The 57,671-nt window shown below is 68.6% G+C and carries 51 protein-coding genes (2 of these 51 running past the window's edge); 35 read left to right on the forward strand and 16 right to left on the reverse strand.

Annotated features, from left to right (window positions below; genetic code table 11):
• Both ACGFI6_RS21470 and ACGFI6_RS21475 read right to left on the reverse strand, forming a co-directional pair.
• Positions 1-436, reverse strand: the 5' end (the start) of a protein-coding gene (locus ACGFI6_RS21470; RefSeq protein WP_393121027.1) for a ThuA domain-containing protein. Its footprint begins 836 nt before the window's first position; only the first 436 of its 1,272 coding nucleotides appear in the window; it begins with the start codon at positions 434-436; its stop codon lies off the left edge, out of view.
• Positions 437-479: 43 nt separating this feature from the next.
• Positions 480-1,346: a helix-turn-helix transcriptional regulator gene (locus tag ACGFI6_RS21475; protein WP_393121029.1), complete on the reverse strand. Its 867-nt coding sequence runs from the start codon at positions 1,344-1,346 to the stop codon at positions 480-482.
• A 99-nt stretch (positions 1,347-1,445) separates the two neighbouring features.
• Here ACGFI6_RS21475 and ACGFI6_RS21480 point away from each other — a divergent pair, with 99 nt between their 5' ends.
• Both ACGFI6_RS21480 and ACGFI6_RS21485 read left to right on the forward strand, forming a co-directional pair.
• Positions 1,446-2,189, forward strand: coding sequence for an SDR family oxidoreductase (locus tag ACGFI6_RS21480; RefSeq protein ID WP_393121031.1), 744 nt, complete (start codon positions 1,446-1,448; stop codon positions 2,187-2,189).
• A gap of 28 nt (positions 2,190-2,217) precedes the next feature.
• A complete protein-coding gene (locus tag ACGFI6_RS21485; RefSeq protein ID WP_393121033.1) occupies positions 2,218-3,903 on the forward strand; it encodes a hypothetical protein in 1,686 nt (561 codons plus the stop codon).
• Positions 3,904-3,916: 13 nt separating this feature from the next.
• On the opposite strand, the gene ACGFI6_RS21490 is transcribed toward ACGFI6_RS21485, so the two are convergent.
• Genes ACGFI6_RS21490 through ACGFI6_RS21500 form a run of 3 tightly spaced genes read right to left on the reverse strand, consistent with a single transcriptional unit; the run spans position 3,917 to position 6,416 of the window.
• Positions 3,917-4,222, reverse strand: coding sequence for an MTH1187 family thiamine-binding protein (locus tag ACGFI6_RS21490; RefSeq protein ID WP_393121034.1), 306 nt, complete (start codon positions 4,220-4,222; stop codon positions 3,917-3,919).
• Complete coding sequence (locus tag ACGFI6_RS21495; RefSeq protein ID WP_393121036.1) at positions 4,219-5,796, reverse strand: MDR family MFS transporter; 1,578 nt, start codon at positions 5,794-5,796, stop codon at positions 4,219-4,221. The genes ACGFI6_RS21490 and ACGFI6_RS21495 overlap by 4 nt, the downstream gene beginning before the upstream one ends.
• Positions 5,793-6,416, reverse strand: coding sequence for a TetR family transcriptional regulator (locus tag ACGFI6_RS21500; RefSeq protein WP_393121038.1), 624 nt, complete (start codon positions 6,414-6,416; stop codon positions 5,793-5,795). The genes ACGFI6_RS21495 and ACGFI6_RS21500 overlap by 4 nt, the downstream gene beginning before the upstream one ends.
• Before the next feature lie 141 nt (positions 6,417-6,557).
• Here ACGFI6_RS21500 and ACGFI6_RS21505 point away from each other — a divergent pair, with 141 nt between their 5' ends.
• The 7 genes from ACGFI6_RS21505 to ACGFI6_RS21535 all read left to right on the forward strand — a co-directional run bounded on the left by ACGFI6_RS21505 (position 6,558) and on the right by ACGFI6_RS21535 (position 14,619).
• Positions 6,558-7,103 (forward strand): hypothetical protein, encoded by a 546-nt coding sequence (locus tag ACGFI6_RS21505; RefSeq protein ID WP_393121040.1) that lies wholly within the window; start codon positions 6,558-6,560, stop codon positions 7,101-7,103.
• Between the two features lie 117 nt (positions 7,104-7,220).
• Positions 7,221-8,771 (forward strand): ABC transporter substrate-binding protein, encoded by a 1,551-nt coding sequence (locus tag ACGFI6_RS21510; protein WP_393121042.1) that lies wholly within the window; start codon positions 7,221-7,223, stop codon positions 8,769-8,771.
• Positions 8,771-9,748 (forward strand): ABC transporter permease, encoded by a 978-nt coding sequence (locus tag ACGFI6_RS21515; protein ID WP_393121044.1) that lies wholly within the window; start codon positions 8,771-8,773, stop codon positions 9,746-9,748. Before ACGFI6_RS21510 ends, ACGFI6_RS21515 begins: the two co-directional genes overlap by 1 nt.
• Positions 9,745-10,638 carry an ABC transporter permease gene (locus ACGFI6_RS21520; RefSeq protein ID WP_393121046.1) on the forward strand — a complete coding sequence of 298 codons (894 nt, stop codon included), beginning with the start codon at positions 9,745-9,747 and terminating at the stop codon, positions 10,636-10,638. The genes ACGFI6_RS21515 and ACGFI6_RS21520 overlap by 4 nt, the downstream gene beginning before the upstream one ends.
• Positions 10,638-11,843 carry an anhydro-N-acetylmuramic acid kinase gene (locus tag ACGFI6_RS21525; RefSeq protein WP_393121047.1) on the forward strand — a complete coding sequence of 402 codons (1,206 nt, stop codon included), beginning with the start codon at positions 10,638-10,640 and terminating at the stop codon, positions 11,841-11,843. Before ACGFI6_RS21520 ends, ACGFI6_RS21525 begins: the two co-directional genes overlap by 1 nt.
• A complete protein-coding gene (locus ACGFI6_RS21530) occupies positions 11,840-12,982 on the forward strand; it encodes a serine hydrolase domain-containing protein (RefSeq protein ID WP_393121049.1) in 1,143 nt (380 codons plus the stop codon). Before ACGFI6_RS21525 ends, ACGFI6_RS21530 begins: the two co-directional genes overlap by 4 nt.
• On the forward strand, positions 12,979-14,619 hold the full coding sequence (locus ACGFI6_RS21535; protein ID WP_393121051.1) for a dipeptide ABC transporter ATP-binding protein: 1,641 nt from the start codon (positions 12,979-12,981) through the stop codon (positions 14,617-14,619). Before ACGFI6_RS21530 ends, ACGFI6_RS21535 begins: the two co-directional genes overlap by 4 nt.
• A 6-nt stretch (positions 14,620-14,625) precedes the next feature.
• Here ACGFI6_RS21535 and ACGFI6_RS21540 read toward each other — a convergent pair whose 3' ends face one another.
• On the reverse strand, positions 14,626-15,609 hold the full coding sequence (locus tag ACGFI6_RS21540; protein WP_393121053.1) for a LuxR C-terminal-related transcriptional regulator: 984 nt from the start codon (positions 15,607-15,609) through the stop codon (positions 14,626-14,628).
• Positions 15,610-15,743: 134 nt separating this feature from the next.
• Between ACGFI6_RS21540 and ACGFI6_RS21545 the strand changes: the two genes are divergently transcribed.
• The 5 genes from ACGFI6_RS21545 (at position 15,744) to ACGFI6_RS21565 (ending at position 20,942) form a co-directional block, all read left to right on the forward strand.
• Positions 15,744-16,190, forward strand: a complete 447-nt coding sequence (locus ACGFI6_RS21545; protein ID WP_393121055.1) for a MarR family winged helix-turn-helix transcriptional regulator — start codon at positions 15,744-15,746, stop codon at positions 16,188-16,190.
• Positions 16,187-17,401: an MFS transporter gene (locus ACGFI6_RS21550; RefSeq protein ID WP_393121057.1), complete on the forward strand. Its 1,215-nt coding sequence runs from the start codon at positions 16,187-16,189 to the stop codon at positions 17,399-17,401. Before ACGFI6_RS21545 ends, ACGFI6_RS21550 begins: the two co-directional genes overlap by 4 nt.
• A gap of 68 nt (positions 17,402-17,469) precedes the next feature.
• A complete protein-coding gene (locus ACGFI6_RS21555; RefSeq protein ID WP_393121059.1) occupies positions 17,470-19,875 on the forward strand; it encodes a GH116 family glycosyl-hydrolase in 2,406 nt (801 codons plus the stop codon).
• Positions 19,876-19,905: 30 nt separating this feature from the next.
• The gene (locus ACGFI6_RS21560) at positions 19,906-20,430 is read left to right on the forward strand and encodes a TetR/AcrR family transcriptional regulator (RefSeq protein WP_393121061.1); all 525 of its coding nucleotides are present in this window, start codon (positions 19,906-19,908) and stop codon (positions 20,428-20,430) included.
• A 14-nt stretch (positions 20,431-20,444) separates the two neighbouring features.
• Positions 20,445-20,942, forward strand: a complete 498-nt coding sequence (locus tag ACGFI6_RS21565; protein WP_393121063.1) for a DUF2867 domain-containing protein — start codon at positions 20,445-20,447, stop codon at positions 20,940-20,942.
• On the opposite strand, the gene ACGFI6_RS21570 is transcribed toward ACGFI6_RS21565, so the two are convergent.
• Entirely contained in the window at positions 20,899-22,725 is a 1,827-nt protein-coding gene (locus tag ACGFI6_RS21570; RefSeq protein WP_393121064.1) for an ABC transporter permease, read from the reverse strand. The genes ACGFI6_RS21565 and ACGFI6_RS21570 overlap by 44 nt on opposite strands.
• 69 nt (positions 22,726-22,794) lie before the next feature.
• Positions 22,795-23,349, reverse strand: coding sequence for a TetR/AcrR family transcriptional regulator (locus tag ACGFI6_RS21575; RefSeq protein ID WP_393121066.1), 555 nt, complete (start codon positions 23,347-23,349; stop codon positions 22,795-22,797).
• 118 nt (positions 23,350-23,467) lie between these two features.
• Between ACGFI6_RS21575 and ACGFI6_RS21580 the strand changes: the two genes are divergently transcribed.
• Positions 23,468-25,951: a bifunctional FO biosynthesis protein CofGH gene (locus tag ACGFI6_RS21580; RefSeq protein WP_393121292.1), complete on the forward strand. Its 2,484-nt coding sequence runs from the start codon at positions 23,468-23,470 to the stop codon at positions 25,949-25,951.
• Positions 25,952-26,435: 484 nt separating this feature from the next.
• On the opposite strand, the gene ACGFI6_RS21585 is transcribed toward ACGFI6_RS21580, so the two are convergent.
• A complete protein-coding gene (locus tag ACGFI6_RS21585; protein ID WP_393121068.1) occupies positions 26,436-27,176 on the reverse strand; it encodes a TetR/AcrR family transcriptional regulator in 741 nt (246 codons plus the stop codon).
• Positions 27,177-27,276: 100 nt separating this feature from the next.
• Between ACGFI6_RS21585 and ACGFI6_RS21590 the strand changes: the two genes are divergently transcribed.
• On the forward strand, positions 27,277-28,998 hold the full coding sequence (locus ACGFI6_RS21590) for a carboxylesterase/lipase family protein (protein ID WP_393121070.1): 1,722 nt from the start codon (positions 27,277-27,279) through the stop codon (positions 28,996-28,998).
• Positions 28,999-29,002: 4 nt separating this feature from the next.
• Here the strand turns inward: ACGFI6_RS21590 and ACGFI6_RS21595 are convergent, their stop codons facing one another.
• Together ACGFI6_RS21595 and ACGFI6_RS21600 are read right to left on the reverse strand one after the other, a co-directional pair.
• Positions 29,003-29,638, reverse strand: coding sequence for a hypothetical protein (locus tag ACGFI6_RS21595; RefSeq protein ID WP_393121072.1), 636 nt, complete (start codon positions 29,636-29,638; stop codon positions 29,003-29,005).
• Positions 29,631-31,556 (reverse strand): acyl-CoA dehydrogenase, encoded by a 1,926-nt coding sequence (locus tag ACGFI6_RS21600; RefSeq protein ID WP_393121074.1) that lies wholly within the window; start codon positions 31,554-31,556, stop codon positions 29,631-29,633. Before ACGFI6_RS21600 ends, ACGFI6_RS21595 begins: the two co-directional genes overlap by 8 nt.
• Positions 31,557-31,655: 99 nt before the next feature.
• Here ACGFI6_RS21600 and ACGFI6_RS21605 point away from each other — a divergent pair, with 99 nt between their 5' ends.
• The 9 genes from ACGFI6_RS21605 (at position 31,656) to ACGFI6_RS21645 (ending at position 43,261) form a co-directional block, all read left to right on the forward strand.
• On the forward strand, positions 31,656-32,051 hold the full coding sequence (locus ACGFI6_RS21605) for a molybdopterin-binding protein (protein ID WP_393121076.1): 396 nt from the start codon (positions 31,656-31,658) through the stop codon (positions 32,049-32,051).
• Complete coding sequence (modA, locus tag ACGFI6_RS21610) at positions 32,051-32,833, forward strand: molybdate ABC transporter substrate-binding protein (protein ID WP_393121078.1); 783 nt, start codon at positions 32,051-32,053, stop codon at positions 32,831-32,833. The genes ACGFI6_RS21605 and modA overlap by 1 nt, the downstream gene beginning before the upstream one ends.
• Entirely contained in the window at positions 32,830-33,636 is an 807-nt protein-coding gene (gene modB / locus ACGFI6_RS21615) for a molybdate ABC transporter permease subunit (RefSeq protein ID WP_393121080.1), read from the forward strand. Before modA ends, modB begins: the two co-directional genes overlap by 4 nt.
• Positions 33,633-34,694, forward strand: coding sequence for an ABC transporter ATP-binding protein (locus tag ACGFI6_RS21620; RefSeq protein WP_393121082.1), 1,062 nt, complete (start codon positions 33,633-33,635; stop codon positions 34,692-34,694). Before modB ends, ACGFI6_RS21620 begins: the two co-directional genes overlap by 4 nt.
• A gap of 451 nt (positions 34,695-35,145) precedes the next feature.
• Complete coding sequence (gene lanKC / locus ACGFI6_RS21625) at positions 35,146-37,707, forward strand: class III lanthionine synthetase LanKC (protein WP_393121084.1); 2,562 nt, start codon at positions 35,146-35,148, stop codon at positions 37,705-37,707.
• 3 nt (positions 37,708-37,710) lie between these two features.
• A complete protein-coding gene (locus tag ACGFI6_RS21630; RefSeq protein ID WP_393121086.1) occupies positions 37,711-37,845 on the forward strand; it encodes a SapB/AmfS family lanthipeptide in 135 nt (44 codons plus the stop codon).
• A 171-nt stretch (positions 37,846-38,016) separates the two neighbouring features.
• A complete protein-coding gene (locus ACGFI6_RS21635) occupies positions 38,017-39,873 on the forward strand; it encodes a prolyl oligopeptidase family protein (protein ID WP_393121088.1) in 1,857 nt (618 codons plus the stop codon).
• The gene (locus ACGFI6_RS21640; protein ID WP_393121090.1) at positions 39,870-41,579 is read left to right on the forward strand and encodes an ABC transporter ATP-binding protein; all 1,710 of its coding nucleotides are present in this window, start codon (positions 39,870-39,872) and stop codon (positions 41,577-41,579) included. Before ACGFI6_RS21635 ends, ACGFI6_RS21640 begins: the two co-directional genes overlap by 4 nt.
• Positions 41,576-43,261 carry an ABC transporter ATP-binding protein gene (locus tag ACGFI6_RS21645; protein WP_393121092.1) on the forward strand — a complete coding sequence of 562 codons (1,686 nt, stop codon included), beginning with the start codon at positions 41,576-41,578 and terminating at the stop codon, positions 43,259-43,261. Before ACGFI6_RS21640 ends, ACGFI6_RS21645 begins: the two co-directional genes overlap by 4 nt.
• Here ACGFI6_RS21645 and ACGFI6_RS21650 read toward each other — a convergent pair.
• On the reverse strand, positions 43,240-43,830 hold the full coding sequence (locus ACGFI6_RS21650) for a DNA-binding response regulator (protein WP_393121094.1): 591 nt from the start codon (positions 43,828-43,830) through the stop codon (positions 43,240-43,242). The genes ACGFI6_RS21645 and ACGFI6_RS21650 overlap by 22 nt on opposite strands.
• 96 nt (positions 43,831-43,926) lie before the next feature.
• Here ACGFI6_RS21650 and ACGFI6_RS21655 point away from each other — a divergent pair, with 96 nt between their 5' ends.
• On the forward strand, positions 43,927-44,466 hold the full coding sequence (locus ACGFI6_RS21655) for a DUF5946 family protein (RefSeq protein ID WP_393121096.1): 540 nt from the start codon (positions 43,927-43,929) through the stop codon (positions 44,464-44,466).
• 285 nt (positions 44,467-44,751) lie between these two features.
• Positions 44,752-45,396, forward strand: a complete 645-nt coding sequence (locus tag ACGFI6_RS21660) for a transglycosylase family protein (RefSeq protein WP_393121098.1) — start codon at positions 44,752-44,754, stop codon at positions 45,394-45,396.
• Between the two features lie 58 nt (positions 45,397-45,454).
• On the opposite strand, the gene ACGFI6_RS21665 is transcribed toward ACGFI6_RS21660, so the two are convergent.
• The 3 genes from ACGFI6_RS21665 to ACGFI6_RS21675 form a co-directional block, all read right to left on the reverse strand.
• On the reverse strand, positions 45,455-46,108 hold the full coding sequence (locus ACGFI6_RS21665) for a hypothetical protein (protein WP_393121100.1): 654 nt from the start codon (positions 46,106-46,108) through the stop codon (positions 45,455-45,457).
• Positions 46,109-46,112: 4 nt separating this feature from the next.
• Positions 46,113-46,754 (reverse strand): Pr6Pr family membrane protein, encoded by a 642-nt coding sequence (locus tag ACGFI6_RS21670; RefSeq protein WP_393121102.1) that lies wholly within the window; start codon positions 46,752-46,754, stop codon positions 46,113-46,115.
• A 74-nt stretch (positions 46,755-46,828) separates the two neighbouring features.
• Complete coding sequence (locus ACGFI6_RS21675) at positions 46,829-47,365, reverse strand: 2TM domain-containing protein (RefSeq protein WP_393121104.1); 537 nt, start codon at positions 47,363-47,365, stop codon at positions 46,829-46,831.
• A gap of 78 nt (positions 47,366-47,443) precedes the next feature.
• Between ACGFI6_RS21675 and ACGFI6_RS21680 the strand changes: the two genes are divergently transcribed.
• The 3 genes from ACGFI6_RS21680 to ACGFI6_RS21690 all read left to right on the forward strand — a co-directional run bounded on the left by ACGFI6_RS21680 (position 47,444) and on the right by ACGFI6_RS21690 (position 50,768).
• Complete coding sequence (locus ACGFI6_RS21680) at positions 47,444-48,043, forward strand: TetR/AcrR family transcriptional regulator (protein WP_393121106.1); 600 nt, start codon at positions 47,444-47,446, stop codon at positions 48,041-48,043.
• A gap of 88 nt (positions 48,044-48,131) precedes the next feature.
• The gene (locus tag ACGFI6_RS21685; protein WP_393121108.1) at positions 48,132-48,647 is read left to right on the forward strand and encodes an AAA family ATPase; all 516 of its coding nucleotides are present in this window, start codon (positions 48,132-48,134) and stop codon (positions 48,645-48,647) included.
• Positions 48,648-48,680: 33 nt separating this feature from the next.
• The gene (locus tag ACGFI6_RS21690) at positions 48,681-50,768 is read left to right on the forward strand and encodes a molybdopterin-dependent oxidoreductase (RefSeq protein WP_393121110.1); all 2,088 of its coding nucleotides are present in this window, start codon (positions 48,681-48,683) and stop codon (positions 50,766-50,768) included.
• Positions 50,769-51,016: 248 nt separating this feature from the next.
• Here ACGFI6_RS21690 and ACGFI6_RS21695 read toward each other — a convergent pair whose 3' ends face one another.
• The gene (locus tag ACGFI6_RS21695; RefSeq protein ID WP_393121112.1) at positions 51,017-52,072 is read right to left on the reverse strand and encodes a LacI family DNA-binding transcriptional regulator; all 1,056 of its coding nucleotides are present in this window, start codon (positions 52,070-52,072) and stop codon (positions 51,017-51,019) included.
• Between the two features lie 273 nt (positions 52,073-52,345).
• On the opposite strand from ACGFI6_RS21695, the gene ACGFI6_RS21700 reads away from it, so the two are divergent.
• The 5 genes from ACGFI6_RS21700 to ACGFI6_RS21720 form a co-directional block, all read left to right on the forward strand.
• The gene (locus ACGFI6_RS21700) at positions 52,346-53,095 is read left to right on the forward strand and encodes a sugar phosphate isomerase/epimerase family protein (RefSeq protein ID WP_393121114.1); all 750 of its coding nucleotides are present in this window, start codon (positions 52,346-52,348) and stop codon (positions 53,093-53,095) included.
• A gap of 76 nt (positions 53,096-53,171) precedes the next feature.
• On the forward strand, positions 53,172-54,269 hold the full coding sequence (locus ACGFI6_RS21705; protein WP_393121116.1) for a Gfo/Idh/MocA family protein: 1,098 nt from the start codon (positions 53,172-53,174) through the stop codon (positions 54,267-54,269).
• On the forward strand, positions 54,266-54,880 hold the full coding sequence (locus ACGFI6_RS21710) for an SGNH/GDSL hydrolase family protein (protein ID WP_393121117.1): 615 nt from the start codon (positions 54,266-54,268) through the stop codon (positions 54,878-54,880). The genes ACGFI6_RS21705 and ACGFI6_RS21710 overlap by 4 nt, the downstream gene beginning before the upstream one ends.
• A 71-nt stretch (positions 54,881-54,951) precedes the next feature.
• Positions 54,952-57,387, forward strand: a complete 2,436-nt coding sequence (locus tag ACGFI6_RS21715; RefSeq protein WP_393121119.1) for a glycoside hydrolase family 2 protein — start codon at positions 54,952-54,954, stop codon at positions 57,385-57,387.
• A gap of 91 nt (positions 57,388-57,478) precedes the next feature.
• Positions 57,479-57,671, forward strand: partial view of a 3D domain-containing protein gene (locus tag ACGFI6_RS21720; protein WP_393121121.1) — the 5' end (the start) only. 545 nt of this gene lie beyond the right edge of the window; 193 of the gene's 738 nt are visible here — the first part of the coding sequence; its start codon is at positions 57,479-57,481; the stop codon falls past the right edge of the window.

Raw genomic sequence — 57,671 nt, forward strand, 5'->3', positions numbered from 1 at the left:
AGGCGAACCGCCCGGTGCCGAGGAACGTGTTGTTGAACCACGGCCAGCCGCCGCTCTCGTCGTTGTACGCCGACACGTGGAACCCGAAGAACGCGCCGCCGTTGTCCATGTAGTGCTGGAAACCGTTGCGCTGGGCATCGGTCTGCGGCGAGTCGTCGAGGAACATCACGACCTGGTACTGCGCAGCGCTCAGGTTGTCTAGCTGGTCCCAGTCATTAGTGGCCGTGTACGAGAAGCCGTTCTGCGCCCCGAACTGTGGGAAGCGCTGATTGGCCTCTTTCTCGAAGTCGATGTGGGCAGCGTCCCAGGTGCCGCTGTAGAACGCGAGCACGTTGAAGGACGCTTGAACCGCGGCAACCGCGGGCGAGGTCAGGCCACTGATCAGCAGGACCAGGGCGAGCAGGAACGCAGGCATGCGAAAGCGATCGGAAAGCATGGGGGCGGACCTTTCCGTCAGAACTTTTATGAAATTTCAGTTCTTAAATTAACTCCCGATCAAAGTCCTGTCCAGAGCTCATCACCTGGCTGCCCAGGACGCTCAGCAACCGCAGCTTCTCGGCGCTCTCACTGCCCGGCTCGGCGGTGAAGACGATCAGCGTCTGCTGCTGGTCCCGGTTGTCGATCAGCTCGCAGTACAGCTCGAGCTCCCCGACCGACGGGTGCCGGAACCGCTTCGTCCGGCTGTGCGCGACCACGACCTCGTGCGCGTCCCAGATCGCCACGAACTCCGGGCTGAGCTTCTGCAGCGCCCGCACGATCGAGGCGGCGTACGACTTCGGGCCGTCGATGGTGGCGACCGTGCGCAGGTTCGACACCAGCAGCCGGCTGTGCGTGGACAACTCCGGTTCGGCGTACAGCGCCCGCGACTCCGGGTGCGCGAACCAGCGATAGATCTCGCTGCGCTCCAGCCCGTCGAAGTTCGTCAGCTCGCCCGCGAACGCCACATGGGTCGGCGTCTGCGCGACCACCTCACCGCACCGGTTCAGCAGCATCGCGGGGGTGTCCTGCAGACGGTCCAGGATCCGCAGCATGCCGGGATCGACATGGCACGCGCGCGTGGTGCGCGGCGGCGTACCGTGGCCGGCCAGCAGGAACAGGTGGTCGCGCTCCTCGAGCGTCAGCCGCAGCGCCCGGGCGATCGCGCCGAGCATCTCCACCGACGGCTGCGGTCCGCGGCCGCCCTCGAGCCGGCTGTAGTAGTCGGCCGACATCGACGCCAGCGCGGCGACCTCCTCGCGGCGCAGTCCCGGGGTCCGGCGGCGGCGCCCGCGCGGCATCCCGACGTCCTCGGGTTGCAGGGCCTCGCGGCGTTTGCGCAGGAAGTCGGACAGTTCGGCGTACTCCATGAATCCAGTGTCCACGCCGCCGGACGGTTATCCACTGCTTGCCGGGCAGAGGCTGAGCGCAGCCTGGTTGCCGCCGGCCCCCGGTCGCAGGCTGGAGACATGAAAACGACCGGCAACACGATCTTCCTCACCGGCGGCACGTCGGGTATCGGCCTCGAGCTCGCCCGGCGGTTCCGCGACCTCGGCAACACCGTGATCATCAGCGGCCGCCGCAAGGACCTGCTCGACAAGCTCGCCCGCGAGGACCACCTCGACGGCATCGAGCTCGACGTCGCCGACCCCGCGTCGATCGCCGCGGCGTACGAGACCGTCACCACGAAGTACCCCGACCTGAACGTCCTGATCACAATGGCCGGCATCATGCAGCCCGAGAACCTTCACGACGCCGCGCACCTGGAGACCGCTGAGCAGACGATCGACGTCAACCTGCTCGGCACGATCCGTACGATCGCAGCGTTCCTGCCGCACCTGCGGGAGCAACGCGATCCGGTGATCATGACCGTCTCCTCCGGTCTCGCGTCGGTACCGCTGACGATTACGCCGACCTACAGCGCGACCAAGGCGGCTGTCCACAGCTACACGCAGAGCTTGCGGATCCAGCTCGCCGACGCCGGGGTCCAGGTCATCGAGTTGGTCCCGCCGGCGGTGCAGACCACGCTGATGAACCAGGAGAACGACGAGCGCGCGATGCCGCTGGACGAGTATCTCGACGAGACCATGACGATCCTCCAGCAACAGCCGGAAGCGCACGAGATCCTCGTGGACCGCGTCCGCTTCCTCCGCGACGCCGAACGCGAGAACCGCTACGACGCCGTGGTGGCGACACTCAACTCGCACCCGTGAGATCCGTTCCGCGGCGATACTGATCGACGTGTCGAGTGCGGAGATCCTGCGCGAGCTGCTGCGCACAGAGCGACGTGCCCGCTCCTTCCTGGCGACCAAGCGGGCCAGGTGGGCAGGAGACATCGCCCGCGTCACGCTGCTCGCGGCCGCGGAGCGCGGTGATCCGGATGTGGTCCGGGTCCTGGCCGGACCGCCGCCTCATCAGCTGTTCGAGGCGATGTGGCGCGACTATTTGTTGCGCGACTTCGACCACGGAGGTGCCGCCTCGCGCCGGCTGGAAGAGCGGGTCGGCGGCCGCGACGACATCACGTCCGCCTTGGCCGAGCTGGTCCGGTTCCCGGCCGCCGACCTGCTCACGCACGGCATGCGGAGGGTGGTTCCCGTTGCTGCGGCCTTCGGGCGCCATCGGCTGGCACAGATTGCACAGGCCAAGATCCTCGCGGCCGGTGACCAGGATCTGGTCGACGAGATCTGCCACCTGGCCGGCGAACTCCCCAGCCTCGGGGAGTTCTGTCGCAGGCATTTGCTGGCCCCTTCCGATCCACGGGACCGAAGGCTGTACTGGCTGCTGACGGCGCAGGTCGAGTTGTACCGGGCCACTGATCCGGACGGCTCGTTCGCGCGGTCGACCTACGCCGAGGCCGACAGCCTGCTGCGTTACCACCTCCGGCGGGCTGTCGCAGAAGGCTGCTTGTTCGATCTGGTCCGCAGCTTCGCGGACTCTGACGGAACCCACCTGCCCGCCGATGACGACGTTCTCCTGTGGGAGCAGATCACGAAGTCGACGACCGCCAGGGCGGTGACGCTGGCAGACCGGCTCGGCAAGACGTGGCAGCCGGAGAGACCGCGCGACCAGCGGCTGCTCGCGGCGTTCCGTGCGGCGCCCGCCGAACTGGTCACCGCCATCGCAGAGGACCCGGGCCTGCTCGAGCTGCTGCGGTTCGAATCCAGTGCTCTACGGGTCGGGATGGGATGGTCGCACGCGGCCGGGTTCCTGGAAATGTCCGACGGCGGTCACCGGATCGACATCGTCAGCATTCCCGATGGGCAGCTGCGCCGGCGACAAGCGGTGGAGACGGTCGGGACTCCCTATCGCCTTGTGCCGTGCAGTTCTGCGGCTGCTGTCTGGGTGGACGATGCCGGCCTGTGGTCGGCCTCCCCGGACGGTCAGACGCGGCTGTCGCCGAATACCCGTCTCAGGCTGCTCGCCACTGCCGAGGGCTGGGCGGCTGTCTCCTCCAGCGAGCTGCTGATCGGTACGGGGGACGGCCGGCTGTCACGATCCGTTCGGCTGACCGAGCTCGGCCTGAACGGCCGGAGCGTCCCCGGCCTGGCCGTGTCCGGGAACACCCTGCTGCTGACGGAACCGCAGAACCACTTCGTCGTCACCCACGACGGCGCGCTGCACGCGGTCGTCCGGCCGAAGCCGCTCGACTCGCACTGGACCTCCGCCGACGAGCCTCTCGTCGTACCGGGCGGAGATCTCATCGCGACCCATGAAGCGCGCGGCGTCGAGGTCCGCTTCTATCATCGCGACCAACGCGCCCGGGACGAGCGCGCCGCGATCCTCCAGACCCTCAACCACAGTTGGATCTCCAGCAACCTCAGCTGGATTTCCAGCGGTCCGAGCCTCCGAAACAGACTGCTGCTTCTCCCGCCGTACAGCAACGACCCCTGCGCTGACCTCCTCCGCGCGGTCAGCGAGGAGTCGTAGGGTCGTACTGCGGCTAGCCGGCGTCGCCTAGTGCCTGCTCGATGCGTTCTACCTTGGCGGTGAGCTGACCGGTGTAGCCGGGGCGGATGTCGGCCTTCAGGACCAGGCTGACGCGCGGCGAGGCGGCGGCGACGGCCTCTACGGCCTGTTTCACGACCGCCATGACCTCGTCCCACTCGCCTTCGATGTTCGTGAACATCGCGTTGGTCTCGTTGGGAAGACCGGAGGCGCGAACGACGCGGATGGCCTCGGCCACCGCCTCGCTCACGCCTCCGGTCTCGTCTCCTGCTGCAGGACTGATACTGAACGCAACAATCATGCGTCCAGGATGTCAGGCTCCTCCTGAGCGCGGCGCTCCGCTCCCGAAGTGGTGAGCAGGGCCTTCTCCTTGATGAAGACGACGGCGATCAGGGCGAGCACCGCGAACGGCACCGACATCATGAACAGGTCCGCGGTCGCGTCGCCGTACGCGTTCTCGACGACGACCCGGACCTGCTCGGGCAGGTCCTTGATGTTCGGTACGGCGTTGCCGCTGCCGCCCGACGCGCCACCCGGGTTCAGCGTCTCGGTGACCTTGTTCGCGAGGATCGCGCCGAGCACGCTGACACCGATCGTGCCGCCCATGCTCCGGAAGAAGCTCACCGCGGACGTCGCCGCGCCGAGCTCTCGGGCCGGTACGTCGTTCTGCGCCGCGAGGACCAGGTTCTGCATGACCAGGCCGATGCCGACGCCGAGCACCAGCATGAACGCCCACAGCATGTACTTCGAGGTGTGCGCGTCGATCGTGCCGAACAGGCCCAGCCCGATCGGCAGCAGCACGCTGCCGACGACCAGGTAGATCTTCCAGCGGCCGTACTTCGTGATCAGCGCGCCCGCGATCGTGGACGCGGTCATCATGCCGAGGATCATCGGCAGGCTCATCAGCCCGGCCTTGGTCGGCGTGTACCCCTGCGCGATCTGGAAGTACTGCGCGAGGAACACCGAGCCGCCGAACATCGCGACGCCGACCAGCGCGCTGGCGATGATCGCCAGCGTGACCGTGCGGTTGCGGAACAGGTCCATCGGGATGATCGGCTCCGGGTGCCGGCGCTCGACGAGCACCGCGGCCAGCAGCGCGACCAGCGCGATCCCGACCAGCAAGAAGCTCCAGCCGGACGCCCAGTCGAACTTGTTGCCGGCGAACGACGACCAGACCAGCAGGGTGCTGACGCCGCCCATGATCAGGACCGCGCCCCACCAGTCGATCTTCACGTCCCGGCGGACGGTCGGCAGGTGCAGCGTGCGCTGCAGCAGGATCATCGCCGCGACCACGAACGGCACGCCGATCAGGAAGCAGGCCCGCCAGCCGAGCGGCGAGTCGACCAGGAAGCCACCGAGCAGCGGTCCGCCGACGGTCGCGGACGCGAAGATCGCGCCGAACACCCCGGAGTACCGGCCGAGCTCACGCGGCGGGATGATCGCCGCCATCACGATCTGCACCAGCGCGGTCAGGCCACCACCGCCGAGGCCCTGGAGCACCCGGCTGCCGAGCAGCACCTCGATGTTCGGCGCGAAGCCGGCCACCAGCGAGCCGACCACGAAGAAGCTCAGCGACAGCTGGATCAGCAGTTTGTTGTTGTAGAGGTCGGCGAGCTTGCCCCACAGCGGCACCGTGGCGGTCATCGTCAGCAGTTCGAGCGTGACGACCCAGGTGTAGGACGACTGGCTGGCGCCGAGGTCGTGGATGATGCGCGGCAGCGCGGTCGACACGACCGTACCGGCCAGGATCGCCACGAACAGGCCCATCATCAGGCCGGACATGGCCTGGATGGTCTGCCGGGGCGTGAGGGTGGCTGATGCAGTACTGCTGACCTCACCCACAGGTTCGCCAGTGGGTGACGAGGTCGTCGTCATGGGTGCCCTTTCTGATTGTTCGGCCCGAAGGACGTGTCGATGCCTTGGGCAAGTAGCTGGAACGCTTCGTCGAGAAGTTCGGGGATCGGGCGGCCGGGTGCGGTCTTGTGCAGCTCCATCACGACCCGGCAGGCGGCGCCCGCCGTACTGACGATCAGGGCTGGCCGCAGTGAGCCGGCCGGCTCCCCCATCCGCTCGGTGAGCGCGGCAGTCAGCTGCCGCTCGTCGTCGATGCTCGACAGCATCAACTGGTAGAGCAGGGTCGGAGAGCTCATGATCAGCTCGCCGCGCCGGGACAGCTCGCCGTCGCTGCCGAGCTCCTCCAGTACGTCGTGCACGACGTGCCACATCGTGGTCAGCGGCGACTCGTCCGGCGACGCGGTCCGCATCCGCTCCAGTGCGCGCTCGAGCTGCTCGGGGTTGCGCCCGAGGATCGCGTGCTCCTTGTGCGGGAAGTAGTTGAAGAAGGTCCGCACCGAGACGTCGGCCGCCTCGGCGATCTCCTCGACCGTGACGTGGTCCGGCCCCTTCTCCAGCGCGAGCCGCAGCGCCGCGTCGGCCAGTGCCTCCCGCGTCTGCAGCTTCTTGCGCTCCCGCAGCCCACCCCCGCCATGCCTCACAGACTCCAGGCTACGGACAAACTTGCAGTCACTGCAAACAATTATCGCTGCAACTTTGCACACCCTGCACAGTGAGCCTGGGGTCCGGTAGACTACTGGGGCAGCCTCCGGCACGGTTCCCGTGTGCGGAGGCTTTTGTGTATGACGACTCTTCTCTACAAGGCCGCCGGTGACATCCGCGGCGACGACATCCTGCCGCTCAACCAGCTACGCGTGCAGTACCCCGACCTGTACGAGCGGGAGCTCACGAAGTACACAGCCCGCCCGGACACCGTGCAGAACCGCGTCTATCCGCTGGACTGCTGCTGGGCCGACGTGGTCTTCCTCTCCCCCGTCCACCCCGCCCCGATCTTCGAGGCGATGCACGAGTCCGGCAGGATCGGTCCGGTCGTGGTCGATTACTGGACCCTCGACGCCGAGCTCCTCGACCCCGCGATCACCTGCATCCTGATGAAGCGCCACGACCCCGAACTCCGCCCCCAGCCGCCGGAGGACTTCATCCCCTACACACCGGAGACCGTTGCCTCCCTCTCCGTACCTTCGGAGCGTGCACTCCAGCGGCTGCGCACCCTGAACGCGACCGAGCCCCTCTACCCCTGGGCCGACATCCCCCACATCCTGCATCGCGGCCCGATTCCCGTCACCGCGTTCCGTACGTCCGCAGGTGAGCCGGTCACTGTCCGGTAAGAAACTTTACAAAGCAGATATCAATTAGGGAATATCTTGACCTAGGCTCGACTCTGCGCCACCGCCCGGGCGTTGGATCTCTGTAAGACACACCATCCGATGCCAAGGAGGCACCCCGTGTACAAGGTCAGCCGCACCGGTCGCCGTGCGTTCACCGCCGGCGCCGCGGTTGCCACCGCCACCCTGCTGGCCGCGGGGTGCTCAGGCAGTACGTCCCCGGGCACCGGCTCGGGGAGCCCGGACGCCACGCTGGTCTTCGGCATCACCGCGGACCCGACGCAGATGGTTCCGTGGACCAGCACGTCCGAGCAGTCGATCCAGGTGCTCTCGCAGATCTACTCGACGCTGCTGGACACCGACGCGGACCACAACCCGATCGCCGGCCTGGCCGAGCTGCCGAAGATCTCCACCGACGGCATGACCTACACCTTCGCCCTGAAGAAGGGGCTGAAGTTCACCAACGGGTCCGCGCTCGACGCCACCGACGTGAAGTACACCTTCGACAAGATCATGGACCCGGCATCCAAGGCCAGCTCGAAGTCGTACTTCGCCTCGGTCGCCGGCGTCCAGGCGCCGGACCCGCAGACCGTCGTGGTCAAGCTGAAGAAGCCCGACGCGTCGTTCCCGGTCGGGCTGACCGGGGTGAACACCGGGATCGTCCCGTCGGACGTCGCGGTCGACAAGCTCGAGACGACGCCGGTCGGATCCGGCCCGTACAAGTTCGTCAGCCGGACTCCGAACGAATCGATCACCCTGGAGCGGAACGCGGACTTCGCCGAGGGCAAGCCGGGCGCCGCGAAGGTGGAGTTCCGGATCATCCCCGACGACCAGTCGATGGTCTCGGCGCTGAAGACCGGATCGGTCGACGTGGCGATCTTCGACAATCCGGTGACGGCCAAGACCGCGACGTCGGACAAGGTCAAGGTCGACAGCGTCTCCTCGCTGCAGTACCACGTACTGCAACTGCGCGCGGCGTCCCCGACGCTGTCCAACGTCAACGCCCGGCTGGCGATCCAGTGCGCGATCTCCCGGAAGGAGGTCGTCGACTCGGCTGCGCTCGGTGCGGGCGACATCACCGGCCCGATCACCTCTCCGGAGTTCAAGTCCGACCCGAACGCCCAGCCCTGCGCCAACCAGGATCTCGCGAAGGCGAAGGACTACCTGGCCAAGGCGGGCAAGCCGGACGGCTTCGCCCTGAACCTGATCACCTCGCAGGGCCTGTACTCCACCGCGGTGAACGAGGCGCAGAACATCCAGTCCCAGCTCGGCAAGGTCGGCATCAAGGTCACCGTGCAGACGCTGGACTCGAACACCTACGTGCAGAAGTGGCTCGCGGGCGACTTCGAGGCCGCCATCGCGCAGAACGGTGGCAGCGCCGACCCGAACACCATGTACGCCCGGTACTTCACCTCCGGCGGCAGCTACAACAAGGTCGCCGGCTACAGCTCGCCGCAGCTGGACACGCTGTTCGCCCAGGGCATCGCCACCACGGACACCGCCAAGCGCCAGGCGATCTACAAGCAGCTGTCCGACCAGCTCGTCAACAACGCAGCTTGGGTCTGGCTGTTCACGCCGAAGGAGTTCATCGCGGTGAACACCAAGGTCAAGGACTTCGAGGCTCGTAGCGATGCCAGCATCTCGACGCTCTGGAAGGCATCGCTGTCCTGATGGAACGCCTTCGTACGCTGGCCCGCCGTCCCGTCACACGGCGGGTCGGTGAGGCCGTCCTGACGCTGGTGGGTGTGTCCGTACTGACGTTCGTGCTCCTCCGTGTTGTTCCCGGCAACCAGATCACCGCGTCGTACGGCACCGCCGCCGGCGAGCTGTCACCCGAACAGGTCCGCTCCCTCGAGGCGTACTACGGGCTCGACAAGTCGCTCCCGGTCCAGTACTTCGACTGGCTGCGCGGGGTCCTCACCGGCAACCTCGGCGTCTCCACCACCTCGCACGTGAGCGTCGCGCAGCTGACCGCGCAAGCGCTGCCGAACACGGTCGAGCTGGCGATCCTGGCCATCCTGGTCGGCCTCCTCCTAGGAGTACCGCTCGGGATGCTCGCCGCCAGCCGTCCCGGCAAACCACGGGACAACGTCACCCAACTGGGCAGCCTGCTGGCGCTGTCGGTGCCCTCGTTCCTGCTGGCCACCGTCCTGGCCAGCTGGCTGGCGAACACCTTCGGCTGGTACCCGAACGGCGAGGGGTTCCGTACGCTCACCCAGGACCCCGGCCTCAACCTGGAACAGATGATCCTGCCGGTGCTCGTGCTCGGGATCAGCATCGCGCCGCCGGTCCTGCAGACCACCCGCACCGCGATCCTGGCGATCCGCGCCGAGGACTACGTCCGCACGGCCCGGGCCAAGGGCGTACCCGAACGGCGACTGCAGTTCCGGCACATCCTGCGCAACGCCCTGATCCCGGTCGTGACGATGACCGGACTGCAGTTCGGCTTCCTGCTGGGCGGCGCTCTGGTGGCCGAGCAGATCTTCGCGATTCCGGGGATCGGCCGGCAGGTCCTGCTCGGCCTGACCCAGAAGGAGTACGCCGTCGTGCAGAGCACTGTGCTGATCATCGCCACGATGTTCGTCGGTGTGAACCTGCTCACCGACCTCGTCTACCGGCTCGTCGATCCGAAGGCGCGCGTCCGATGAGCGCGGCGACCGAGCTGAACAACGTCCCGGACGTCCCGATCGACGCGAGCCGGCGCAGGCGGGCCTGGCTCTCCGCCTTCCGTACGCCGTCGGGTGTCATCGGTGTGACGCTGATGGTGCTCGTACTTCTACTCGCACTCATGTCCCTGTTCGGGCTCACGCCGCACGACCCCGCCCTGCAGAACGTGGCGGACTCGCTCAAGTCGCCCGGTTCGGCGCACTGGTTCGGGACCGACCAGTTCGGCCGCGACGTGTTCTCACGGGTCGCGTCCGGTCTGGCGAACTCGTTGCGGATAGCCATCGTCTCGGTGGCAGCGGCCGCGATCGCCGGGACCGTCCTGGGCGTTCTCGGCGGCTACTACCAAGGTGTCGTCGACCGGATCGTCGGTGTGGTCACGAACGTCCTGTTCGCGTTCCCGTCGCTGCTGCTGGCGCTCGCCCTGGCCGCGACGCTGAAGCGCAACTGGGCGACGGTCAGCATCTCGATCGCGATCGTCTACATCCCGATCTTCGCGCGGGTCGCCCGCGGACCCGTACTGACGCTGCGCTCGGCCGACTACGTACTGGCCTCGACCGCGATCGGCCGCAGCCGGTTCTCGACCCTGTTCGAGCACATCCTCCCCAACATGCGCGGCATCCTGGTCGTCCAGGTCACGCTCTCGCTGTCCTGGGCGATCCTGACCGAGGCGTCGCTGAGCTTCCTCGGCTTCGGCACACCGCCACCCGCCGCGTCGCTGGGCGGCATGGTCTACGACGCGCAGACGCTGAGCAGCGTCGCGCCCTGGATGCTGCTGTTCCCGGGCATCGCGCTGATCCTCGCCGTCATCGGCCTCAACCTTCTCGGCGACGGTCTCCGCGCCGCCCTCGACCCCAGGACGGCAGGCCGCTGATGCGCATCCTCGGAATGATCTCCGGCACCTCGCACGACGGCATCGACGTCGCGATCGCCCACTTCACCCACGACGCCGGCAGGCTGACCGGCAAGATCGAGTACGCAATGACCGTGCCCTACACGCCGCAACTCCGGAGCCGATTGATCGCCGCGCTGCCGCCGGCCGCTGTCGGCTTCGACGTGGCGTGCGAGCTGGACACGGAGATCGGGCAGGCGTTTGCCGCTGCCGCTGCGGCCGCGTTGGACGCGTACGCCGCGCTGCCGGATGCGGGCCCGGTCGACGCGATCTGCTCGCATGGGCAGACCGTCTTCCACTGGGTCGAAGGCCGCGCCGTCCATGGCACGCTGCAGATCGGTCAGCCGGCCTGGATCGCTGAGCGCACCGGGATTCCGGTGATCTCGGACGTACGCGCCGCCGACATCGCGGCCGGTGGCCAGGGCGCCCCGCTCGTTCCCGTACTCGACCAATTGCTGCTCGGGCCGTACGTCACCACTGGTCTGCGCTCCGGCGCGCTGAACCTCGGCGGCATCTCCAATGTCACGGTCTGCGCTCCGGGCACCGATCCGATCGCCTGGGACATCGGCCCCGCGAACGCACTGATCGACGCCGTCGTCACCGCTTCGCCGGACAGCGACGACACCTTCGACCGGAACGGCGAGCTGGCCGCAGCCGGCACCGTACTGCCGGATCTGCTGAAGGAGCTGACGTCCGAGCCGTACTACGCGCTCCCCGCGCCGAAGAGCACCGGCAAGGAACTCTTCCACCTCGAGTACGTCCGTGATGCCCTCCGCCGAACTGCTCTCGAGCCGAGCCTCCCGGACCTGGTAGCCACCCTGACCGAGCTGACCGCGGTGACTGTCGCCGACGCGATCCGTGCGGCCGAGCTCGAGGTCCTGGTCGCGTCGGGCGGCGGCGTGCACAACACCACGTTGATGCGCCGCATCGGTGAACTCGTACCGGGCGTTCGCGTACTGACCAGCGATGAGGCCGGTGTGTCGTCCGACGCGAAGGAGGCGGTTGCGTTCGCGTTGATCGGCTGGGCGACGCTGCACGGGCTGCCCGGCAACGTACCGAGCTGCACCGGAGCGTCCGGACCTCGCGTACTGGGCCGGATCACGCCCGCACCCGAGCGTCAGCTGCCGATCGTTGAGCCGCTGTCCGCATGGCCCGATTCGCTGACCTTCGCGGAGACTGTCAGATGACCGTTCTGAGCGACGTCGTCGATCGGCTGCTCGGCCTCGGCGACGATCAGCATCACCCGGCAAGTGCGATCGCCGGCGTACGGATCGGCTCGGAAACGCAGGTCGAGACCGGGGGCTGGGCGGTACTGCCAGGCCCTGGCACTGTTGGCGTTCCGATGACTCGTGGGCTGGCCCTGGACCTCGCCTCGGTCACGAAGGTTGCCTCGACGACCACCCTCGCGATGCGCCTGGTCGCCGATGGCCTGCTGGAGCTGGACGCACCAGCCCACAGGTATCTCCCGGACTTCGATGGCAGGGAACAGATCACCGTCGAGCACCTGCTGACCCACACGGCCGGTCTGCAACCGTGGTGGCCGCTGTACTGCGACTCACGCGACCGAGACAGTGCCCTGCAACGTGCGCAGACCCTTCCACTCGCCACCGCGCCCGGCACCGCCTGGAAGTACTCCGATCTCGGCATGATCCTGGTCGGGCTGATCATCGAGCGCATCACGACGCTCGGCCAGGCGGACGCGTTCCGGAAGCTGATCGCCGAGCCGCTCTCGCTCGGCGCCTCGTACGGCCCGATCCCCGCCGAGCAGGCCGTTACCAGTGCGGACAGCGACACGTACGAGTTCCAGATGATCGCCACCGGCCGCCCGTACCCGGTCCCGTTCGGCACCGACGCGTTCGGCGGCTGGCGCGACCACAGCCTTCGCGGCGAGGTCGACGACGGCAACGCAGCCCATGCGCTGGCCGGCGTCGCCGGGCACGCCGGCCTCTTCGGTACGGTCGACGATCTCCTGCTCCTGGGCGCCGCACTGCACGACGGAGAACTGGTGGACGGGGACGTCCTCGCGCGCTTCGCACAGCCGACCGCCGTTCATCCCGAACAGGCAGTCGGTTTCCGCCGGATGCAGGTCGCGACCGACCGCGGTCCGCTGACGTTGCTGCACCACGGTGGCTTCACCGGCACGTTCTTCGCCGTCGGGCTCGAGCAGCCGGTGGTGATCGCCGGCGGCGCCATGCGCCTGTACGGAACCTTGGGCCACCCACCGTTCGAGGTCGACCGGCTGGTCTCCGGCGCGGACATTCAGACGGTCCTGCTGAACGGCGCCGTTCAACTGCTCGGCCCCGCCATCGCGAGTGAGGAACGATGACCACCACCCCCGTACCGGCCGGCGAACAGGTTCTGCAGGTCCGCGACCTGTCCGTGGCCTTCACCACCTCGCGCGGCGAGGTGGAAGCCGTGCGCAACGTCAGCCTCGACGTCGCCGCGGGCGAGACGCTCGCCATCGTCGGAGAGTCCGGCTCCGGCAAATCCACGCTCGTCGCCTGTGTGAATCGCCTGCTGGCCGACAACGGCCGGATCTCCAGCGGCACGATCATGCTCGGCGATCTGGACCTCACGGCCGCGACCGAGCGGCAGCTGACCGCCATTCGCGGCAACCGCATCGGCCTGGTTCCGCAGGACCCGATGACGAACTTGAACCCGGTGATGAAGGTCGGGGCCCAGATCGTCGAGGCGCTCGAGGTGCACGGCCTGGCCAAAGGACAGGGCGCCCGTACGGAAGCGATCCGGCTGCTCGGCGAAGCCGGCATCGCCGACGCGGAGGCACGCTTCCATCAGTATCCGCACGAGTTCTCCGGCGGCATGCGGCAGCGCGTACTGATCGCGATGGCGCTCGCGTGCCGGCCCGAGGTGCTGCTGGCCGACGAGCCGACCTCTGCCCTCGACGTGACCGTGCAGCGGCTGGTCCTGGACCAGATGGGAGAGCTCGCTTCCGATCTGGGCGCCGCCGTACTGCTGATCACGCACGACCTGGCGCTGGCCGCGGAACGCGCCGACCGGGTCGCGGTCATGTACCGCGGCGAGATCGTCGAGACCGGTCCGGCCGCCGAGCTGATCGCCGATCCGCAGCACGAGTACACGCGCCGGCTGCTCGCGGCAGCCCCGGGGATGGCCAGCGCCAAGGTGGTGTCCGTACGGTCCGCCGACGCGGAGGCGCCGCCCGAGAACCTGCTGGAGATGACCAGCGCCGTCAAGAAGTACCGCATCCACGGCCGCAGGGAACCGTTCCTGGCCGTCGACAACGTCGACCTGGTCATCCCGCGCGGACGGACCGTGGCGATCGTCGGCGAGTCCGGCTCCGGCAAGTCCACGACCGCCCGGCTGGCGCTGCGCCTCGAGGATGCCGACGGCGGCACCGTCCGCTATCGCGGAACCGACATCTCCGCGCTCCGCGGCAAGGACCTGATGGCGTTCCGCCGCAGCGTCCAACCGGTGTTCCAGAACCCGTACGCCTCGCTCGATCCGCGGTACACGATCGAGCAGGTCGTCGCCGAACCCCTGCGTGTGCACAAGATCGGCGACGCCGCCGCCCGCCGGAAGGCGGTAGCCGGGCTGTTGGATCAGGTCGCTCTGCCGGCCTCCTTCGCCGAGCGCTACCCGCATGAGCTCTCGGGCGGTCAACGGCAGCGCGTGGCGATCGCCCGCGCTCTGGCGTTGAACCCGGAGCTGGTCGTCATGGACGAGGCCGTCAGCGCGCTCGACGTCCTCGTCCAGGAACAGATCCTCGACCTGATGGTCGCGCTGCAGGACGATCTCGGTCTGTCGTACCTGTTCATCAGTCACGACCTGGCCGTCGTACGACTGGTGTCGCACCACGTCTACGTACTGAACGCCGGACAGGTCGTCGAGTCAGGAGATCCGGACACGATCTTCCAGTCCCCGCGCGAGGAGTACACCAAGCAGCTGATCGCCGCTATCCCGGGCCACACCCTCACGACGGCCTGAGGGCAGCTAGCGCGCCAGGTACCGCCGCACGTCGTCGGCCACCTGCGTGCGATTGTCCATCTCGTACTTGCGCAGGATCGTGCTCAGGTGCGACTTCACCGTGTTCAGGCTGATCCCGAGCTCGGTCGCGAGCTGGTCGTTGTCGTACCCCGCGACGAGCAGCAGCGCGACGCCCTGCTGTGCCCGGGTCAGCGCGGTGAAGCGACGTTCCGGGCCTTCGTCGACGGTCAGCATCATCTCGATCAGCTCGGACTGGGTCTGCTCCGCGGACCGGATCAGGCTCTCCAGGTGCACCCGGACCGCTTCGGCCATGTCGCCGGCCTCGAGGGCGTCGGCGGCCGTCGTCCGTAGGGACGCGATCCGGTTCGACAGGTACTCCATGACGTGGTCCGACGTGAGGACGTCCATGGTGTCGTCGCCGGCCGGGAGCAGCCGCAGTGCGTCGCGGTCCTCGGCCTCACGGTTCAGCACCCTGGAGACCATCCCGGCGAGCCATTCGAACGCCCGTACGGCGTTGTCGTCGTAGGTCCCCGGCGCGTAGCTGTGCATCGACACCATGCCGATCAGCTGCTCGCCCGACCGGTCGTTGCTGTTCCGGAAGAGCGGCACGGTGACAGCGTCGGCCGATCGCCTGCTCGTGTCGCCGGCCGGTACACCTGCGTTCAGTACGGCTCCGTTGTCGTACGCGAACCGGTACGTCTGCCGGTGCCGCAGCAACCACGCCGTCTGCCCGTTCGGCCCGTACGTGTGCGTCGCCGGATCGTCGAACTTGCCGCTGTCGTACCCGTACGGGAAGCGGACCCGGTTCCGGCCCTGCAGGAACCCGATGTAGAACGTGTCGACGCGCGCCAGCTTGCCGGCCACTCCCCGCACGTAGTCGTACAGCCCGTGATGGTCGGTCCGGTACAACGCCTCGATCTTGTGGAAGGCCTCGCGGAGGATGATCGCGGTCTCCGCATCGACCCGCAGTACCCCAGCAGATTCCCCCATCGCCCCCATCGACACAGCACCCCCTCCTCCGAGCACTATCCCTCGCCCGCCCGGCACCCGCCACCGCAAGCCGTGGCGCCGTGATCTCGTTCACCTCGGTGGATTTACATAGTAAAGCTATGTATATTTGTGGTGTGACGACAACTGACCTGACTCGGCTCGGTGAGCAGATGGTGGTGGCCTCGACGCGGTTGTCGCGGCTCGCCACCCGGAACGTGAACACGCTGCCGCACGCCGCGATGCGGGTGCTGGGGCGGCTCGACGAGCTCGGCCAGGCCCGGATCAGTGAGCTGGCCAAGGCCGACCGGACGTCGCAGCCGACCATGTCCAACCTCGTGCAACGGCTCGAGGAACAGGGTTCGGTGCTGCGTGTTCCGGACCCTGGCGACTCGCGAGCCAGCCTGATCAGCCTCACCGAGGCCGGTCTCGCCGAGCTGCGCAACGCCCGCCGGCAGGCCGGCGAGGCGCTGGCGGCGCATCTGAGTCAGTTGCCCGCGGACGACCTCACCACCCTGGAGGCCGCCGTGAGCGTCATTCACAAACTCCTCACCCTTGAACCATTGGAGGATTCGCCCCGGTGAGCACCTCGTCGTTCCTGAAGCAGCCCAAGTCCGTCTGGGCGGTCGCGTTCGCTTGCGTGATCGCTTTCATGGGCATCGGCCTGGTGGACCCGATCCTGAAGCCGATCGCCGAGCAACTGCACGCGAGCCCGTCCCAGGTCTCGCTGCTGTTCACGAGTTACATGGCGGTGATCGGGGTCGCGATGCTGATCACCGGCGCCGTCTCCAGCCGGATCGGCGCCAAGCGCACCCTGCTGATCGGCCTGGCCATCATCGTCGTGTTCAGCGCACTGGCCGGCCTGTCCAACTCGATCGGCATGATCGTCGCCTTCCGGGCCGGCTGGGGCCTCGGCAACGCGCTGTTCATCGCCACCGCCCTCGCCACGATCGTGAACTCGGCCTCCGGCTCGGTCGCGCAGGCGATCATCCTGTACGAGGCCGCGCTCGGTGTCGGTATCGCGGCCGGTCCGCTCGTCGGTGGCGAGCTGGGCACGATCTCGTGGCGCGGCCCGTTCTTCGGCGTCGCCGTCCTGATGACGATCGCGCTCGGTGCGACCGCGTTCCTGCTGCCCGCCACGCCGCCGCAAGCCCGTCGTACATCCATCGTCGAGCCGCTGAAGGCGCTCCGGCACCGGTCGCTGGCGACGGTTGCGGTCACCGCGCTGCTCTACAACTTCGGGTTCTTCACGCTGCTGGCGTTCACCCCGTTCCCGCTGGCGATGTCGGCCCGGCAGATCGGGCTGATCTTCTTCGGCTGGGGCCTCTGCCTCGCGTTCACGTCGGTGTTCGTGGCGCCGCGCCTGCAGGCCCGGTTCGGCACGCTGCCGGTGGCGATGACGGTGCTGTTCCTGTTCGCCGTCGACCTCGCGGTGATGGGTGTGTTCGCCCACCACAAGGCGGTGCTCGCGATCGGTGTGGTCGTGGCCGGTCTGTTCCTCGGCATCAACAACACGCTGATCACCGAGGCCGTGATGGGTGCGGCTCCGGTCGAGCGCGGCACGGCCTCCGCGGCGTACTCGTTCGTCCGGTTCTCCGGCGGCGCCGTCGCCCCGTGGCTGGCCGGCAAGCTCGGCGAGGAGTTCAACATCCAGCTCCCGTTCTACGTCGGCGCCTTCGCCGTCCTGCTCGCGGTCGGCGCCCTGGCCACCGGCTGGAAGCCTCTGTCGCACCTGCGCGTCCCCGCCAACCATTCCGAGACCGAAGCCGAGGCCCTCACCGTCGCCGACGCCTGACGGTGGTCTACCCCGACCCGCCGGAGAACGATTTCTCCGGCGGGTCTTCGCGTTTAGGCTCGATGAGCATGTGGCCCATTCTGCGTACGTACACCGGACGTAACCTCCGCCGGATCGCGCTGCCGCTCGGCGGCATCGGCACCGGAACGGTCAGCCTCGGCGGCCGCGGCAACCTCCGCGACTGGGAGGTGGTGAACCGGCCGGCGAAAGGCTTCCGTCCAGGGACGGCGTTCTTCGCGCTCCGTACCGAAGCCGCCGACGGGACCGTGGTAGCGCGCGCCGTCGAAGGTCCGCTGGACCTCAGCGAGTACGAGGGCGCGCACGGCAGCGGCGCACAGAACCACGGACTGCCCCGGTTCCGGGAGGCGACGTTCGCGACCGCGTACCCGTTCGGGCGACTCGCGCTGCACGACGACGACGTACCGGTCGACGTCGCGCTGGAGGCGTTCAACCCGTTCGTCCCGACCGATGTCGAGGCGAGCTCGTGGCCGGTCGCCGTACTGCGGTTCGCTGTCACCAACCGCAGCACAGCGCCGTTGACCGTCTCGGTGGCCGGCGCGCTGCAGAACTTCATCGGCCGCGACGGCACGTCTGATGTTGCTGCGGGCAACTACAACACGGCGGCCTCCGGACCCGCGGGCGTCGAGGGCGTACTGATGCGGAGCCGTGGTGTCGCGCCCGAGGCGGAGCAGTACGGGTCTGTGGCGCTCGGCGTGCTCGATGGTGCGGACGTGTCCCGGCGTACGGGATGGGCGGACCGGACCTGGGGCGACAGCCTGCTCGATTTCTGGGACGACTTCACCGCGGACGGCCGGCTCGACGAACGCGTCAGTGAGTCCGCGACCCCGGTCGCCTCGGTCGCGGACCGCCGCACCGTCGCCGGCGGCGCGACCGAGCGCTTCACGTTCCTGCTCGCGTGGCACTTCCCGAACCGGCGCGGCTGGGAGAACCCGGAGTTCGTCGGGAACCACTACACAACCTTGTACGACGACGCCTGGGCTGCGCTGACCCGCTTCGCCCCGGTCTTGGACGATCTGGAACGCCGTACGGTCGGGTTCGTCTCCTCCTTCCTGGCCGGCGATCTACCGGACGAGGTGAAGGAGGCGGCGCTGTTCAACCTCAGTACCTTGCGGACGCAGACCGTGTTCCGCACGCCGGACGGGCGGTTCTTCGGGTGGGAGGGGTGCTCCGACCACGAAGGCAGTTGCTTCGGCAGTTGCACACACGTGTGGAACTACGAGCAGGCGACCCCGTACCTGTTCGGGGAGATCGCGCGATCGCTGCGAGAGGTCGAGTTCGCGCACGCGACCGCCGAGAACGGGTTGATGAGCTTCCGCGTCGGGCTGCCGTTGGCGACGAACGCACGGGACTGGAAGGTCGCGGCTGCGGACGGTCAGCTCGGGTGCCTGGTGAAGCTGTACCGGGACTGGCGGCTGAGTGGTGACGACGAACTGCTCCGGTCGCTGTGGCCGGCGGCGCGGCGGGCGCTCGAGTTCTGCTGGATCCCTGGCGGGTGGGACGCGGATCGCGACGGGGTGATGGAGGGCTGCCAGCACAACACGATGGACGTCGAGTACTACGGTCCGAACCCGCAGATGCAGTCCTGGTACCTGGCCGCGCTGCGATCGTGCGAGGAGATGGCGACGTACCTCGGGGACCCGCTCGCCGGGGAGTGCCGGAAGCTGTTCGAGAACGGCCGCGCGTGGATGGACGAGCACCTGTTCAACGGCGAGTACTACCGGCACCTCGTACAGCCGCCGGCGTCGGCGGACGACGTCGCGCCCGGGCTGCGCGAGACGATGGGCGCGGCGGATCCCACACATCCGGTCCTGCAGCTCGGTGACGGTTGTCTCGTCGACCAACTGGTCGGGCAGCACCTCGCGCGCATCACCCAGCTCGGCACGTTGCTCGACGACTCGCACGTTGCCACCACGTTGCGCAGCATCCTCAAGCACAACGGGTTGTCGGGGTTCGCGGGGCACTTCAACCACATGCGCAGCTACGTGCTCGGCGCGGACGAGTCCGCCGTACTGATGTGCAGCTACCCGCGCGGCAATCGTCCCGAGCGCCCGTTCCCGTACTTCACCGAGGTGATGACCGGCTTCGAGCACATCCTCGCCGTCGGGCTGATCTCGGAAGGTCTCGTCGACGAGGGGCTCAAGGTGATCGCCGACATCCGGCAGCGGTACGACGGCGAACGGCGCAACCCGTACGACGAGGCCGAATGCGGTCACCACTACGCCCGCGCGATGGCGTCCTGGGGTGCGGTCGTACAGCTCGCCGGCTTCGACTACGACGGCCGCACCGGCGCGATGCGCTTCAGCCCACGCCTGCCCGGCACCCGCACGATCTTCTGGTCCACCGGCGATGCGTTCGGCACCTTCGACACCACCACGCATCAACTCCACGTACAGGAAGGCACCCTGCACCTCACCTCTCTGCAGCTGAACGGTGCGGAGCTGCCGACCGTTTGACCATACCAAACGGTATGGTATGTTCTGGGCATGGTGACGCGAGGCGAGTGGTTGGAAGCCGGGCTGGAGCTGCTGGCGCGAGAGGGGGCGCCGGCCGTCACGATCGATCGACTGACCGCGGACCTCGGCGTCACCAAGGGCTCGTACTACCACCACTTCAAGGGCGCTGCCGGTTACAAGGCGGCGCTGCTGGAGCACTTCGAGCAGCGGTACACCACGCGGTTGATCGATGCGGCCGAGGGGACGGGCGACGCGGACACGAAGTTGCAGCATCTGCTGCGGCTCGTGCTCGCGGACCCGGACAGCGCTGCGCTGGACATCGCCGTACGGGCGTGGGCGTTGCAGGATCCGGACGTCCGCGCCGCGCAGGCGCGGGTGGACAAGACCCGTACGGAATACCTGAAGAAGCTCTGCCGCGGACTGGACTCGGACGTCGATCCGGATCGGTTCGCACAACTGCTGTACCTGATCCTGGTCGGCGCCGAACAGGTGCTGCCGCCGATCGGCAAGCAGGACGTGCGGAAGATCTACGACCTGGTCCTCCGCCTCATCTAACAGAGGAGATTTCCATGCCCACCACGCTGGGCGAGCTCGACGATCTGGTGCCGGTCGTCGACGAGATCGACGTCAAGACGGCCCATGGCGACGTCACGCTCCGCGAGTTCGTCGCAGGTGCCCTCGGCAACGGTCCCTGGTGGATCAGGGGACTGTTCGCCGTCCGGACGGCCGTCGCGGCGGTCCTTCGGCTCAAGTCCACCGGCGATTCGGACGCACACCAACTGCGGCCGGAAACGGTGAGTTTCACGCCCGGCGCGAAGGCCTCGTCCTTCACCGTGGTCCGTGGCCAGGAGGATCACTACCTGCTGCTGAAGATCACCAACAGCCACCTGATCGCGTACCTGGCGATCTTCACCGACGACGAGCGGCCGGCAACCTTCAAGGTCGTCACCCTCGTGCAGTACCTGCGCCCGGCCGGGCGGTTCTACTTCACCCTGGTCCGGCCCTTCCACCACGCGATCATGGTCAGTATGTGCCGAGCCGGCGCGACGTGGCACGCCGAGCGGTGAGCGCTGCGGCGGCTCCGGCGACGACCAGCGCCGCGGTGAAGATCAGTCCGAGCAACCGCCACGGAATCGCCAACGCAGCAAGGCCGTAAGGCCCCGCGGCGATCCCCGCGAGCGCGGCCGCGGCGACCAGCGATCCGAGCAGGACGCCGACCACGACGACCGTCCCGGACTCGACGACCGCGACCGTGACGACCTGTCCACGGGTCAGGCCGGCCAGCCGGGACAGGGTGAACTCCTGCCGCCGGTCGGCCGTCGACATCACGACGGCGTTCACGACCGCGACCGCGGTGAAGATCCCGGCCAGCCCCAGCAGTGCCGCGAAGAGGTCCGCGTTACTGCGTTGCTGCACCGAACCCCGCGCCGCCGCCCACTGCTTCACCGTCTGCCCGTCCAGGGTCGCGCCGGGTTCGAGCTTCACCAGCGTCTCTGTGCGTCCGCCGGACGGCAGCAAACCTCTGGGAACGAAGAAGTTCTCGCTCACATCCAGCGTCTCGGGCATGATCGCCACGACCCGTACTGTGGTCCATTTGTTGCCAAGCGCAACCTTGAGGTTCGACCCGAGCTTGTACCCCTCGGCCGCCATCCCCGGCCCGATCGCGATCGTGTTCCCGGTCAGCCGCTCCAGCGAGCCCTTCCGGGGCCGCAGCTTGTGCGTGCGCAGGTACGCCGCCGGATCGATCCCGATCGCCTCGGAGTACACCGTTTTCCGTCCCCGGGTGACCGTGATCGGTACTGCGGTCTGCACCGATGCGGCCGCGATCCCCGCACCGGGTCGCACCGCGTGATCGACCACGACATCCGCGGTGATCAGCTGCTCCTGCTCGACACCGACAGCCTTCGCCAGCGAGCCGAACGTGCCCCACAGCCCGATCACCAGCCCGACCAGCACGATCAACGGCGCCGCGGTCGCCGCACTCCGGCGGACGGCATGCAGCACGCCGGCCCGCGCGAGGTCCGCAATCAAGTTGCCGCGGACAACGATCGCCGGAATCCGGCCGGCCAGCGGCACAACGACCGGACTCAACTGACTGAGCGCGATCGAACCGCTGATCATCACCACCAGCCCGATCATCAACCCGGCCAGAAGATCCCGCGCCGCCTGCGCCGCGATCACCAGCACCACCGTGCAGAACGCGGCCGACAGCCCCCAGAACCACCGCCACCCGGTCATCACACGGCGCGCGGCCTGTCCTTCGACGATCGCCTCGAGCGCATTCACCCGCGACGCCCGCCAGGCCGCAGCCAGTACGCCGGCCAGCGCCGTACCCACTCCGACGATCATCGCCGCCCAGACCGCGCCCAGATCCCAAGGCGCGTGGAACCACGGCGGCAACATCCCGAGCTGGACGAGCAACCACGACTGCGCCCAGGTCGCGAGCGCCCCTAGCGGCACACCGAGCGCACTGCCAACCACCCCGAGCAGACCGGCTTCGAGCACCACCATCAGACACAGGTAGCCGCGCTGCGCCCCGACCAGCCGCAGCAGTCCGAACTCGCGCCGCCGCTGCACGGTCGTGAAGCCGAACGTCGTACTCACGATGAACACGCTCAGGAAAACGGCGAGCATCACGCACATTCCGAGCAACGTCCCCGCGCCGACGTACCCCTCCCGGATCTGTGCCCGCTCGTACGCCGACAGCCCGGCCGGCAGCACCGGATGGTTCGTGGCCGCCAGGACCTGCAGATCCGACTGGACCAGACCGACTCCGAGCGCAACAGCGACCACCGCACCCGCGAACAACTGCCACCTGGTGCGCAGCGCCCCGATAGACAACCTCAACATCCACCCAGCCAATCGTGAGCCGGCCGGCTGGACGCTGGCGCTGACACCCGACCGCCGGTAGCTCGCGCGCTACCTCAGCACGTCGAGGAGCGCGGCGAAATCCCGGCGGTCGACCGCGCGGGCGCCGATCAGCGCCTGCATCAGCAGACCGTCGAGGGCCGCGACCAGGAGCCGGGCCTTCTGCGGGTCGGCCGTGAAGGTCCGCGCGATCCCGGTCAGCGGCTCCAGCCACGCACCGGCCGTCTCCCGCAGCTCCGGCCGCCGCGCGGCGTACAGGTACAGCTCGTAGAGCGCCAACGTGCGGCCACGGCGCCGTACGACGCTGTGTTCGATCAGGCGCGCCAACTCGTCGGCCGGCCGCGCACCCAGCTCGCTCCCCCAGCCGTCCAGCTCGACGGCAAGATCGTCGGCGGCCGACCGGAGCGCCGCGACCAGAAGATCGTCGAGGGTCGGGTAGTGGTAGGTGATCGAGGCCACCGAGACGTCGGCCTCTGCCGCGACCGCCCGATGGCTCACACCTGCGACTCCGTCGCGTTCGATCACGGTCAGGGTCGCCGCCAGCAGCTCGCTCCGGCGCTGCTCACCGCGCACCCGGCGGCCGTCGACACCCTGCCTGACCTGCACGAACAGCAAACTATCAGGACGTCTGTACGAATTGATTTTGGTCCCCGGAATCGCGGGATCAACCGTTTTCCGCGACTTAGGCTCGGATTCCGTGGCCCCTTCAGATCTCAGTACGGCGATGCGCCGCGCGCTCCGGCGCGCCGATGACGGCAAGACCCTCGACCCGGCGGAGGTGGAGGTGCTGCTCGGCGCGAGCGGCGACGCCCTCACCGCGCTGATGGCGACCGCTGCCCGGGTCCGCGACCAGGGCCTCGCCGACGCCGGCCGCCCGGGAATCATCACGTTCTCGAAGAAGGTCTTCATCCCGCTGACACGCCTGTGTCGCGACCGTTGCCACTACTGCACGTTCGCCACCACGCCCGGCCGGGTGCACGCGCCGTACCTCTCGCCGGACGAGGTGCTCGAGATCGCGCGGCAGGGCGCGGCGATGGGTTGCAAGGAAGCCCTGTTCACGTTGGGCGATGCGCCCGAGGACCGTTGGGACGCGGCGCGCACCTGGCTGGAGGAGGCCGGGTACGACAGCACGCTCGACTACGTACGGGCAATGGCGATCCGCGTCCTCGAGGAAACCGGGCTGCTCCCGCACCTGAACCCGGGCGTGATGTCGTGGCAGGACCTGCAGCGGTTGAAGCCGGTCGCTCCGAGCATGGGCATGATGCTCGAGACCACGTCGCGGCGGTTGTTCGAGGAGAAGGGCCAGCCGCACTTCGGTTCGCCGGACAAGGACCCTGCCATCCGGCTGCGGGTGCTGGAGGACGCGGGGCGGTCCAACGTTCCGTTCACGACCGGGCTGCTGATCGGGATCGGCGAGACGCTGCCGGAGCGGGCCGACTCGATCTTCGCGCTGCGCAAGATCGCACGGCAGTACAACGGAATCCAGGAAGTCATCATCCAGGGCTTCCGGGTGAAGCCGGACACCGCGATGCGCAACGACGCCGACGTACCGCTCGACGAATGGCTGGCCGCGATCGCGGTGACGCGGGTCGTGCTCGGCTCGCGGGTCCGCGTCCAGGCGCCGCCGAACCTGGTCGACCTGGCCGAGTGCCGTGCACTGCTGGACGCGGGCGTGGACGACTTCGGCGGGGTGTCGCCGCTGACCCCCGACCACGTGAACCCCGAACGCCCCTGGCCCCAGATCGACGACCTCGCGAAGGTGACCGCCGACGCCGGGTTCGTCCTGCGCGAGCGGCTCACCGCGCACCCGGAGTATCTGCGCGAACCGTGGCTCGACCCGCGGCTGATCTCGCACGTCGAGGCCCTCGTCGACCCGGAGACCGGGCTGGCGAACGAGGACGCGAAGCCGGCCGGCCTGCCGTGGCAGGAGCCGGACGGCGGATGGGACAGCGTCGGGCGGACCGACCTGCACACCGCGATCGACACCGAGGGCCGGCGCACCGAGACCCGATCCGACTTCGACGCCGCCTACGGCGACTGGGACGTCCTCCGCGAAGACGTCGCCGCCCGAACCGCTCCAGAACGTCTTGACGGTGATGTAAAACAGGCTTTGGCCGCCGCCGAGCGGGATCCCGCCGGACTCTCCGACGCGCAGGCCCTCACTCTGATGACGGTCACCGGGCCGGCGCTCGACCAGCTTGCACACCTTGCGGATGAGTTGCGCAAGGCAACGGTCGGCGACGACGTCACGTACGTCGTGAACCGGAACATCAACTTCACCAACGTCTGCTACACCGGCTGCCGGTTCTGCGCCTTCGCGCAGCGCCGCACCGACGCCGACGCGTACTCACTGTCGATGGACGAGGTCGGCCAGCGCGCCGAAGAGGCGTGGGTGATCGGCGCCACCGAGGTCTGCATGCAGGGCGGCATCCACCCGGACCTGCCCGGCACCGCGTACGCGGACCTGGTCCGCGCGGTCAAGGACCGGGTCCCCGACATGCACGTGCACGCCTACTCCCCGATGGAGATCGTGAACGGCTCGGTCCGCACCGGCCTGTCGATCGAGGAGTTCCTGATCTCGGTCAAGGAGGCCGGACTCGACAGCATCCCGGGCACGGCCGCCGAGATCCTCGACGACGACGTCCGCTGGATCCTCACCAAGGGCAAGCTGCCGACGGCCTCGTGGATCGAGGTGATCAGTACGGCGCACCGCGTCGGCCTGCCGTCCAGCTCGACGATGATGTACGGCCACGTGGACGCCCCGCACCACTGGGTCCAGCACCTGCGGACGATCGCCGCGGTACAGGACCAGACCGGTGGCTTCACGGAGTTCGTGCTGCTGCCGTTCATCCACCAGAACTCGCCGATCTACCTGGCCGGCGTGGCCCGGCCGGGTCCGACGTACGACGAGAACCGGGCTGTGCACGCGATGTCGCGGATCATGCTGCACGGGCGGATCGACAACATCCAGTGCTCGTGGGTGAAGCTCGGCGTCGACGGCTGCGTCGCGGTCCTGAACGGCGGCGTGAACGACATCGGCGGCACGTTGATGGAGGAGACGATCAGCCGGATGGCCGGCTCCAAGCACGGCAGCCGCAAGTCGATCAGCGAACTGACCGCGATGGCGACCGCGGCCGGCCGGCCGGCACGCCAGCGCACCACGACGTACGGCGACGTCCCCGTCCGCCCTTCCCTGGAACTCGCCTGACGCCATTCCGGGCTTGTTGAGTGTTGGACTAACCGAGTGTCAAAACTTGTTGCGGCAGGCAACATCTGCACGGAAAGTGAAGGAACTTTTACTGAGCGTTGCCTACTTCAAAGGCAATGCAAATGTTTGAACCGGATGATTCCCGGTACGCCGGGCCCATGACAACGTTCTCTTGTCGGCGGCGGACGGGTCGCCGGCACTGGGTCCAGGTGGATCCCGCTGGACTTCCGTCCGCGACCGGACTGTACCTCCCCTGCCGGCCGCGGAATGGGTCTCGGGACCGCCCTCCTTCGGGCCACTTGCCCTCTCGGGGCAACAGCAGGACGCCGGCCGTGCCGGTGGGGTGTTGGTCGCCAGTGAGGTGGCGACCAACACCCGGCACGGTCGGCGTTTCTTACTGAAAAAGCTGCCTCGTTGTACCGGTGCTGCTGGGGACCGATACAACGAGGCAGCTTCTGTTCGTGGGTCTGTCGGCAGTTCTACGTCAGTTCTGCGTCGACCGCTTCGCCGCGATCAGTACGTCGATGCCGTCCAGGATCCGTTCGAGGCCGAAGGTGATGTCGGCCTCGTGGACCTCGTCGGTGTACTGGTCGCCGGCCATCAGCCCGGCCAGGATCGAGTATCCGAGCTCGTGCAGCCGCGGCTCCAGGAATCGTGACACCGCGGCCGGCTGGACGGAGGTCGTGGCGCTGTCCCGCACATCGCGACGAGCAGCGGCGATCCGCCGCGCATATCCGTCCAGGAGCAGCGCGCACGAGAGGCTCTCGGCGGGACTCAGTCCGGCGCCGGTCAGGACGCGCAGGATCGCCTCTGCCCAGCCGAGCTGGTTCGGCGTCACCGGCGCCCCGCGGATGGGGAGATCACAGAGCCAGGGGTGCACGTCGCACCGATCGACCATCCCCTGCGTCCAGGCGGCCGCGCCGGCTCGCCAGTCCCGCGCAGCGGCAACCTGTGCCGGCACCGGACCCCAGGCTGCGTCACCGAGCAGGACCAGCAACTCGTCGCGGGACCTGACGTACCGGTAGATCGCATTGGCGGTCAGCCCGAGCTTCTGGGCGAGCTTGGGCATCGACAACGCGGCGAACCCGTCGGCATCGGCCAGTTCGAGGGCCGCGCCGACGATCTGCTCGACGCTCTGCGTCGGCTTCCGGCCGAGTTTGTTCGCCTTGGCCGGCTGGCCCCACGCCAGCACCAGCCCCGGCGGCAGGTGCGCCTCGTCGGGCATCCGTTCGGCTCCTCCCGCTCAACAAGTTGACTTCGTGTGTACCTTACACTTTATATTAGTGTGACCCACACACGAATACAGTCGAGAAGGCGAGCACGCGATGGAACAGCGACATCATCAACACGACGGGCCGGGTCGGCGGCGGTCGCGGTTCGGCCCTTCGCGCCGGCTTGGGCTGCTGCTGACCGCAGCATTGCTCACTGGCACGGCGGCGGTCGGCGGGGCCGCAGCCCAAGCCGAGACGGCCACGACGAGCGACGGCGCTTATCGCAGCGGGTCGCTGGCGAGCATCCACCGTACGGCAGACGCTCCCGCGCGCACCGTGGTCTCGACGGACACCGGAGCCGTCCGCGGCATGCTCACCGCGGAGGCGCGGCTGTTCCAAGGAATCCCCTACGCCGCACCGCCGGTCGGGCGGCTCCGCTGGGCCTCGCCGCAACGGGCGGCGGCGTGGCATGGCATCCGGAACGCCACCAAACCCGGGAACCGCTGCGCCCAGGCCGAAGGCCTGATCGACCCAGCCAGCAACACCGAGGACTGTCTCTACCTCAACGTCGCCACGCCACGGGTCAGCAGTGCACGCAAACTGCCGGTGATGGTGTGGATCCACGGGAACGGCTTCATCAACGGAGCCGGCAGCGTGTACGACGCACAGAAGCTGGCGAACAGCGGCCAGGTCATCGTGGTCAGCCCCAACTACCGGCTGGGCATCTTCGGCTTCCTGGCCCATCCGGCGCTGGACCACGGCGGAGCTCGGCAGCTCTCGGGCAACTTCGGCCTCGAGGACCAGCAGGCTGCGCTGCGATGGGTCCAGCGCAACGCCGCGGCGTTCGGCGGCGATCCGGGCAACGTCACGATCTTCGGTGAGTCCGCCGGAGGCACCAGCGTCTGCTCCCACCTGGTCGCACCAGGATCCGCGGGACTGTTCGAGAAGGCGATCGTGCAGAGCGCCGGATGCACCGGGCAGAACTGGTCGCCCGGTCCACCGACCTGGTTTCCGCTGCCACGGGCCGAGCGCGAGCAACACGGCCTCGAGGTAGCGGCTGAGGTCGGCTGCTCCAGCCCGGCGACCGCTGCGGCCTGTCTACGGTCCAAACCGACCGCCAAGCTCGCCAAGTTCTCTGACGTCGGTGTCGGATCAGGGCCCACCGTCGGCGGTGGCGTGTTGCCGCTCAGTCCGGATCGCGCGTTCGCAACCGGCCGCTTCAACCACGTACCGATCATCCAGGGGACCACGCGGGACGAGCACAATCTGTTCACCGCGGCGATCGAGACCGCAACCGGTCAGGTGACGACCCCGGCGAGCTACAGCGCCGAGGTGCACACGCTCTTCGACCGGTCGGACGCCGAACGGGTCCTGGCCCGCTATCCCGTCGAACAGTTCCGGTCCGCCGGGGAGGCCCTGTCGACGGTGGTCACCGACTGGGCGTGGGGCTGCCCGGTCCTCGCCCGGGATCGCACCCTCGCCGCGCAGACACCGCTGTACGCGTACGAGTTCGCCGACGAGACTGCACCGTGGTTCAGCACGCTGCCGAAGCCGAACTTCCCGACCGGCGCGTTCCACGGCGCCGAGCTGCAGTACCTCTTCAACGACGCGCAGCTCCCGGGACCGAGCACCCCCGCGCAGAAACAGCTCTCCGCGACGATGATGAGCTACTGGACGCAGTTCGCCCACACCGGTGATCCGAACGGTCCGGGTCAGCCACGGTGGCAGCCGTTCCAGAGCAAGGGCCATGTTCAGTCACTTGCCCCGCAAGGAATCACCGCAGCCGACCTCGCCCAAGAGCACCAGTGCGCGTTCTGGAGCTCGATTGCGTCTTGAGGCCTTAGTACGGATACGTGTCGTCGCGGCGGGTCGGGTCGAGGTCCCACAGCGAGAACTTGACGACCTTGTGCGACTCCTCGCCGCCACCAGGGACCAGACCGAACGGCTCGTACTCCTTCGAGCCGACACCGTCCAGGTAGCAGAGCAGCTCGAAGGCGGACTGGGCGTCCTCGATATCGTCGATGATCTCGTCGTTCTGCGCCTCGTCCGCCCGGCTGCGCACGTACTGCACGAAGGCGTCCGGGTCGGTGACGACGTAGTCGTACCGCGCCTGGTAGCTGAGCCGGACCCCGGACTCCGGCACCATCGGCTCATCGAGTTCCTCGAGGTCCAGGGCGTCCCCGGCGACGATCTCCCGGTAGTCCGCGGGGTCGTCGAAGTCGTCCGGCCCGAGCGGCAGGTCGTCCAGCTCGTCGGGATCGTAGGAGTCGATCCCGAGGAAGATGTCGCCCCAGCCGCGTTCGTGGACGGCGTCGGCGAGCGCCCGGGCCTGGACCCGGACGTTCTCGATCGCGCCGGTCGCCCGCAGGTCGTGGAGGTCCAGAGCATCGGCCTGCTCCAGCAGGACCCGGGCGAGCTCACGGGCGGCTTCGGCAGCCGACGCAGGTTCGATCGACTCAGAGGGCATCTCACTCATGTTGTGACGGTACAACCATCGGCACCTCCACCGCCGAGCCCGGTACGCCGAACGCGTCGACCAGCTCCACCGCGGCCGGCCGAACCACCGCGCAGAGGTCGTTGACGAGCGCGGTGATCGCCTTCGAACGACCCGGCGACAGCCGCCCGTGCTCGAGGTACCACGCACGCTCGGCCTCGATCGTGGCCACGGCGTGCAGGTCGTACACGTCCTGCAGGAGCGGGCGGACCTCGTCCGGCGCGTTCCGCACCGCGGACTGGAACGCCTCCAGCACGATCCGGTCCACGTGCGCCCGGCCGGCCGCGATCACGTGGTCCTGGCACCGGTTGAAGACGTCGAACGGATCGTCGCCCGCGTCGATCCCGGCCTTGAGCCGCCGCGCCACCCCGGAGAGCAGGTGCTCCTCGCGATACCGCAGCATGCCGGAGTGGTACGCGTCGTCCCGCAGCCCGGCATCTGGGTCCGCGGCGTCGTTCCGATTCGGTACGACGTCGCGCAGCCGCTCGATCAACGGCCGCAGCGCCGCCTTCTCGACCGCGATCTCGACGGCCTGCGCCGCCACGAACCGCGCCGTACCCAACGGGTCGAGCTTGCCGAACGACTCCCGGTAGTCGGTCAGCAGGCCCTTCGCCACGAGCTGCAGCAGGACCGTGTTGTCGCCCTCGAAGGTGGTGAACACGTCGGTGTCGGCCTTCAGCGTCGCCAGCCGGTTCTCCGCGAGATAGCCGGCGCCACCGCAGGCCTCCCGGCACATCTGGATCGTCTCGGTCGCGTGCCACGTCCCGAGCGCCTTGGTGCCGGCCGCCTGCGCCTCCAGCGCGCGGCGGTCGTGCTCGTCCCGGCTCTCGTCACTGAACACCCGGGTGAACTCGTCGACCAGCTCGGCCTGCGCGAAGTGCAACGCATACGTCCGCGCGAGCAGTGGCAGCAACCGGCGCTGGTGCATCCGGTAGTCGAGCAGGATCGCCTCCTCCTCGCTCCCAGGCGCACCGAACTGCCGCCGCTGAGCGCCGTACCGGATCGCGATCGTCAGTGCCACCTTGCTCGCGTTGATCGCGGCGCCACCGACCGATACCCGCCCCTGCACGAGCGTCCCGAGCATGGTGAAGAACCGGCGGTCCGGATTCTCGATCGGGCTGCTGTAGTTGCTGTCGGCATCGACCTGCGCGTATCGGTCGAGCAGCGCCGCGCGCGGCACCCGCACCTGGTCGAAGACGATCCGCCCGTTGTCGACGCCGTTCAGCCCGAGCTTCGGCCCGCAGTCGGTCAGCGTCACGCCGGGCAGCGCCGCACCGTCGGCGTCCCGGATCGGCACCAGCAGGCAGTGCACACCGTGCCGCTCGCCGCCGACCACGAGCTGCGCGAACACGGCCGCCATCCGCCCGTGCCGGGCCGCGTTCCCGATGTAGTCCTTGCGCGCCGCCGCGGTCGGCGTGTGCACGACGAACTCATCGGTCGACTCGTCGTACGTCGCTGTCGTGCCGAGTGCCTGCACATTGGACCCGTGGCCGGTCTCGGTCATCGCGAAGCAGCCGAGCAGCCGTCCACTGATCGCATCCGCCAGGTACTGCTGGTGGTGCTGCTCGGTCCCGAGATGCTGGATCGCGCCCGCGAACAGGCCGAACTGCACGCCGGCCTTGACCATCAGCGACAGGTCGCCGAACGCCAGCGTCTCGAAGCCCGCGATGAAGCCACCCAGGTCCGCCGCCCCGCCGTATTCCTTCGGGTACCCGCGCGCGGGCAGGCCTTCGGCGGCCGACCGCAGCAGCAGGTCGAGGATCCGGTCCCGATACTCGTCCCGCGGCAGTCGGACCGCCAGATCTCCCAGGTCGGCGTGCGCGGCCAGCTCGGCCCGCACGACGTCCCGCGCCGCCTTGTGCGGGCCGTCCAGGTAGTCCCGCATCGCCGTTGTGCTCATGCCCTTTAACTTACGAGGATTCGCCCCGGTTCTCGTCATCGATCCGTAACTGTGGAAAACCTGGCATCAACACGCATCTGCGGCGGTATGCTGTCTTCCGTGCCGAGTTTGCGGGTGAGTGAGGCGGCGGCGCTCCTGGGCGTCAGCGACGACACGGTGCGGCGCTGGATCGATCAGGGCCGATTGCCGTCGAAACAGGAGAACGGGCGGATGGCCGTCGACGGGCAAGCGCTCGCCGAGTTCGCGCAGCAGTTGGCGGAGTCGCCGGAGCCGGGGCACACCGCCGCGGCGTCCGCGCGGAACCGGATGCGCGGGATCGTCACCCGGGTCGTCAAGGACGGCGTGATGGCCCAGGTCGAGATGCAGGCCGGGCCGTTCCGCGTCGTGTCGCTGATGAGCCGCGAGGCCGCCGACGAGCTCGGGCTGGAGCCAGGCGTGGTGGCCGTCGCCTCGATCAAGTCCACCCATGTCGTCGTCGAGATCCCGGAGGCCTGATGTTCCGCCGTACCGCTGTCGCCGCCCTGGCCGCTGTTGCTGCCTTCGCTCTGGCCGGGTGCGGTGACGACACCCCCGCCGCATCCGCACCGTCGAGCGGCTCGAGCACGGCCTCGCTGACCGGTGACGTCAACGTGTTCGCCGCCGCGTCGCTGACCGGGACCTTCACCCAGCTCGGCAAGGATTTCGAGGCCGCGCACCCCGGCGTGAAGGTGAAGCTGAACTTCGCGGGCAGTTCCGCGCTCGCGCAGCAGATCAACCAGGGCGCGCCGGCCGACGTGTTCGCCTCGGCCGCGCCGAAGAACATGAACGACGTCAAGGACAAGGGCACCCCGACGACGTTCGTGAAGAACACGCTGGAGATCGCGGTCCCGAAGGGCAACCCGGGCAAGATCACCGGGATCAAGGACTTCGCCGACGCACAGAAGAAGATCGCGATCTGCGCCGTCCAGGTGCCGTGCGGTGCGGCCGCGGACAAGGTCTTCAAGGCGATCGGGATCACCGCGCAGCCGGACAGCCTCGAGCAGGACGTGAAGGCCGCACTGACCAAGGTCAGCCTCGGTGAGGTCGACGCCGCGCTGGTGTACAAGACCGACATACAGGCCGCGAAGGACAAGGTCGAGGGCATCGAGTTCCCGGAGTCGAGCAAGGCCGTCAACGAGTACCCGATCGCCACGCTGTCCAAGGCTCCGAACCCGGACGGCGCGAAGGCGTTCGTCGACTACGTGCTGTCCGACAAGGGCAAGAGCGTGCTGACGGCCGCCGGCTTCGACGCACCGTGAGTCGCCGTGGCAGAAGTACGAGCGGGCGCCTGCCCCTCGTACTCCTGCTGCCTGCACTGCTCGGTCTGGCGTTCCTGCTCGTCCCGCTGATCGGTCTGCTCGCCAAGGCGCCTTGGTCGACGCTGCCGGGGCGGCTGTTCAGTGCTGATGTCTGGCAGGCGCTGCGGCTGTCGCTGTTGTGCGCTACGGCAGCCACTGCGCTCTGTGTGCTGTTGGGCGTCCCCCTGGCCTGGCTGCTCGCTCGGGGCGAGCTGCCGGGTCGGAGCGTGATCAGGGCGTTCGTGACGGTGCCCCTGGTGCTCCCACCGGTCGTTGGCGGAGTTGCGCTGCTACTGGTGCTCGGGCGGCGCGGTCTGGTGGGTCAGCACCTCGACGCATGGTTCGGGATCTCCTTGCCCTTCACAACGGCCGGTGTGGTCGTTGCGGAGGCGTTCGTGGCCATGCCGTTCCTGGTGATCTCGGTGGAGGGCGCACTGCGGGCTGCCGACCCGCGGTACGAGGAGGCGGCCGCGACCCTCGGCGCGGGGCGCTGGACCACCTTCCGGCGCGTGACACTGCCGTCGATTGCGCCTGGGGTCGTCGCCGGGATGGTGTTGTGCTGGGCGCGGGCACTGGGTGAGTTCGGTGCGACCATCACGTTCGCGGGCAACTTCCCGGGCCGTACGACGACCATGCCGCTCGCCGTCTACCTGGCGTTGGAGACCGATCCGGACGTCGCCGTCGTACTGAGCCTGGTGCTCCTGCTCGTCTCCGTCGTCGTACTGGCGTCTCTGCGCGAGCGCTGGATCAGTGGGCTGCGATGACTCTGCACGCGGATCTGAAGGTACGCCGTGGCGAGTTCGAGCTCGCCCTGGACCTGACCGTCGAGCCTGGCGAGGTGGTCGCTCTCCTGGGCCCTAACGGTGCCGGCAAGTCCACCGCGCTCCGTGCCATCTCCGGCCTGCTCGCTGTGGACAGCGGACGGATTGCCCTGGACGACGCGGTGTGGGACGAGCCGCCGCGTACCTTCCGTACGCCCGAACGCCGGCCGATCGGCGTGGTGTTCCAGGACTACCTGCTCTTCAATCACCTGTCCTGCTTGGAGAACGTGGCATTCGGGCTGCGTGCCCGCGGCATGGAGAAGCAGACCGCCCGGACGGAGGCTGCGCGCTGGCTGGAGGTGGTGGGACTCGCGGAGTACGCGCGTAGTCGTCCGCGCTCGCTGTCAGGTGGTCAGGCGCAACGCGTTGCACTCGCGCGTGCGTTGGCGACCGACCCGGAGCTCCTGCTGCTGGACGAGCCGCTTGCCGCACTGGACGCGAGCACTACATTGCACGTCCGCGCAGAGCTCGGCCAGCACCTGTCCCGCTTCGAGGGCCGCACACTGCTGGTCACCCACGACCCGCTGGACGCCATGGTGCTCGCTGACCGGCTGGTCATCATCGAGAACGGCCAGGTGGTGCAGGAGGGCAAGCCGACCGAGGTAGCGCACCGCCCCCGTACCGACTACGTGGCCCAGCTCGTAGGCCTCAACCTCTACCGAGGCACCGCCGCCGGCACCACCGTCACTCTTGCCGACGGCGGCACCATCACGCTCGCGGAGCCGGCTACAGGTCCCGTCCACGTAGCGTTCCCACCCACAGCCGTCAGCCTCTACACCGAGCCTCCGTCCGGGAGCCCGCGCAACACCTGGCCCGCAGTGGTCACCGGCATCGAGCAACACGCCCACACGGTCCGCGTCCGCCTCAACGCCTCCCCCACCGGCCCCGCCGACCTCCTCGCCGACATCACCCCCGCCGCAGTCGCCGACCTCCACCTGACCCCCGGCCAACCCCTCCACCCCACCCTCAAAGCCACCGAAATCCACACCTACCCGGTGTAACAGTCGGCGCAGTACTACGAATCAGCAGCCGCCGCGGGCGGTCTGATCGACGGAACGACAGGAGGTGTCGGCCCGTCGGCGGGCGGTACCTAGTGCACCTGAGCGTGAACGTCCCAAATGCGTACGGCGTATACAGGTGTACTACCTGTCGATCGGCACACCACTCACCCGGCGCGCCCGTGTGGACAGAGGCGAGGGCGGGTGCGGGGTATGGGGCGTTGCACGAGATGGGGGGTGGGAAGTTACGGGCTGTGATGGGGTTGTTGGGGATTGACATGTTGTTACGGCGAGAATCACGCTTGGGGAGCGCGGTTCGGTAACGAGGAGTGTTTAGTTACTCACTCGTAGTGCATGGGTTCTTCACGTCAGAGTGATGACATCGTGCACTACGCCGAGCACTGAAAGACCTTCAGGATTTTCCGGGGCACCACGGAAAGGGGGTCGGACAGTCATGCACGAGAGTTACGAGTTCTACTGCCTCGCGGATCGGCATTTCTACGAGACGCCGGCCAACCGCGGTGCTCGGCATCCGGATTTCGCGATCACGAGGCGATCGCTCCCGGACGGGTGGCAGCACGTACCGGGCGAGCAGTGGATGCACTACGCGCCGGCCGGACTCCGGCTGCCCGAGCAGGGCTGGAAGGTCCACGTCTCGGCGCGCCTGCAGGACGTCGAGCGGACGCTCGAGGCCGTCTGGGCGTACTGCGTCCCGCGCGGCATCGCGTTCAAGTTCCTGCGCAACGAGGCCGTCCTGGTGATGACGAACTCGAAGGCCGCTCCCCGCGGGTCGAGCGGCAAGCTGGTGACGATCTACCCCACCGACGACGTACAGCTCGAGCTGGTCCTGAAGGAGCTCGACGAGGTACTGCAAGGCGTCGAAGGCCCTTATATCCTGAGCGATCTGCGCTACGCCGAGGGTCCGCTGTTCGTCCGGTACGGCGCCTTCGTCAGCAGGTACTGCCTGTCGACCACCGGTGAACGCGTGCTCGCCATCACGGACGCCCACGGCAACCTGGTGCCTGACCAGCGCGGCCCGACCTTCGTGCTGCCGCCGTGGGTCCAGCTGCCGGACTTCCTGCAGCCGCACCTCGACGCCCGCAACGCCGTCACCACGAACGAGCTCGCGTACACGATCGACGGCGTCATCCAGTTCTCCAACGGCGGCGGCGTGTATGTCGGCCACCACAACGAGACCGGCGACCGCGTCGTCCTCAAGGAGGGCCGTCCGTACGCCGGTCTGGACATGGCCGGCCGCGACGCCGTGGCCCGGATCGCCCACGAGCGCGACATCCTGGAGCAGCTCGACGGCCTGGACGCCGTACCGAAGACGCACGACTATCTGCAGCTCGGTGACCACCACTTCCTCGTGCAGGAGCACATCGACTCGGTGTCGCTGCAGCGCGAGCTGGTCCGCCGGTATCCGCTGACGCACCCGGACGCGACCACGGCCGAGAAGGCCGAGTACGCGGAGTGGGCCGCCGCGATGATCAAGAAGGTCGGCGAGGCGGTCGCTCAGCTGCACGAGCGCGGCATCGTGTTCTGCGACCTGCACCCGGACAACCTGCTGCTGGACGTGAACGGCAAGCTCACGCTGATCGACTTCGAGGTCGCAACGAAGGCCGAGGACCAGGCGCGTTCGACGCTGGCCCATCCCGGGTACGCCGCTCCGCAGGACCGGCAGGGCATCGACGTCGACCGGTACGCGCTGGCCTGCATCGCGCTCAGCGTTTATGCGCCGCAGGCAACGATCCTGCTCAATCTCCATCCTGGTAAGGCGTTCCAGCTCGCGGACATGATCGCGGACACGTTCCCGGTCCCACGCGCCGCGCTCGACGAGGCCGTACGGACGATCGTCGGGTCCAACGAGACCAACGAGCTGCAGGACCTGGCGCTGCCCGGCAAGGCCGAGTGGGCCGACGTACGGGCAGCCCTCACCATGTCGATCGTCGCGAGTGCGACCCCGGAGCGAACCGACAGGCTGTTCCCGGGCGACATCGCGCAGTTCCGCGACGGCGGCGGCATCGACCTTGCGACCGGCGCGGCCGGCGTCCTCTACGCGCTCGCCAGGACCGGTGCCGGACGCTTCCCGGAGTACGACGACTGGCTGCGCAAGCGCGCCTTCGACACCGCGGCCGGCCCGGGGCTGTACGACGGCCTGCACGGCGTCGCCCACGTGCTCGACGAGCTCGGCCACCGGCAGGACGCCCTCGACCTGGTCGAACGCACTCTCGCGGACGACTGGACCACCCGCGAGCTCGGTCTGCACTCCGGCCTCGCCGGCATCGGCCTGAACCTGCTGCACTTCGACACCGAGCCGGCGCTTCGCGCGCAGGCGGTCCGGGTCCTCGATCTGGTCGCCGATCGGCTCGGCGGCGTGGACGACGTACCGGACGTCAGCGGCGGTCAATACGCGCGATCCGGGCTGATGTACGGATCTTCCGGGCCGGCCTTGCTGTTCCTCCAGGCGTTCGAGCAGCTCGGCGACACCGGGCTGCTCGACCTCGCGGAGATCGCACTTAGGCAGGACCTGAAGCGGACCGTGCTCACCGAGGACGGGATGCGCCAGGTCAACCAGGGGTGGCGCACGCTGCCGTACCTCGAGGAAGGCTCCGCCGGGATCGCGCTCGTCCTCGAGCGCTACCTGCGGCACCGTCCGTCCGACGAGCTGACCGGCGTACTCGACGAGCTGAAGCGCGTCACCCACTGCTCCTACTACGTCCAGCCCGGGCTCTTCATGGGCCGCGCCGGTGTGCTCCTCACGGCCGCCGCGCTCGGCGATCAGGTCGATGACCTGGTGTACGGCCTCGGCTGGCACGCGATGCCGTACGCGGGTGGCCTCGCGTACCCGGGCAACCAGCTGCTCCGTCTCTCGATGGACCTGGCGACCGGATCGGCCGGCGTACTGCTGGCCCTGGGTGCGGCGCAGCACGACGCGCCGGTCGCCCTCCCGTTCCTCGGACCTCCCCAGTGGTCCGAGTACTCATCCCGACGATCTGCACCGAAGGAGGTGTAAAACATGGCACTTCTCGACCTTCAGGGCCTCGAGACCCCGGGTTACGGCCACCACGGCCACCACCACGGTTCCACGCTGACCGTGCTGGGCTGCGCTTCGCAGACCCCGAGCAACCTCAGCCTGCTGCTCTGCCACTGATACCGGCAGGGAATACGGCACCTGTAATGCCAGGTAGTGAGGCCCTGGGTGGGCATGGCCCGCCCGGGGCCGTCCTGTTTCCGCGCCGGTGACCGACTCGCCTCGGTTGCCGGGTGGTAGCTCGACGGCGCTGTCGTCGTTGAGTCGGTGGGACAGAGAAGAGGGAGTGAGGTGAGCTACTCCGTGCAGTCTTATCCATGCGCCGAGCGTCTGACGCTCGTGGAGCAGGTGCACGGCACTACCGTCGCGGACCCGTACCGCGGGCTCGAGGACCCCGACGCCGGCGACACCGAGCGCTGGCTGCGGGAGCAGGACGAGCTCTGGCTGACGTACGCCGGCTCGCTGCGCACCAGATTCGGCTGGAAGAACTCCGTCCGGCAACTGTCGAACATCGGCAGCGTCTCGACCCCGGTGTTCCGCGGCGGTCGCTGCTTCACCCTCCGCCGCGAGCCGAACCAGCCGCACGCCGTCCTGTACGTCGACGACAGGCCGTTGCTCGATCCGTTGGACCGCACGCTCGACGCGTGGCAGCCGTCCCCGGACGGCAGCAAACTCGCATTCCAGCTGTCGCAGGGCGGCACCGAGCAGTCGACGTTGTCGGTGCTCGACGTCGGCACCGGGCAGCTGATCGACGGCCCGATCGACGGCTGCCGCTACTCGCCCGTGGCCTGGCTCCCGGACGGAAACACGTTCTATTACGTTCGTTTACGTCAGGTACGACGCCATTCGCTCGGCGACTCCGACGACGTCACGGTCCTCGCGGACGACGCGTCGTACGGGCTGGAGATCAGCGCGGACGGGCGCTGGCTGACCATCTGCACCACCAACGATCTGTGGTTCGCCGACCTGACCACCGACGCGCCGCCGGCCCATATCCCGACCACAGCCACCACGCTCATGTCGGTCGGTCCGGACAACAGGCTGTACGTCGTGACGACGCAGGATGCCCCGACCGGACGGATCTGCGTCGGCGACCCCGCGACTCCGACTGAGTGGCACGACTACCTCCGGCCGGACCAGCCACTGACCGGCCTCGCAATCCTGGACGAGGTCGTGCTGGTCAGCACCGCAAGCGAGATCGCCGTGCACGACCGTGAGAGTGGACGTCGGCTCAACGTGCTGGAGCTTCCAGGCGTCGGGTCGGTCGGTTCCCTCACCGCGCACGGCAACCGGGCATGGTTCACCTACACCGACAGCGTGACGCCGCCAACCGTGTACTCCTACGACACCAACGGCACAACGCCCTGGAGCGCTGGGCAAGACAAGCGGTCGGCAGAGACGCACCGGGTGACCTACCGGTCCACGGACGGCACCGAGCTCGAGCTGCGAGTGATCGGCAAGCCCGGCCCGCGTCCCACAATCCTCTACGGGTACGGCGGATTCGGGCAGTCGCTGACCCCGACGTACTCCGCCTTCGCGCTGGCCTGGGTGGAGGCAGGAGGCTCCTTCGTCACCGCAAGCATCCGCGGCGACGGAGTGGAGCACCACGCCGGGACCGGCCACAGCAAGCAGCAGGTCTTCGACGACTTCATCGCGGCCGCCGAGCACCTGATCGCCGACGGCTGGACGACTGCTGACCAGCTCGCGATCTGTGGCGAGTCCAACGGTGGGCTGCTCACTGCCGCCGCCCTCACGCAGCGACCGGAGCTGTTCGCCGCCGCGGTCTGCTCGGCACCGCTCACCGACATGATCAGGTACGAGCTCTCGGGCCTCGGCGAACGCTGGACTGCGGAGTACGGCACTGTGCAGGACCCCGACGACTTCCAGCACCTGATGTCCTACTCGCCGTACCACCAGGTTGCCGAGGGCGTGAAGTACCCGGCCGTGATGCTGACCGCGTTCGGGAACGACACCCGCGTGGATCCCTTGCACGCAAGGAAGTTCTGCGCAGCGCTGCAGCACGCGACGGCGGGTCCACGACCGGTGCTGCTGAGGTTCGAGGCCGAGGCAGGGCACGCGACCGGCGGGATCGGGCTCGCCGCCGACATGCTCGCGTTCCTCGCCGACCAGACCGGGCTGGACCAATGACAGCGACGCGCGGGACCGCAGCAGCGGGGGCGGGCGCGCAAGACCCAGGGCAGGCGATCAGCTTCGGCGAGGTTGCCAAGCACGGCCGCGGCTGGCTGCCGTTGATCGGCCTCAACGCGCTGATCGGCAGCGGGGTGACGCTCGCGTTGCCGACAGTCCTCGGGCGCTCGGTCGACTCGATCGTGGCCGGTACGGGCTACACACGCTGGCTGATCGTCGCGGCCGCACTCATCGGGCTCGGGATCGCGGCGAGTATCGTCGACGCCTTCGCGGGCGCGGCCTGTGTCGCCGACACGACCGCCTGGCTCCGGCATCGCCTGGTCCGGCACGTCGTCCGTGGTGGCCCCGACGGCTCGCGCAACCTCGAGACCGGCGACCTGGTTACACGAGTCTCGGCCAACGCGACAGACGCCGCCCAGGCCGGGCCTGCCGCCGTGACAGCGATCGCCGCGATCGCTCCGCCGCTCGGCAGTCTCGTCCTGCTGGCCGTGATCGACGTGTGGCTCGCGGTTGCGTTCTTCGGCGGCGTCCTGCTCGTGATCCTCGTCCTCTGGACCTTCGCCAAGCGCACCGCCGACGTGAGCCTCGCCTACCAGGAGACCCAAGGCCGGATCGCCGCGCTGCTGTCGGAGTCCCTCACCGGTATCCGCACCATCCAGTCCGCCGGTACGACCGAACGCGAGGAGCGCCGCATCCTCAGCCTCCTCCCCGAACTGCACCGCAACGGCGTCGTCACCTGGCGGATCCTCGCTCGCTCCGGCGCCCAGGCCGCGGTCGTCGGGCCGCTCGTCCTGGTCGCTGTGCTGGCCGTCGGCGGGCTGCAGCTCGTCGCGGGCCACGTCACCGCGGGCGAGTTGTTCGCCGCCTCCCAGTACGCGGTGCTCGGCGCTGGGCTCGGCAGCCTGACCGGTGTCCTCGGCGAGCTCGCCCGCGCTAAGGCCGGCGTCCGAAGGTCTGCCGAAGTGATCGCGATCGACTCCGTCGCCCACGGCACCCTCGCGCTTCCACCGGGCACCGGGCAGCTGACCTTCGACGGGGTCAGTGTCGTTGCCGGCGAGAATGTCCTGCTGGACAACGTGAATCTCGATCTGCCCGGCGGCGCCACAGTCGCCGTGGTCGGCCCGAGCGGCGCCGGGAAGTCCGTCCTCGCGGCAGTAGCGGCGCGGCTGCGCGATCCCTCGACAGGTCAGGTCTCGCTCGACGGCGTACCGCTGCCGGCCGTCAGCCGCCAGGTCCTGCGTACTGCGGTCGGCTGCGCGTTCGAGCGTCCGCAGCTCGTCGGCCGCACCGTCGGCGAGGCGATCGACCCGCACGCGGTCAGCCCGATCAGTACGCTCGCCGCGGCCCGTGCCACGCACGCGCACGACTTCGTCAGCCGGCTGCCCGACGGGTACTTCACTTCATTGCGCAAGGCACCGATGTCCGGCGGCGAGCGGCAGCGCCTCGGGCTCGCCCGCGCCTGGTCGGCGCGCCGCCTGCTGGTGCTCGACGACGCCACCTCGAGCCTCGACACCGCGACCGAACGGCAGATCAGCCGCACGCTGGTCGAGGACCGCCACCACCGCACCCGGCTGATCGTCACTCACCGCCCCGCGACCGCGGCCCGCGCCGACCTGGTCATCTGGCTCGACCACGGCCGCGTCCGCGCCATCGCCCCGCACGCCGACCTCTGGCAGAACACGTCGTACCGGGCCATCTTCGGATGAAGCGCGAGCTGTCGTACGGCGCGGGTGCGCTGCGGAAGCGGGCCACGGTCAGGTTGATCGCGTGGTCGGTTCCGGAGATCCTGCCGACGGCGGTGTACGGGATCGCGGTCGCGCGGGCGACGGACAGTTTTCTCGACGGCCATGCATGGCAAGGGATCGCGTGGCTCGGTGGGCTGGTCGCGACGGCCGGTCTCGGCGCGGCCGGGGCTAGGCAGGTGTACGGGCGGCTGGGCGATCTGGTTGAGCCGTTGCGGGACGATCTGGTACGTCGGGTCACCCGCGGCGCGCTCCGGACCGGGGACGACGGCGCTGTCGCCCGGCTGAACCGGCAGGTCGAGATCGTCCGCGACACGTACGCGGGACTCGTCCTGGTGCTGCGGAGCTTCGCGATCACGTTGTTCGGCGTACTGACCGGATTGTTGTCGCTGGCCCCACTCGTCGCGGCGTTCGTCGTGCCGCCGTTCCTGCTCGGGTTCGCGTTGTCGCTCGCGGTGCTCGGGATGGCCGCGGACCGGGTGCGCGCGTCGCTGACCGCGGACGAGGAGCTCGCGGCGTCGGCGGGCATGGTGTTCAGAGGCGTACGGGACATCACTGCGACCGGGTCCGAGGAGTACGCCGAATGGCTTGCAGGGCAGCCGATCGAGGCACATGCGACGGCGGAACGGGCGCTGGCCAAGGTGTCGGCGTTGCGGACGTTGTGCTTCGCGGTCGGCGGCTGGCTGCCGTTGCTGATCCTGCTCGCGACGGGACCGTGGCTGGTTGGGCGCGGCGTCAGTACGGGCACGCTGCTCGGTGGGCTGACCTACGTACTGATCGGGCTGCAGCCGGCGCTGAACACGGTGATGAACGCGCTCGGCGACAGCGGTCTGCGGTACGTCATCACGCTCGGCCGGATCCTCGACACCTCGGCGCCCGCGGAGCAACCGCGCCCGGTCGACGAGTTGCAGGGGTACCAGGTCCGGCTCCGCGGGCTGACGTTCGCGTACGGTCCGAAGGCGGAGCCGGTGCTCGACCACCTGGAGCTGACGATCCCCGAAGGCGAGCATCTGGCCGTCGTCGGGCCGAGCGGCATCGGGAAGTCGACGCTGGCCGGTCTGGTCTGCGGAATGCTCACCCCGACGAGCGGCCGGCTGTTGCTCGGCGGCGCTCCACCCACCACGGTGTCGACCGAACGACTCGCGCAGACCCGGGTCCTGATCCCGCAGGAGGCCTACGTCTTCAGCGGTACCGTCCACGAGAACCTCGTGTACTTGTTGCCCAACGCAACAGATGAACAACTCGAGCAGGCGGTGCAGGCGATCGGTGCCACCCAACTCGTCGCCCGGATCGGTGGGCTGGGGGCGGAGGTCAAGCCGGGTGAGCTGTCCGCGGGCGAGAAGCAGCTGCTGGCGTTGGTCCGCGCGTATCTGTCACCCGCACCACTCGTCGTACTGGACGAGGCGACGTGCTTCCTCGATCCCGAGGCGGAGCGCCGGGCCGAGGAAGCGTTCGCCAAGCGCCATGGCACGCTGATCGTGATCGCGCACCGGATCAGCTCCGCACTCCGCGCGCGCCGCATCCTGGTGCTGGACGGCAACAAGGCCACGCTCGGCACCCACGCGACCCTGATGCGCACGTCCCGGATGTACCGCGACCTGCACGGCAGCTGGACCCCCGGAATTCAGATCCAGCCGGCCTCGTGAGCCTTGCGGATCGCTTCGATGCGGCTCCGCGATCCGGTCTTCGCGAGGATCCGGGACAGGTAGTTGCGTACCGTCCCGGGGCTGAGGCTGAGCGTCCGCGCGACCTCCTGCGCGGTCGCGCCGGTGGTGACCTGACGCAGCACCTCGCACTCACGCTCGGTCAGAGGGTTGTCACCGGCCTTCAGGGCGGCGACAGCCAGTCGTACGTCGACCACGGGCAGCCCCTTCGCGACATCGCGGACCGCCTGCACCAGCTGGTCGGTGGTCGCGTCCGTCGCGATCAGCCCGATCCGTGGCGCCTGCTTGACCAGCGCGAGGCTCGTCGCCGCGATCGCCTCGTGGTCGATCAGCACCAGCACGCCACGCCCCGCGAGCTTGCGGCACAGCTCCTCGGTCCTGATCCGGCCTGGTAGCTGCGGGTCCAGCAGGAACACGTCAGGCCGTCGTCCGGCCACCTGGAGCACTTCGTCCGAGCGGTCCACCTCCGCCACCACGTCCAGATCGTTCTCTCTTGCCAGCACCGCGGCCAGTGCACCACGCACCAACGTGCCGCGATGGCCGAGAGCCACTCGGATCACCGCTACTTGCCCCCATCACATCCGTCGCCTCAGCCGCCCCCAGGAAAACTAGCTGCCGGGCGGCGGTACCCGTGTTGAGATCAACGAGTGAACTCACCGGATGACACGCCTGGATCCACAGTTTGCCCGGGTTGCGGCTCGGTGCTGCCGAGTTCGGGGTGGCCGGAGGCGCCAAAGTACAACGCGACCCCCGAATGCGCCGAGGTGGCCGGCGAACTGCTCGGGTACGAGGTGCAGAACGCTGCGCGGCTCGGCTATCTGCACCAACTCCGGATCGATGCGTACGGCGCTCAGCACGTCGCTCCGGACGGGCCGCGGATCGGTCCGGTGTTCGCGCTGAACGGGCTCTACATGTTCCTCGAGCGCGGCTCGGGGAACCTCGACGTACGGACCGCGCACGGCATCATGGCGAACTCGTTCGACGACTGGCCCCGGCTCGTCCCGCCGGCCCGGGTCGGCGAGCTCACGGCGTACGACGTCCTGACCGCCGGCGGCGTCGACGAGGTTGAGTCGACCCTGCTCAGGTGGGCCCGCGAAGTGTGGGAGGCGTGGCCGGATGCTGAGCGGGCCGCTGTCCGGAAGCTGACCGTGGAAATCGTCCCGGAACGCTATTTCCGGCATCAATAAACCGATCGGTTCCAGCCCTTCGGCAATCGGCGTGTCGGAGCTGGAAACCGTTCTGTTGTTGGGGTTTCGAAATGTCAGGCCCCGGCAAAAGTTCGGGGCAGATCGCGATCTGGGGTTGCGTTTCCGGCATTCCTCGCCGAGGATGACTCAGGTCGCGCCGTTACCGGGGCGTGACCATTCGGAAGCTGTCCTGTGACCCTCTCACAGATGTCCGAGTGCCCCCACCCCTGCACGGGGGGCCTGGTGTGCTCCACCATGCCCAAGCTCACAAGGAGCGCTTTTCAGATGTCCAAGGCTCGACATGCGCGCGCCCGGCGAAGCACTCGCCGGGTGGCCCGAACCCTCTCCATCGCCGGCCTCGGAGCCGGTATCACCGCCGCCGGAGCCGCTTCGGCCTTCGCAGCCGACTACACGGTCAAGTCCGGCGACACCCTCTCAGAGATCGCCCAGGCCAACGGTGCCGACTGGCACGAGCTGGCCCGGATCAACAACCTGAAGGACCCGAATCTCATCCTGATCGGGCAGACCCTGACGCTGGACGGCGTGAAGAAGGCCGCCGCCGACCAGGCACCGCGGGTCGTGAAGAAGTCCGAGGCCCAGCAGCCCCGGAAGGCCGAGACCAAGAAGAAGTCCGAGCACAAGTCCCGCACCAGCCGGTCCGAGGACCGCCCGAAGGCGAGCAGCGGCAAGGCGAACCTGAGCGGCGCCTGGGCCAAGGTCGCGAACTGCGAGTCCAGCGGAAACCCGCGCGCGGTGAACGGCGCCGGTTACTACGGGCTGTTCCAGTTCGACCTGCGGACCTGGCGCAGTGTCGGCGGCTCCGGCAACCCGACCAATGCCTCGGCGGCCGAGCAGCTGATGCGCGCGAAGAAGCTGTACGCGCAGCGCGGCGCCTCCCCGTGGCCGGTCTGCGGCCGGTTCCTGCGCTGAGCCGACGCTGCCGGGCAGGTGGTCGGTAGACCGTCCTCCCACCGCCTGCCCGGCGGCCTCACGCGTTGCGGGTGATGACCAGCATCTCGTCGGCGCCGGCCTGGAACTCGTAGGGCACCTTGCGGATCTCCCAGGTGACGCCCTCGAGTGACGCCAGCAGCTCCGGCAGCCAGCCGATCGGTTCACCGGCGCCCTGCAGTACCAGCGGGAAGATCCGCACCTCGGCGTTGCTGACCCGGATCAGCTCCCGCAGGGCAGTCGCATGCCACTCCTGGTCGTACTTGTCGGCCCAGGTGAACAGCAGATGCGAGCACAGCACCAGCTCGAACCGGCGATCACCGAACGGCAGCTCCGGCAGCCCGGCGGCGACGTACCGCTCCGGCGCGGCCTCGACGTCCTGCAAGAACCGGTCGGCCGCCTCGATCCGGTACTGATCCTTCCGCTCCGGCGATCCGTACCAGTGCCAGACGAAACTCCCCTGGTGTGCGTCGACGATCCCCGACGTGGCCGGCAGGCTCTTCCGGACGCTGTCGACGAGCTCGGCGTGATCCAGCTCGTACGCGAGATCCGCGGCGATCGCGTCCACACCGCGGGCGGCAGCCTCGGCGGTGAAGCCCGCGCCGCCTGCGCAGCAGTCGAGCACGGAGTCCGGGAGTTCCTTCAGGTCGAACATCGCTTCGTACTCGGCGTACGAGCGCGAGGTCACCAGCACGGCTCTACCTTTCGACGGTGGTCTTCCGATGCAGGCGGCGGTCCAGGGTGGTCGCACCGGCCGCCAGAGCCAGGAAGAGTACCGCCACGAACAGACAGTTCAGCAGCACCCGTCCGTACCCGTGCTGATCGACGTCCACGAACGGGTACGGGTAGAAGCCGGCGAACGCACCGCGGATCAGCGTGAACGCCAACCACAGCAGCGGATACACGATCGACCAGCCGACGATCCGCCAGTTGGTGAGGCCGCGCGGGCCGAACACGAGCCAGCCCAGGACGCCTGCCACCGGGGCCGCGGTGTGCAGCAAGAAGTTCGTCACCGATGCCCAGCCGTGCAGCTCGTCGGTCCCCGCGAGCACCGCGTGGTAGACGATGCCGGTCACCGCGATGCAGAGCACGCCGTTCAGCCGCAAGGTCTCGAACAGCCGGCTCGGCGGGCGGTCCGGTTGCGCGGCCAGCATCAGCGTGGTCCCGCCGAGCAGCAGGTTCGACTGGATGGTGAAGTACGCGAACACGTTGAAGACCCGCTCCGGGTTGTCCGGGTAGAACCCTTCGTGCCCGTTCGCCGTCACCACCAGCTGGATGACGATCCCGCACACCACGATCAGCCCGGTGATCGCAGCCCAGACCCGCCCCATCGCCGTCATGCTCGCAATGTATGACGCCAGACCGCAGCTTTCCGGAACATTTTCGTCACCAGGCGCCAACAAGTTTCCGAAGATCAGGCCGACTGCTTCTCCTCGGCCCGGTCGAACGAGTAGCTGAACGACACGATCGCGTCGATCACGAGCACGATCGTCCAGGTCGCGGCCGGGGCCAGCGCCGCGTCGTACCCACGGCCGCTCAGCAGGCCCAGGCCGATCATGATGCCGACACCGACGACGTACGCCAGCAGGTGGCGGAACCACCCGGCACGCTCGCGACGGGCCCGCTCCGGACCCTTCTTCGGCGGCTTCACCGGTCGCGGTGCGCCGCCGAGGAAGTGCGCCGCCCAACCGTCGGCCCACTTCAGCGTCTGGTGACCGAAGCCGACGCTGACACCGATGAAGATCGCGGCCAGCGAGTGCTTGAACGCCGGCTCCGCTCCGCGGTGGATGTCCACCACGCTCGCCACCAGCATCACGACGTCGACGAGCGGTACGGCAGCGAGCAGAACCATCCCGGCCCTCGGCAGCCGGAGCAGATAGCGCGTCACCAGGCCCCCGGCCAGCAGCACCCAGAACCCGATCTCACACGCGGCGATCACAGCGAGCAGCACGGTCTCTCCCCTCCCGGGATTGTTTAAGTACGACTGTGTTTAAAACTCAAGGTAACACAGTTGTGCTAAAAAGGTTCCATGCCGAAGATCGTCGACCATGCCGCCCGCCGCGAGGACATCGCCGAGGCGCTCTGGCGGGTGGTCCGCCGGGACGGGATCCGGGCCGCGTCGGTGCGCACCATCGCCGCCGAGGCCGGCTGGTCGGCGGGCGCGGTGCGCTACTACTTCCCCGACCAGGACGGGTTGCTGAGCTTCGCGATGGACCTGGTGTCGCGGCGCGTCACCGAACGGGTCTCCGCGATCGAGCCGAAGGGCAACGCCACGGCGATCGCCCTGCGATACCTCGAGGAGGCGCTGCCACTGGACGCCGAGCGCCGGGCCGAGTTCGACGTCTGGATGGCGTTCATGGCGCAGGCCCGCGCCGAGTCGGGTGCCGGCACCCTGCAGGAACACGTCGACACCGTGCACAACGGGCTCCGGCACCTCTGCGAGTCGCTGTTGCGCGCACTCGCCGACGACGGCGCACTGCTCGCCGGCCTCGACCTGCGCCGCGAGGCCGAGCGCCTGCACGCATTGATCGACGGCCTCGCGCTGCATGCCGCGATCCAGCCCGAACGCACCACCCCGGCCCGCGTCCGCCAGGTCCTGCGCCACCACCTCGAAACCCTGATGGCCTGACACGCCCTAAGGCCTTACAAAGCTGGGATTTCGACAAGAATCGCCGAGACCGGGTCTAAACCCGGCCGGGAAGTGGCACGATCACGGCATGGAGTCCGAGGGGGTGATCGTCGTCAGCGGAATCATGGCGGCGGGGAAGTCGTCGGTGTCCCAGATGCTCGCCGAGAGATTCCAGTACGGCGTGCATCTGCGGGGGGACGTTTTCCGCCGGATGATCGTCAGCGGACAGGCCTCGATGGCCGACGACGTACTCGAAGCACAACGCCAGCTGCAACTGCGCTACCGGCTCGCCTGCAAGTCCGCCGACGAGTACGCGAAGGCCGGCTTCACCGTGGTCCTGCAGGACGTCGTGATCGGCGAACTGCTGCGCGAGTTCCTGGACGGGATCCGCACCCGCCCGCGGTATCTGGTCGTCCTGACGCCCCGGCCGGAGGTGATCTCCGACCGGATCGGCGGCGCGCATCACCTGGTCGACGAGCTCGACTACGAGCTGCACGCCTTCAGTCCGCGGCGCGGTCTCTGGCTGGACAACTCCGACCTGTCCGTCGGCGAGACCGTCGACGCCATCCTCGGCCGCCTCGACGAGGCCCAGTTCGACTCGTAGCCGGGGCCTGCTACCCGAGGGTAGTTTGGGGCGATGAGCGTACGGCGGACGGCCTGCAATCTCTGCGAAGCGATCTGCGGCGTGCTCGTGACCGTCGAGAACGGCCGCGTGACGGACATCCGTGGCGACAAGTCCGACCCGTTGTCGCGCGGACACATCTGCCCGAAGGCAGTCGCGCTCCGCGATCTCCAGGAGGACCCGGACCGGCTGACGACGCCCGTACGAAAGACACCCGACGGCTGGCAGGACATCAGCTGGGAGGCGGCGTACGAACTAGTCGTCGACCGGCTGTCCGCGATCCAGCAGGAGCACGGACGGAACTCCGTCGGCGTCTATCTCGGCAACCCGAACGTGCACAGCCTCGGCGCGCTCACCCACATGCCGACGATGGTCCGGCAGCTCCGCACCCGGAACAGATTCAGCGCGACCTCGATCGACCAACTGCCACAGATGCTGTCGTCGTACCTCTTGTACGGGCATCAGCTGATGGTGGCGGTACCGGACATCGACCGGACGTCGTACCTGCTGATGCTCGGCGCGAACCCGTTGGCGTCGAACGGCAGCATGATGACCGCGCCCGGTTTCGGAAAACGGCTGCAGGAGTTGCGGAAACGCGGCGGCCGGCTGGTCGTCGTCGATCCGCGGCGCACCGAGACCGCCGCGGTCGCGGACGAACACCACTTCGTCCGGCCCGGCACGGACGCGGCGTTCCTGCTTGCGGTGATCCACGAGGTGATCGCGCAGGGGTTCGCGCGGACGGCGGAGTACGTCGACGGGTTCGCCGCGGTCGAGGACGCTGTGCAGGCGTGGACGCCGGAGCGGGCCGCCGACGTCACCGGGATCCCGGCCGACGCGATCCGGCGAACCGCCCGGGAGTTTGCCGAAGCTGATCGGGCCGCCTGCTACGGACGCGTCGGGGTGTCGACCCAGCAGTTCGGGGCGATCTGCCAGTGGGCGATCCAGGTGCTCAACATCATCACCGGCAACCTCGACCGGCCGGGCGGGACGATGTTCCCGCGGCCGGCGGTGAACACGCTGCTCGGGATGGGACGCGGGCATGTCGGCGTCTGGAAGAGCCGCGTGCGCGGGCTGCCCGAGTTCGGCGGTGAGCTGCCGGTGTCGACGATGGCCGACGAGATCCTGACGCCGGGCGACGGGCAGATCAGGGCGATGGTGACGGTCGCGGGCAACCCGGTGCTGTCCACGCCGGACGGTCGCCGGCTGGACGAGGCGCTCGATTCGCTGGACTTCATGGTCGCGATCGATCCGTACATCAACGAGACCACCCGGCACGCGGACGTGATCCTGCCGCCGGCTCCGCCGTTGGAGCGGGACCACTACGACATCGTGTTCCACCAACTCGCCGTACGGAACACTGCTCGATGGAACAACGCCGTACTGCCGAAGCCCGCGTCGTCCCGGCACGACTGGGAAATCTTCCGCGACCTCGGGCTGGCGCTGGTGCGACGGACTCCCTGGGGCCGGCGCCGGGCCGAGGTGACCGCGCGGCTGCGGACGCCACCGCGGTGGATCGTGGACGCCGGGCTACGGATCGGGCCGTACCGGTTGTCGCTCGGCAAGCTGCGCCGCTCGCCGGGCGGCGTGGATCTCGGGCCGTTGCAGCCGGCGCTCCCCGCCGCGCTGCACCAGAAGTCGAAGCGGATCGATCTCGCGCAGCGGATGATTCTGGACGACCTGCCGCGGCTCGACACGTTGGCACCGGTGGCGTCGGGCGAGCTGTTGCTGATCGGGAGGCGGCATCTGCGCAACAACAACTCCTGGATGCACAACTCCGAACGTCTGGTGAAGGGCCGGCCGCGGCACCACCTGCTGATGCACCCCGACGACCTCACCGATCGCTGCCTGACCGACGGCCAGCTCGTCACGGTCACCTCCGCGGCCGGCTCGATCGCCGTGGAAGTTGCCTCCAGCAACGACATCATGCCCGGCGTGGTCAGTCTCCCGCACGGCTTCGGCCACAACCGCCCCGGCGCCCGCCTCACCATCGCCAACCAGGTCCCCGGCCCCAGCGCCAACGACATCACCGACCCCCACCTCACCGACCCCGTCGCCGGCACCGCAGCCATCAACGGCGTACCAGTAACAGTCACCCCCGCCTGATCCCCCTCCCCTTCCCGGATCCGGAGACCATTTGAGGGGTGAACCTCGGCAGTGGACCGTTGGCCGACGGCATGCGGACGGGGAACCGGCACTTTCAGGGGTTAACCACTCAAATCGGCGTGGGTGGAGGGAGGTCGGTGCATCCGCGGAGGGGTGCATGCTGGACAGGAGGTGTCGGCCGGATGTCGGTCGGCGGGTAGTGCACCTGAGCGTGTCGGTCGTGTTTGCGTACGGTGTCCCGCGGTGCACTACCTGTCGAACTGCACATCGCTTACCTGTTGACGGGGTGATGGGTGAGGGCTTGGTGAGGGGCCGGAGCTCTTTCGGGGGATGAGGGTTGGGGTTGAGTAGAGGTGCGGTTGGGGTGGGGCTCCGGTTAGCGCGGCGAAGAGGTGGCGGGCTGCTTCGGCGCCGTAGCCGACGACGTTGTGGCTCAGGGCTGTCAGCGTCGGGTGAGTGATGCGGCAGAGCGGGGAGTCGTCCCAGGCGACCAGCGTGATGTCGTCGGGGATGTGGAGGTCGAGCGCCTGGATGACCGCCAGTCCGGCGACCGCCATCAGGTCGTTGTCGTAGGCGATCGCCGTCGGACCATCCGCCAGCGCCGCGTGGGTCGCGGTGGCGCCTTGGGCGGCGGAGTAGTCGGTGTGGTGCGTGGTTGCAGTGAGGGCGAGTCGACGTACGGCCGCGTCAAAGGCCTGGTCACGGATCCAGACGTCACCGAACTCGGGCGGCCCGGCGATCCGCGCGATCACCCGATGCCCGAGCGCAGCGACATGTTCGAGCGCCGCGTTCATCGCCGCCGTACTGTCCGTCCACACACACGGCATACCCTCGGCGAGCGCTGGATCTCCGACCAGTACTGCCGGCAGCCCGAGCTTTCGCAGCACCGGGATCCGCGGATCGGCGACCCGCAGATCGACCACCAGTACGCCGTCGACGCGGCGCTCGGCAGACCACTTCCGGTACGTCGCCAACTCCTCGTCGAGGTCCGCGACGACCTGCAGCGCCAGCGCGTACGAGTGTTCCGAGAGGACCGACTCGACACCACCGACGAAGCCCATGAAGTACGGCTCTTCGATCAGCGTCTGCGGACTCCGCGCGAGCACCAGCCCGAACGTCTCACTGCGCGCCGCGGACAACTGACGCGCGGCCCGGTTCGGCACCCACTCGAGCTCCGCCGCGACCCGGAGCACCCGCGCACGGGTGGCCGCCGAGACACCGGGACGATTGTTCAGCGCGTACGACACCGCGCCCTGCGAGACCCCGCAGCGCCGGGCGATCTCCTTGATGGTCACACGGGACACGACACCCTCCTCACCGGGTGCCCGGACCACCGGCCCGGTGATTCAAGTGTCCTCCCACTTCAACCCTGTGTCATCAGCTGCACACACAAGGTGACAGTTTGGTCAAACCCCACATTCTGGGGAAACTCTCAGGTGACCGCCCAGTCGTTGGGCGGAGGGTGGTGTCGACGGGGGCCGGTGGGATACGGTTGCCGTCGTTACTTAACCGGTTCGGCTTACCAGTCGGCGCCGACCCCAGGGCAGCGGGCGAGGCGCCGCCGACTAGGAGAAACCATGGTCGCAAAGGACCACCTGTCCCTCCAGCTCTACACGGTCCGGGGCAAGCTCGAAGAGGACTTCGACGGCACCCTGGCGCGGATCGCGGAGATCGGCTACACGAAGGTCGAGCCCTTCGGTGTGACCGCCTACGCGGACCGTCTGGCCGACGCGCTGCCCAAGCACGGACTCTCGGCCCCCACCACGCACGCCGGCCTGCTGCGCGACGAGGCCGCCCCGATCTACGCCGCGGCGAAGCGGCTCGGCATCACCACGGTGATCGACCCGCACACCGACCCGGCCCGCTGGCAGTCCGCCGACGACATCAAGGCGATCGCGGACGGCCTGAACAAGGCCGCCACCGAGGCCGCCGACCACGGCATCACGGTCGGGTACCACAACCACCAGTTCGAACTCGAGTCGAAGATCGGCGGCGCGCACGGCCTGGAGATCCTGGCCGACAACCTGGCCGACAACGTGATCCTCGAGGTCGACACGTACTGGGCCGCGGTCGGCGGCGCGGACGTACCGGCGCTGCTGAAGAAGTTCGGCGACCGGGTCACCGCGATCCACGTCAAGGACGGCGACGGCACGCTGAACAACAAGGCCCAGGTCGCGGTCGGCGACGGCGTCATCGCGGTCCGGGACATCCTGGCCGCGGCGCCGCAGGCCCTGCGGGTCGTCGAGCTCGACGACTTCACCGGCGAGATCCTCGACGCGGTCGAGGGCTCGTACGCCTTCCTCACCGGAGAGGGTGCGCCTGCATGAACGAGCGAAGCGAGTTCATCATCAAGCACAGCCGCGATCGTGCCTCATCGGCGCCCGGAGCGAAGCGAGGACGTCGATGAGCTCTGTCGGTGTAGGTGTCGTCGGCGCCGGAGTGATCTCCGACGCCTACATCAAGAGCATGCAGAGCTTCCCGGACCTGAAGGTCGTCGCGATCGGCGACCTGCGCCCGGAGGCGGCCGAGGCGAAGGCCAAGGAGTACGGCATCGAGGCCCACGGGGGCCCCGAGGTGGTGCTGAACAACCCGGACGTCGAGATCGTGGTCAACCTGACCATCCCGGTCGCGCACGTCGAGGTCGCGCTCGCTGCGGTTGCCGCAGGCAAGCATGTCTGGAGCGAGAAGCCGTTCTCCCTCGATCAGGACAGCGGGCTCAAGCTGCTGGCCACGGCCAAGGATGCGGGCGTGCGGCTCGGTTGCGCGCCGGACACCATCCTCGGCCCGGGTCTGCAGGAGTCCCGGCGGATCATCGAGCGCGGTGACATCGGTACGCCGCTGACCGCGCTCACGCTGATGCAGTCCCCCGGCCCGGAGTCCTGGCACCCGAACCCGGCGTTCCTGTTCCAGGAGGGCGCAGGCCCGCTCTGGGACATCGGCCCGTACTACCTGACCACGCTGGTGCAGCTGTTCGGTCCGGTCGCCGCGGTGGCGGGTATCGGCTCGAAGTCCAAGGAGAAGCGCACGATCGGCTCCGGTCCGCTGGCCGGGACCGACTTCGACGTGACAGTGCCGACGCACGTCAGCGCGATCGCGAAGTTCGAGTCCGGGCAGTCGTCGCAGAGCATCTTCAGCTTCGACTCGCCGCTGTCGCGGGGCGGGTTCGTCGAGATCACCGGCGCGGACGCGACCCTGGCCGTACCGGACCCGAACGGGTTCGACGGTGCGATCAAGATCCGCCGTCGCGGCGCGGAGGACTGGGAGACCATCGCCGAGACCAAGGCGGTCGCGCAGCGCGGGACCGGCGTCCTCGAGATGGCGCGCGCCATCCGGGCCGGCCGGGACCATCGGGCGACCGGGGCGCTGGCGTTCCACATCGTCGACGTGATGGCGTCCATCACCGACTCGATCGACACCGGCGCGTTCGTCGACGTGCAGAGCACGGTCGACGTCGCGCCGATCCTGCCGGACGACTGGGACGTGACGGCGGCCACCCTGTGAGCATCCCCCTGGATCCCCGGCGGACCATCGTGTTCGCCGGGGACTCGGTGACCGACTGCGGCCGCCGCACCGACCCGGACGGGCTGGGCGACGGCTATGTGCGCAACGTGTACGACGATCTGTCCGGCCGGCTCGGTGAACGCCGGCCGTCGATCGTCAACGCGGGCATCAGCGGCAACCGGGCGGTCGATCTGGCCGCCCGGTGGGCCACCGACGTGCTCGCCCACGACCCTGCGCTGGTGTCGATCCTGATCGGGATCAACGACACCTGGCGCCGGTACGACGAGAACGACCCGACGACGCCGGAGGCCTTCGAGGCGTCGTACCGCGAACTGCTCGACTCGCTGTCCTGCCCGGTGGTCCTGATGGAGCCGTTCCTGCTGCCGGTGAAGGACGGCCAGGAGACGTGGCGCGAGGACCTCGACCCGAAGCTCGACGTGGTCCGGAAGCTCGCCGTCGAGTACGGCGCGATCCTGGTCCCGACCGACGTCGAGCTGACCAAGCAGGCCGCCACCGCCGGCGCGGCGACGCTCGCCGGCGACGGCGTGCACCCGTCCGCGGCCGGACACCGTGCCCTCGCCGACCTGTGGCGACAGTACGTCCTCGACTGACCTCCACCGCTCCCCGCCTGGCAGGGAGCGGTGCAGTTTCACTAAACCGGTTCATCCCCTGGAGCCCCACTGTGACATCGCTGAAGACCTTCGATCTGACCTCCGACGGTGGGGTCGCCTGGACCGTGCAAGCCGTTGGAGGGCAGGTGCCCGACAGCCTGATCGGCCGACCGGTGGTCGCGACCGTGCCCGGCGAGGTGCACACCGACCTGCTCGCGGCCGGTGAGATCCCGGATCCGTTCGACGGCGACAACGAGTCCAAGCTGCACTGGATCGGCCGTACCCGCTGGAGCTACCGGTCGACGTTCACGTGGGTTGCTGACGGCAACGACCGGCAGGAGCTGGTTGCCGAGGGCCTGGACACTGTCGCGACGGTGACGCTGAACGGCCGGAGCCTCGGCCGGACGGCGAACCAGCACCGCTCGTACCGGTTCGACGTCACCGGCATCATGGTGGCCGGGGAGAACGAACTGGTCGTCGAGTTCGAGGGTCCGGTGGCGGCGGCCGAGGCGAAGCGGGCCGAGGTCGGCAGCTGGCCGCACACCAACCTGCATCCGTACAACGAGCTGCGCAAGATGGCCTCGAACTTCGGCTGGGACTGGGGGCCGGACGTCGCGACCGTCGGCATCTGGCGGCCGATCCGGATCGAGTCCTGGTCCGGCGTCCGGATTCAGTCCGTCCGTCCGCTCGCGAGCGCAGACGGCGTGCTGAACACCCATGTCTCGCTGGCGTGGACCGACACCGCCGCGGAGTACGTCACCGTCACCGCTGAGGTCGGCGGGACGACGCAGTCCGTGACCGTCAAGCCCGGTTGGGACTCCGTACTGCTGACCAACACGGTCAACGATGTCGATCTGTGGTGGCCGCGCGGTCATGGCGAGCAGCCGTTGTACGACGTGGTGGTGAAGCTGACCGACGAGGAGTGGACCGGCCGGGTCGGCTTCCGTACCGTCACGATGAACGTTGCCCCGGACAACGACGGCACGCCGTACGTACTGTCCGTGAACGGCAAGCCGATCTACGTCCGCGGTGCGAACTGGATCCCCGACGACGCGTTCGTGACGCGGCTGAACGCCGAGACGTACCGGACGAGCATCCAGGACGCGGTCGACGCGAGCATGAACCTGCTGCGCGTCTGGGGCGGCGGGATCTACGAGAGCGAGGACTTCTACGACGCCTGCGACGAGCTCGGGATCCTGGTCTGGCAGGACTTCCTGTTCGCCTGCGCGGCGTACTCCGAGGACGAGCCGCTGTGGAGCGAGGTCGAGGCCGAGGCGCGCGAGGCGGTCACGCGACTGAGCAAGCACGCGAGCCTCGCGGTCTGGAACGGCAACAACGAGAACATCTGGGGGTACGTCGAGTGGAACTGGCGGGGCCCGCTCGCCGGCCGCGCGTGGGGTGCCGGGTACTACCTGGACCTGCTGCCGCGCGTCGTCGCGGAGCTCGACCCGCGGACGCCGTACTCGGCCGGCAGCCCGTACTCGTTCGACCAGTTCATCCACCCGAACGACGACCGGCACGGCACGATGCACATCTGGGACGTGTGGAACCAGGTGGACTACACAACGTACCGCGACTACAAGCCGCGGTTCGTGTCGGAGTTCGGGTTCCAGGGCCCGCCGGCCTGGTCGACGCTGACGTCGGTGGTGCACGACTCGCCGCTCGACCCGTACGGCGAGCAGATGCTCGTGCACCAGAAGGCGTTCGAGGGCAACCTCAAGCTCGAGCGTGGTCTCGGTGAGCACCTGCCGAAGTGGAGCAGCATCGACGACTGGCACTGGACCACGCAGCTCAACCAGGCGCGTGCTGTTGCCTACGGCATCGAACACTTCCGGTCGCTGTTCCCGCTGAACACCGGCGCGATCGTGTGGCAGCTGAACGACAACTGGCCGGTCGTCTCCTGGGCCGCCGTCGACGGGCACGGGATCCGCAAGCCGTTGTGGTACGCGTTGAAGCGCGTGTACGCCGACCGCCTGTTCACCGTGCAGCCGCGCGAGAACGGGCTGGTAGTTGCCGCGCACAACGACACGGACGAGGCCTGGTCGGCCGAGGTGACAGTCACCCGCCGGTCGACCGCGGCCGACGGCAAGGTGCTGGCGCAGGAGACGTTCGCGGTCGAGATCGGTGCCCGGTCGGCGGTCGTCAGCGACCTTCCCGAGTCGGTGGCGACCCCCGAAGATGCCTCCGCCGAGTACGTCGAGGTCGCAGCCGGCGAGGTCACCGCATACTGGTACTTCGTCGAGGACACCGGGCTGCAGCTCGCCGGTGACGCGTACACGGCCACGGTCACGCCGACCGACGGCGGGTACGACGTGACGGTCACCGCGACCGCGCTGGTGAAGGACCTCGCGCTCTTCCCGGACCGGCTGGACGCGGCGGCGCGGGTGGACTCGTGTCTGGTCACGCTGTCCGCGGGCCAGAGCCACACGTTCCACGTCATCGGTGCGAGCGCGCCGGAGCAGGTCGGCGTACCGGTCCTGCGGTCGGCGAACGACCTGGTGAACTGATTTACGTCGAGACCTTGACTAAAGGTGCGGCGGGACCGCTACTTGGGGGTGAAACCCCTTGGTCCCGCCCCACCTCGGAGGTCCTGCCGTCATGCGTTCTCTTGCCGTTGTCCTGCTGAGTTTGGCTTCTCTTCTGGTGGCTCCGGCCACCGCATCGGCGGCCCTCCCGGCCTGCCAGCACTTCTACACCGGCCCGATTCCCGACCGCCCGGTCTCCGGCGGCCACGGCAACGGGACCACTGCGCCGCCGTACGACGTCAGTGGCCGGTTGCCCGCGCCGACAG

Source organism: Kribbella sp. NPDC048928 (genome assembly GCF_043197975.1).
Classification (GTDB): Bacteria; Actinomycetota; Actinomycetes; order Propionibacteriales; family Kribbellaceae; genus Kribbella.

Coding starts and splice junctions, on each gene's coding strand:
- ACGFI6_RS21515 (WP_393121044.1), top strand. CDS start 8,771: ATGGAACGCCTTCGTACGCTGGCCCGCCGTCCCGTCACACGGCGGGTC.
- lanKC (WP_393121084.1), top strand. CDS start 35,146: ATGCACGAGAGTTACGAGTTCTACTGCCTCGCGGATCGGCATTTCTAC.
- ACGFI6_RS21570 (WP_393121064.1), bottom strand. CDS start 22,725: ATGTTGAGGTTGTCTATCGGGGCGCTGCGCACCAGGTGGCAGTTGTTC.
- ACGFI6_RS21685 (WP_393121108.1), top strand. CDS start 48,132: ATGGAGTCCGAGGGGGTGATCGTCGTCAGCGGAATCATGGCGGCGGGG.
- ACGFI6_RS21700 (WP_393121114.1), top strand. CDS start 52,346: ATGGTCGCAAAGGACCACCTGTCCCTCCAGCTCTACACGGTCCGGGGC.
- ACGFI6_RS21630 (WP_393121086.1), top strand. CDS start 37,711: ATGGCACTTCTCGACCTTCAGGGCCTCGAGACCCCGGGTTACGGCCAC.
- ACGFI6_RS21620 (WP_393121082.1), top strand. CDS start 33,633: ATGACTCTGCACGCGGATCTGAAGGTACGCCGTGGCGAGTTCGAGCTC.
- ACGFI6_RS21530 (WP_393121049.1), top strand. CDS start 11,840: ATGACCGTTCTGAGCGACGTCGTCGATCGGCTGCTCGGCCTCGGCGAC.
- ACGFI6_RS21590 (WP_393121070.1), top strand. CDS start 27,277: ATGGAACAGCGACATCATCAACACGACGGGCCGGGTCGGCGGCGGTCG.
- ACGFI6_RS21540 (WP_393121053.1), bottom strand. CDS start 15,609: ATGGGGGAATCTGCTGGGGTACTGCGGGTCGATGCGGAGACCGCGATC.
- ACGFI6_RS21680 (WP_393121106.1), top strand. CDS start 47,444: ATGCCGAAGATCGTCGACCATGCCGCCCGCCGCGAGGACATCGCCGAG.
- ACGFI6_RS21505 (WP_393121040.1), top strand. CDS start 6,558: ATGACGACTCTTCTCTACAAGGCCGCCGGTGACATCCGCGGCGACGAC.
- ACGFI6_RS21660 (WP_393121098.1), top strand. CDS start 44,752: ATGTCCAAGGCTCGACATGCGCGCGCCCGGCGAAGCACTCGCCGGGTG.
- ACGFI6_RS21580 (WP_393121292.1), top strand. CDS start 23,468: ATGCGCCGCGCGCTCCGGCGCGCCGATGACGGCAAGACCCTCGACCCG.
- ACGFI6_RS21690 (WP_393121110.1), top strand. CDS start 48,681: ATGAGCGTACGGCGGACGGCCTGCAATCTCTGCGAAGCGATCTGCGGC.
- ACGFI6_RS21495 (WP_393121036.1), bottom strand. CDS start 5,796: ATGACGACGACCTCGTCACCCACTGGCGAACCTGTGGGTGAGGTCAGC.
- ACGFI6_RS21640 (WP_393121090.1), top strand. CDS start 39,870: ATGACAGCGACGCGCGGGACCGCAGCAGCGGGGGCGGGCGCGCAAGAC.
- ACGFI6_RS21525 (WP_393121047.1), top strand. CDS start 10,638: ATGCGCATCCTCGGAATGATCTCCGGCACCTCGCACGACGGCATCGAC.
- ACGFI6_RS21565 (WP_393121063.1), top strand. CDS start 20,445: ATGCCCACCACGCTGGGCGAGCTCGACGATCTGGTGCCGGTCGTCGAC.
- ACGFI6_RS21705 (WP_393121116.1), top strand. CDS start 53,172: ATGAGCTCTGTCGGTGTAGGTGTCGTCGGCGCCGGAGTGATCTCCGAC.
- modA (WP_393121078.1), top strand. CDS start 32,051: ATGTTCCGCCGTACCGCTGTCGCCGCCCTGGCCGCTGTTGCTGCCTTC.
- ACGFI6_RS21670 (WP_393121102.1), bottom strand. CDS start 46,754: ATGACGGCGATGGGGCGGGTCTGGGCTGCGATCACCGGGCTGATCGTG.
- ACGFI6_RS21555 (WP_393121059.1), top strand. CDS start 17,470: ATGTGGCCCATTCTGCGTACGTACACCGGACGTAACCTCCGCCGGATC.
- ACGFI6_RS21535 (WP_393121051.1), top strand. CDS start 12,979: ATGACCACCACCCCCGTACCGGCCGGCGAACAGGTTCTGCAGGTCCGC.
- ACGFI6_RS21490 (WP_393121034.1), bottom strand. CDS start 4,222: ATGATTGTTGCGTTCAGTATCAGTCCTGCAGCAGGAGACGAGACCGGA.
- ACGFI6_RS21645 (WP_393121092.1), top strand. CDS start 41,576: ATGAAGCGCGAGCTGTCGTACGGCGCGGGTGCGCTGCGGAAGCGGGCC.
- ACGFI6_RS21520 (WP_393121046.1), top strand. CDS start 9,745: ATGAGCGCGGCGACCGAGCTGAACAACGTCCCGGACGTCCCGATCGAC.
- ACGFI6_RS21560 (WP_393121061.1), top strand. CDS start 19,906: ATGGTGACGCGAGGCGAGTGGTTGGAAGCCGGGCTGGAGCTGCTGGCG.
- ACGFI6_RS21480 (WP_393121031.1), top strand. CDS start 1,446: ATGAAAACGACCGGCAACACGATCTTCCTCACCGGCGGCACGTCGGGT.
- ACGFI6_RS21595 (WP_393121072.1), bottom strand. CDS start 29,638: ATGAGTGAGATGCCCTCTGAGTCGATCGAACCTGCGTCGGCTGCCGAA.
- ACGFI6_RS21475 (WP_393121029.1), bottom strand. CDS start 1,346: ATGGAGTACGCCGAACTGTCCGACTTCCTGCGCAAACGCCGCGAGGCC.
- ACGFI6_RS21600 (WP_393121074.1), bottom strand. CDS start 31,556: ATGAGCACAACGGCGATGCGGGACTACCTGGACGGCCCGCACAAGGCG.
- ACGFI6_RS21585 (WP_393121068.1), bottom strand. CDS start 27,176: ATGCCCGACGAGGCGCACCTGCCGCCGGGGCTGGTGCTGGCGTGGGGC.